Annotated in this window: 56 protein-coding genes and 2 pseudogenes (1 of these 58 only partly in view); 22 read left to right on the top strand and 36 right to left on the bottom strand. The window is 70.6% G+C overall.

Annotated features, from left to right (window positions below; translation table 11 throughout):
- The first annotated feature begins 346 nt into the window (after nt 1-346).
- The 5 genes from ACWGJ5_RS24435 (at nt 347) to ACWGJ5_RS24455 (ending at nt 6,672) form a co-directional block, all read left to right on the top strand.
- Nucleotides 347-484, top strand: coding sequence for a hypothetical protein (locus tag ACWGJ5_RS24435; protein ID WP_199814055.1), 138 nt, complete (start codon nt 347-349; stop codon nt 482-484).
- On the top strand, nt 485-1,663 hold the full coding sequence (locus ACWGJ5_RS24440) for a methyltransferase domain-containing protein (RefSeq protein ID WP_453311794.1): 1,179 nt from the start codon (nt 485-487) through the stop codon (nt 1,661-1,663). It begins immediately after the preceding gene.
- A gap of 369 nt (nt 1,664-2,032) precedes the next feature.
- Nucleotides 2,033-3,424, top strand: a complete 1,392-nt coding sequence (locus tag ACWGJ5_RS24445; RefSeq protein ID WP_453311795.1) for a class II fumarate hydratase — start codon at nt 2,033-2,035, stop codon at nt 3,422-3,424.
- Between the two features lie 76 nt (nt 3,425-3,500).
- Nucleotides 3,501-4,232, top strand: a complete 732-nt coding sequence (fomD, locus tag ACWGJ5_RS24450; protein ID WP_453311901.1) for a cytidylyl-2-hydroxypropylphosphonate hydrolase — start codon at nt 3,501-3,503, stop codon at nt 4,230-4,232.
- A 244-nt stretch (nt 4,233-4,476) separates the two neighbouring features.
- Complete coding sequence (locus ACWGJ5_RS24455; RefSeq protein WP_453311796.1) at nt 4,477-6,672, top strand: SpoIIE family protein phosphatase; 2,196 nt, start codon at nt 4,477-4,479, stop codon at nt 6,670-6,672.
- 60 nt (nt 6,673-6,732) lie between these two features.
- On the opposite strand, the gene ACWGJ5_RS24460 is transcribed toward ACWGJ5_RS24455, so the two are convergent.
- Entirely contained in the window at nt 6,733-9,066 is a 2,334-nt protein-coding gene (locus tag ACWGJ5_RS24460; RefSeq protein WP_453311797.1) for a transglycosylase domain-containing protein, read from the bottom strand.
- 214 nt (nt 9,067-9,280) lie between these two features.
- On the opposite strand from ACWGJ5_RS24460, the gene ACWGJ5_RS24465 reads away from it, so the two are divergent.
- From ACWGJ5_RS24465 to ACWGJ5_RS24485, 5 genes are all read left to right on the top strand, one after another.
- Nucleotides 9,281-10,219, top strand: a complete 939-nt coding sequence (locus ACWGJ5_RS24465; RefSeq protein ID WP_453311798.1) for an SPFH domain-containing protein — start codon at nt 9,281-9,283, stop codon at nt 10,217-10,219.
- Nucleotides 10,216-10,449 carry a hypothetical protein gene (locus ACWGJ5_RS24470; RefSeq protein ID WP_453311799.1) on the top strand — a complete coding sequence of 78 codons (234 nt, stop codon included), beginning with the start codon at nt 10,216-10,218 and terminating at the stop codon, nt 10,447-10,449. The genes ACWGJ5_RS24465 and ACWGJ5_RS24470 overlap by 4 nt, the downstream gene beginning before the upstream one ends.
- A gap of 94 nt (nt 10,450-10,543) precedes the next feature.
- Nucleotides 10,544-11,068, top strand: a complete 525-nt coding sequence (locus ACWGJ5_RS24475) for a PadR family transcriptional regulator (protein ID WP_228625912.1) — start codon at nt 10,544-10,546, stop codon at nt 11,066-11,068.
- Entirely contained in the window at nt 11,065-11,754 is a 690-nt protein-coding gene (locus ACWGJ5_RS24480; RefSeq protein WP_453311800.1) for an ABC transporter ATP-binding protein, read from the top strand. The genes ACWGJ5_RS24475 and ACWGJ5_RS24480 overlap by 4 nt, the downstream gene beginning before the upstream one ends.
- On the top strand, nt 11,751-14,093 hold the full coding sequence (locus tag ACWGJ5_RS24485; RefSeq protein ID WP_453311801.1) for an ABC transporter permease: 2,343 nt from the start codon (nt 11,751-11,753) through the stop codon (nt 14,091-14,093). The genes ACWGJ5_RS24480 and ACWGJ5_RS24485 overlap by 4 nt, the downstream gene beginning before the upstream one ends.
- Before the next feature lie 46 nt (nt 14,094-14,139).
- On the opposite strand, the gene ACWGJ5_RS24490 is transcribed toward ACWGJ5_RS24485, so the two are convergent.
- The 4 genes from ACWGJ5_RS24490 to ACWGJ5_RS24505 all read right to left on the bottom strand — a co-directional run bounded on the left by ACWGJ5_RS24490 (nt 14,140) and on the right by ACWGJ5_RS24505 (nt 17,058).
- Entirely contained in the window at nt 14,140-14,565 is a 426-nt protein-coding gene (locus tag ACWGJ5_RS24490) for a hypothetical protein (RefSeq protein WP_453311802.1), read from the bottom strand.
- Between the two features lie 3 nt (nt 14,566-14,568).
- Entirely contained in the window at nt 14,569-14,955 is a 387-nt protein-coding gene (locus tag ACWGJ5_RS24495; RefSeq protein WP_453311803.1) for a roadblock/LC7 domain-containing protein, read from the bottom strand.
- A 60-nt stretch (nt 14,956-15,015) separates the two neighbouring features.
- Entirely contained in the window at nt 15,016-15,882 is an 867-nt protein-coding gene (locus ACWGJ5_RS24500; RefSeq protein ID WP_453311804.1) for a MarR family transcriptional regulator, read from the bottom strand.
- Between the two features lie 174 nt (nt 15,883-16,056).
- Nucleotides 16,057-17,058: a LysR substrate-binding domain-containing protein gene (locus ACWGJ5_RS24505; RefSeq protein ID WP_453311902.1), complete on the bottom strand. Its 1,002-nt coding sequence runs from the start codon at nt 17,056-17,058 to the stop codon at nt 16,057-16,059.
- A 138-nt stretch (nt 17,059-17,196) separates the two neighbouring features.
- Here ACWGJ5_RS24505 and ACWGJ5_RS24510 point away from each other — a divergent pair, with 138 nt between their 5' ends.
- From ACWGJ5_RS24510 to ACWGJ5_RS24520, 3 genes are all read left to right on the top strand, one after another.
- Entirely contained in the window at nt 17,197-17,751 is a 555-nt protein-coding gene (locus tag ACWGJ5_RS24510) for a peroxiredoxin (protein WP_400138357.1), read from the top strand.
- A 3-nt stretch (nt 17,752-17,754) separates the two neighbouring features.
- Nucleotides 17,755-18,297, top strand: a complete 543-nt coding sequence (locus tag ACWGJ5_RS24515) for an alkyl hydroperoxide reductase (protein ID WP_228625900.1) — start codon at nt 17,755-17,757, stop codon at nt 18,295-18,297.
- A 320-nt stretch (nt 18,298-18,617) separates the two neighbouring features.
- The gene (locus ACWGJ5_RS24520) at nt 18,618-19,157 is read left to right on the top strand and encodes a hypothetical protein (RefSeq protein WP_453311805.1); all 540 of its coding nucleotides are present in this window, start codon (nt 18,618-18,620) and stop codon (nt 19,155-19,157) included.
- 39 nt (nt 19,158-19,196) lie between these two features.
- Here ACWGJ5_RS24520 and ACWGJ5_RS24525 read toward each other — a convergent pair whose 3' ends face one another.
- From ACWGJ5_RS24525 to ACWGJ5_RS24545, 5 genes are all read right to left on the bottom strand, one after another.
- Nucleotides 19,197-20,525, bottom strand: coding sequence for an AI-2E family transporter (locus tag ACWGJ5_RS24525; RefSeq protein WP_453311806.1), 1,329 nt, complete (start codon nt 20,523-20,525; stop codon nt 19,197-19,199).
- 137 nt (nt 20,526-20,662) lie between these two features.
- Nucleotides 20,663-21,361 (bottom strand): aggregation-promoting factor C-terminal-like domain-containing protein, encoded by a 699-nt coding sequence (locus ACWGJ5_RS24530; RefSeq protein ID WP_453311807.1) that lies wholly within the window; start codon nt 21,359-21,361, stop codon nt 20,663-20,665.
- Between the two features lie 400 nt (nt 21,362-21,761).
- A complete protein-coding gene (locus ACWGJ5_RS24535) occupies nt 21,762-23,087 on the bottom strand; it encodes a PhoH family protein (protein ID WP_453311808.1) in 1,326 nt (441 codons plus the stop codon).
- A 340-nt stretch (nt 23,088-23,427) separates the two neighbouring features.
- On the bottom strand, nt 23,428-24,201 hold the full coding sequence (locus ACWGJ5_RS24540) for an isoprenyl transferase (protein WP_453311809.1): 774 nt from the start codon (nt 24,199-24,201) through the stop codon (nt 23,428-23,430).
- Between the two features lie 701 nt (nt 24,202-24,902).
- A complete protein-coding gene (locus ACWGJ5_RS24545; protein ID WP_453311810.1) occupies nt 24,903-25,685 on the bottom strand; it encodes a methyltransferase domain-containing protein in 783 nt (260 codons plus the stop codon).
- 64 nt (nt 25,686-25,749) lie between these two features.
- Here ACWGJ5_RS24545 and ACWGJ5_RS24550 point away from each other — a divergent pair, with 64 nt between their 5' ends.
- Nucleotides 25,750-26,247 (top strand): DinB family protein, encoded by a 498-nt coding sequence (locus ACWGJ5_RS24550; protein ID WP_453311811.1) that lies wholly within the window; start codon nt 25,750-25,752, stop codon nt 26,245-26,247.
- On the opposite strand, the gene ACWGJ5_RS24555 is transcribed toward ACWGJ5_RS24550, so the two are convergent.
- From ACWGJ5_RS24555 to ACWGJ5_RS24570, 4 genes and pseudogenes are all read right to left on the bottom strand, one after another.
- On the bottom strand, nt 26,231-26,404 hold the full coding sequence (locus tag ACWGJ5_RS24555; protein WP_453311812.1) for a hypothetical protein: 174 nt from the start codon (nt 26,402-26,404) through the stop codon (nt 26,231-26,233). The two genes, ACWGJ5_RS24550 and ACWGJ5_RS24555, sit on opposite strands and share 17 nt — an antisense overlap.
- Nucleotides 26,405-26,425: 21 nt before the next feature.
- A pseudogene (locus ACWGJ5_RS24560) lies at nt 26,426-26,653 on the bottom strand (deaminase); the annotation flags it as partial.
- A 93-nt stretch (nt 26,654-26,746) separates the two neighbouring features.
- Nucleotides 26,747-27,248: pseudogene (locus ACWGJ5_RS24565) on the bottom strand (GNAT family N-acetyltransferase).
- Between the two features lie 45 nt (nt 27,249-27,293).
- Nucleotides 27,294-28,172, bottom strand: coding sequence for an LLM class flavin-dependent oxidoreductase (locus tag ACWGJ5_RS24570; protein ID WP_453311813.1), 879 nt, complete (start codon nt 28,170-28,172; stop codon nt 27,294-27,296).
- Between the two features lie 94 nt (nt 28,173-28,266).
- Between ACWGJ5_RS24570 and ACWGJ5_RS24575 the strand changes: the two genes are divergently transcribed.
- Entirely contained in the window at nt 28,267-28,677 is a 411-nt protein-coding gene (locus ACWGJ5_RS24575) for a DUF192 domain-containing protein (protein ID WP_453311814.1), read from the top strand.
- A gap of 240 nt (nt 28,678-28,917) precedes the next feature.
- Here ACWGJ5_RS24575 and ACWGJ5_RS24580 read toward each other — a convergent pair whose 3' ends face one another.
- Entirely contained in the window at nt 28,918-29,055 is a 138-nt protein-coding gene (locus ACWGJ5_RS24580) for a hypothetical protein (protein WP_453311815.1), read from the bottom strand.
- Between ACWGJ5_RS24580 and ACWGJ5_RS24585 the strand changes: the two genes are divergently transcribed.
- Nucleotides 29,048-29,440, top strand: a complete 393-nt coding sequence (locus tag ACWGJ5_RS24585; protein WP_453311816.1) for a DUF3224 domain-containing protein — start codon at nt 29,048-29,050, stop codon at nt 29,438-29,440. The two genes, ACWGJ5_RS24580 and ACWGJ5_RS24585, sit on opposite strands and share 8 nt — an antisense overlap.
- 340 nt (nt 29,441-29,780) lie before the next feature.
- Here the strand turns inward: ACWGJ5_RS24585 and ACWGJ5_RS24590 are convergent, their stop codons facing one another.
- The 14 genes from ACWGJ5_RS24590 to ACWGJ5_RS24655 all read right to left on the bottom strand — a co-directional run bounded on the left by ACWGJ5_RS24590 (nt 29,781) and on the right by ACWGJ5_RS24655 (nt 41,101).
- Nucleotides 29,781-30,404 (bottom strand): OmpA family protein, encoded by a 624-nt coding sequence (locus ACWGJ5_RS24590; RefSeq protein WP_453311817.1) that lies wholly within the window; start codon nt 30,402-30,404, stop codon nt 29,781-29,783.
- A 7-nt stretch (nt 30,405-30,411) separates the two neighbouring features.
- A complete protein-coding gene (locus ACWGJ5_RS24595; RefSeq protein ID WP_453311818.1) occupies nt 30,412-30,993 on the bottom strand; it encodes a hypothetical protein in 582 nt (193 codons plus the stop codon).
- Nucleotides 30,994-31,027: 34 nt separating this feature from the next.
- Nucleotides 31,028-31,621: a pilus assembly protein TadG-related protein gene (locus ACWGJ5_RS24600; RefSeq protein WP_453311819.1), complete on the bottom strand. Its 594-nt coding sequence runs from the start codon at nt 31,619-31,621 to the stop codon at nt 31,028-31,030.
- The gene (locus ACWGJ5_RS24605; RefSeq protein ID WP_228625867.1) at nt 31,621-31,818 is read right to left on the bottom strand and encodes a Flp family type IVb pilin; all 198 of its coding nucleotides are present in this window, start codon (nt 31,816-31,818) and stop codon (nt 31,621-31,623) included. The genes ACWGJ5_RS24600 and ACWGJ5_RS24605 overlap by 1 nt, the downstream gene beginning before the upstream one ends.
- Nucleotides 31,819-31,943: 125 nt before the next feature.
- Nucleotides 31,944-32,699, bottom strand: coding sequence for a response regulator (locus ACWGJ5_RS24610; RefSeq protein ID WP_453311820.1), 756 nt, complete (start codon nt 32,697-32,699; stop codon nt 31,944-31,946).
- An 11-nt stretch (nt 32,700-32,710) separates the two neighbouring features.
- On the bottom strand, nt 32,711-34,219 hold the full coding sequence (locus ACWGJ5_RS24615; protein ID WP_453311821.1) for a sensor histidine kinase: 1,509 nt from the start codon (nt 34,217-34,219) through the stop codon (nt 32,711-32,713).
- Between the two features lie 24 nt (nt 34,220-34,243).
- Nucleotides 34,244-35,131 carry a DUF5936 domain-containing protein gene (locus ACWGJ5_RS24620; RefSeq protein ID WP_453311903.1) on the bottom strand — a complete coding sequence of 296 codons (888 nt, stop codon included), beginning with the start codon at nt 35,129-35,131 and terminating at the stop codon, nt 34,244-34,246.
- Between the two features lie 16 nt (nt 35,132-35,147).
- Nucleotides 35,148-36,092: a type II secretion system F family protein gene (locus tag ACWGJ5_RS24625; RefSeq protein WP_453311822.1), complete on the bottom strand. Its 945-nt coding sequence runs from the start codon at nt 36,090-36,092 to the stop codon at nt 35,148-35,150.
- Nucleotides 36,093-36,099: 7 nt separating this feature from the next.
- The gene (locus ACWGJ5_RS24630) at nt 36,100-37,437 is read right to left on the bottom strand and encodes a CpaF family protein (RefSeq protein ID WP_453311823.1); all 1,338 of its coding nucleotides are present in this window, start codon (nt 37,435-37,437) and stop codon (nt 36,100-36,102) included.
- 16 nt (nt 37,438-37,453) lie between these two features.
- Nucleotides 37,454-37,807, bottom strand: a complete 354-nt coding sequence (locus ACWGJ5_RS24635) for a TadE/TadG family type IV pilus assembly protein (protein WP_453311824.1) — start codon at nt 37,805-37,807, stop codon at nt 37,454-37,456.
- Nucleotide 37,808: 1 nt separating this feature from the next.
- Nucleotides 37,809-38,189 (bottom strand): TadE family protein, encoded by a 381-nt coding sequence (locus ACWGJ5_RS24640; RefSeq protein WP_228625857.1) that lies wholly within the window; start codon nt 38,187-38,189, stop codon nt 37,809-37,811.
- Between the two features lie 7 nt (nt 38,190-38,196).
- On the bottom strand, nt 38,197-39,438 hold the full coding sequence (locus ACWGJ5_RS24645; RefSeq protein WP_453311825.1) for a nucleotide-binding protein: 1,242 nt from the start codon (nt 39,436-39,438) through the stop codon (nt 38,197-38,199).
- A 12-nt stretch (nt 39,439-39,450) separates the two neighbouring features.
- On the bottom strand, nt 39,451-40,158 hold the full coding sequence (gene cpaB, locus ACWGJ5_RS24650; protein ID WP_453311826.1) for a Flp pilus assembly protein CpaB: 708 nt from the start codon (nt 40,156-40,158) through the stop codon (nt 39,451-39,453).
- Nucleotides 40,159-40,216: 58 nt separating this feature from the next.
- Complete coding sequence (locus tag ACWGJ5_RS24655) at nt 40,217-41,101, bottom strand: hypothetical protein (protein WP_453311827.1); 885 nt, start codon at nt 41,099-41,101, stop codon at nt 40,217-40,219.
- A 314-nt stretch (nt 41,102-41,415) separates the two neighbouring features.
- On the opposite strand from ACWGJ5_RS24655, the gene ACWGJ5_RS24660 reads away from it, so the two are divergent.
- On the top strand, nt 41,416-43,134 hold the full coding sequence (locus ACWGJ5_RS24660; RefSeq protein ID WP_453311828.1) for a chitinase: 1,719 nt from the start codon (nt 41,416-41,418) through the stop codon (nt 43,132-43,134).
- A 245-nt stretch (nt 43,135-43,379) separates the two neighbouring features.
- On the opposite strand, the gene ACWGJ5_RS24665 is transcribed toward ACWGJ5_RS24660, so the two are convergent.
- From ACWGJ5_RS24665 to ACWGJ5_RS24685, 5 genes are all read right to left on the bottom strand, one after another.
- Nucleotides 43,380-43,946, bottom strand: coding sequence for a hypothetical protein (locus ACWGJ5_RS24665; RefSeq protein WP_453311829.1), 567 nt, complete (start codon nt 43,944-43,946; stop codon nt 43,380-43,382).
- Nucleotides 43,947-44,019: 73 nt separating this feature from the next.
- On the bottom strand, nt 44,020-45,507 hold the full coding sequence (locus tag ACWGJ5_RS24670; protein ID WP_453311830.1) for a GntP family permease: 1,488 nt from the start codon (nt 45,505-45,507) through the stop codon (nt 44,020-44,022).
- A gap of 123 nt (nt 45,508-45,630) precedes the next feature.
- Nucleotides 45,631-46,041: a RidA family protein gene (locus ACWGJ5_RS24675; protein WP_453311831.1), complete on the bottom strand. Its 411-nt coding sequence runs from the start codon at nt 46,039-46,041 to the stop codon at nt 45,631-45,633.
- 16 nt (nt 46,042-46,057) lie between these two features.
- Entirely contained in the window at nt 46,058-46,819 is a 762-nt protein-coding gene (locus ACWGJ5_RS24680) for an IclR family transcriptional regulator (protein ID WP_453311832.1), read from the bottom strand.
- Nucleotides 46,816-47,859 (bottom strand): sugar kinase, encoded by a 1,044-nt coding sequence (locus ACWGJ5_RS24685; RefSeq protein WP_453311833.1) that lies wholly within the window; start codon nt 47,857-47,859, stop codon nt 46,816-46,818. The genes ACWGJ5_RS24680 and ACWGJ5_RS24685 overlap by 4 nt, the downstream gene beginning before the upstream one ends.
- Before the next feature lie 159 nt (nt 47,860-48,018).
- On the opposite strand from ACWGJ5_RS24685, the gene ACWGJ5_RS24690 reads away from it, so the two are divergent.
- Together ACWGJ5_RS24690 and ACWGJ5_RS24695 are read left to right on the top strand one after the other, a co-directional pair.
- Nucleotides 48,019-49,290 carry an amino acid deaminase gene (locus ACWGJ5_RS24690; protein WP_453311834.1) on the top strand — a complete coding sequence of 424 codons (1,272 nt, stop codon included), beginning with the start codon at nt 48,019-48,021 and terminating at the stop codon, nt 49,288-49,290.
- 17 nt (nt 49,291-49,307) lie between these two features.
- Nucleotides 49,308-50,921 carry an N-acyl-D-amino-acid deacylase family protein gene (locus ACWGJ5_RS24695; protein WP_453311835.1) on the top strand — a complete coding sequence of 538 codons (1,614 nt, stop codon included), beginning with the start codon at nt 49,308-49,310 and terminating at the stop codon, nt 50,919-50,921.
- Here ACWGJ5_RS24695 and ACWGJ5_RS24700 read toward each other — a convergent pair.
- The gene (locus ACWGJ5_RS24700) at nt 50,918-51,751 is read right to left on the bottom strand and encodes a trypsin-like serine peptidase (protein WP_453311836.1); all 834 of its coding nucleotides are present in this window, start codon (nt 51,749-51,751) and stop codon (nt 50,918-50,920) included. The two genes, ACWGJ5_RS24695 and ACWGJ5_RS24700, sit on opposite strands and share 4 nt — an antisense overlap.
- 250 nt (nt 51,752-52,001) lie before the next feature.
- Nucleotides 52,002-52,781 carry a hypothetical protein gene (locus ACWGJ5_RS24705; RefSeq protein ID WP_453311837.1) on the bottom strand — a complete coding sequence of 260 codons (780 nt, stop codon included), beginning with the start codon at nt 52,779-52,781 and terminating at the stop codon, nt 52,002-52,004.
- 211 nt (nt 52,782-52,992) lie between these two features.
- Here ACWGJ5_RS24705 and ACWGJ5_RS24710 point away from each other — a divergent pair, with 211 nt between their 5' ends.
- The 3 genes from ACWGJ5_RS24710 to ACWGJ5_RS24720 all read left to right on the top strand — a co-directional run.
- Nucleotides 52,993-54,204 (top strand): pyridoxal phosphate-dependent aminotransferase, encoded by a 1,212-nt coding sequence (locus tag ACWGJ5_RS24710; protein WP_453311838.1) that lies wholly within the window; start codon nt 52,993-52,995, stop codon nt 54,202-54,204.
- A gap of 111 nt (nt 54,205-54,315) precedes the next feature.
- Entirely contained in the window at nt 54,316-54,735 is a 420-nt protein-coding gene (locus tag ACWGJ5_RS24715) for an SCO4983 family protein (RefSeq protein WP_453311839.1), read from the top strand.
- 222 nt (nt 54,736-54,957) lie between these two features.
- Nucleotides 54,958-55,098: the 5' portion of a hypothetical protein gene (locus ACWGJ5_RS24720; protein WP_453311840.1), read on the top strand. 942 nt of this gene lie beyond the right edge of the window; the window shows 141 of its 1,083 coding nt (coding positions 1-141); its start codon is at nt 54,958-54,960; the stop codon falls past the right edge of the window.

Raw genomic sequence — 55,098 nt, forward strand, 5'->3', positions numbered from 1 at the left:
CGCGCACCGACCCGCGCCGCCCCAGAAGGATCACTCAGAATCTGTGGTCGCACGGGGAGTACTGCGGAACGTGTGCCGGACACCGTGAAATCTGGTGCCCCATCTGCTTCGGCTTCGAGGGTTGCTCGGGCTGCAACAACCCGGCGGAAGGCGCTTCGCCCTACGTGTGCCGGCGGTCAGCTCCTGCCCAACGTCTGTTGATCATTTCTCGCTGCTCTCCGCCCCCGTCGGGTCTGACCCGATCCCCTATCCCCCACGGCTCGGAATCCCGGCGGGGGCGGGCAACACCCCGTTCCGCATACAGCGGGACGGTTCAAGAGGCACCATCCCAACTGGAGGCAACCAGATGCGCAAGCAGTGGCTCACAGCCGAGGACCCCGGCAACCCCCAGGACGACAGCGACAGCGGCAACAAGCACGGCGGCGGCGGGTCCGACGAGGGCGGCAACACGAACGACGGCCAGGGACCGGCGGACGGCCGCTGAATGACCGAGCAGCAAGGAACGGACGCCGGCCCCGAGCGGCTGGCGTCCGCGCTGATGGAGAAGGGCGCCCTGACGTCTGACTGGCTTCCCGCCTTCAAGCGGGCGCCGCGCCACCTGTTCGTACCGGATGTGATCTGGCCGGGTACTGCGGGCGGCAACCGGCAGAAGAGCCAGATCATCCGCTCCGAGGACTCTCGGGCGTGGTGGGACGCCGTTTACACGGACGCGCCGATCACGACGCAATGGGATGACGGCGCGTACACCGGACCCGACAAGGGCAGGATCCCGACCTCTTCAAACTCCATGCCCACCATGGTCTTCTCGATGCTCGACGCCCTGAGCGTTCACGAAAATCACCGGGTCTTGGAGATCGGGACGGGTACCGGCTGGAACGCCGCGCTGCTGTCGCACCGCGTAGGCCCTGAGAACGTCGTCACGGTCGAGGTGGACGAAGCCACAGCGTCGCATGCCCGGAAGCGGCTTCGGGACGCGGGATTCGTGCCGTGGGCCGTGGTCGGCGACGGAGCAGCCGGATTCGCGCTGGAGGCCCCGTACGACCGGGTGATTGCGACGTGCTCGATCGGCCAGGTCCCCCATGCCTGGATCGAGCAGACGAAACCGGGCGGCGTGATCGTGGTCCCCTGGGGGCCTACGTACGGCGGAGAAGCTGTCGTACGGCTCACGGTGAAGTCGGGCGGGGCAGCGTCGGGGAAGTTCATCGGGTCCTCGGCGTTCATGCGGCTTCGTGACCAGCGCACGGAGCGCAAGCACGTTCGCGAGTACCTGAACGGCCAGCCGTGGCCCGCCGATGGCGTCAAGTCGACCACGACGCTCTCCCCGGATGACGTGGGCGACTGGCACGTCATGTTCGCCATCGGCGTGCAGGTGGCCGACGCGTTCCCGTGGATGGAGACGTACAGGGACGGCTCTTACACGCTGTGGCTTCGGGACACGACGGTAACTTCGTGGGCGACGGTCGACTTCGAGACGGACCGGACAGAGTTCGAGGTCGTTCAGTCGGGGCCCCGGAAGCTGTGGGATGAAGTCGAAAAGGCGTACCAGTGGTGGGACGGCCAGGGCCGCCCCGGCTTCGACCGGTTCGGGCTAACGGTGAGCCCCGAGGGCGAGACGGTTTGGCTTGATGAGCCGGGGAATCTAGTTCCGTCGGTTCTCGGCTGAAACGAAAAAAACGGGGCACCCGGCAGACGCCGGGTGCCCTTGTGTTTTGGAGAACCTTTTTCTTAGCTGGCAGCAGCCTTAACGATCTGGACAGAAGAGGATTCAGCCACGCCGACACCAGCCACACGCATGGTGAGCTTGAAGCCCACCTGATCCGAGTCGAACCGTGCGTCCTCGGACACCTTCACCTCTGAGCGTTTCGCCGCACGCCGACGAAGAGCCGCGACGCGTCGGCGACCACAACCGTCCTAGTCCCCGGTCCCGGTTGCCGTACCAGGGGACTCGCCCCCTGGTACGGCACAGTCGCGCCGTCGCTCACTCAGCGTAACGAAGGGGAACAACCCCGCGCGCCCGATCGCTATAACTGCCATGAGCGACAGCGACTACCGCATCGAGCACGACTCCATGGGCGAGGTCCGCGTCCCCGCCACCGCCAAGTGGCGCGCCCAGACCCAGCGTGCCGTCGAGAACTTCCCCGTCTCGGGCCGGCGCCTGGAGCGCGCCCACATCGAAGCCCTGGCCCGGATCAAGGGCGCCGCCGCCAAGGTGAACGCACAGCTCGGCGTGCTCGACAAGGAGATCGCCGAAGCGATCCAGGAGGCGGCCGCCGAAGTCGCGCAGGGACAGTGGGACGAGCACTTCCCCGTCGACGTCTTCCAGACCGGTTCCGGCACCTCGTCCAACATGAACACCAACGAGGTCATCGCCACCCTCGCCAGTGAGCGGCTCGGCCGGGACGTGCACCCGAACGACCACGTCAACGCCTCCCAGTCCTCCAACGACGTCTTCCCCTCCTCCATCCACATCGCCGCCACCGCCGCCGTCACCCACGACCTGGTCCCCGCCCTCGAGCACCTCGCCGCCTCCCTGACCCGCAAGTCGGAGGAGTTCGCCGACGTCGTGAAGTCCGGGCGGACCCACCTCATGGACGCCACCCCCGTGACGCTCGGCCAGGAGTTCGGCGGATACGCCGCCCAGATCCGTTACGGCGTCGAGCGGCTCGAGGCCTCCCTCCCCCGCCTCTCCGAACTCCCCCTCGGCGGCACCGCCGTCGGCACCGGCATCAACACCCCGCCCGGCTTCTCCGCCGCCGTCATCCAGGAGGTCGCCCGGACCACCGGGCTGCCGCTCACCGAGGCCCGCGACCACTTCGAGGCACAGGGCGCCCGGGACGGGATCGTGGAGACCAGCGGGCAGCTGCGGACCATCGCGGTCGGGCTGACGAAGATCGCCAACGACCTGCGCTGGATGTCCTCCGGGCCGCGCACCGGGCTCGCCGAGATCCGGCTGCCCGACCTGCAGCCGGGGTCGTCCATCATGCCGGGCAAGGTCAACCCGGTGATCCCCGAAGCCGTACTCATGGTGGCCGCCCAGGTCACCGGCAACGACGCCACCATCGCCACCGCCGGCGCCTCCGGCAACTTCGAGCTGAACGTCATGCTGCCGGTCATCGCCAAGAACGTGCTCGAATCCATCCGGCTGCTCGCCAACGTCTCCCGGCTGCTGGCCGACCGGACGATCGACGGCATCACCGCCGACCGTGAACGGGCCCGCGAGTACGCCGAGTCGTCCCCCTCCGTGGTCACCCCGCTCAACAAGTACATCGGCTACGAGGAGGCCGCGAAGGTCGCCAAGAAGTCCCTCGCGGAGCGCAGGACGATCCGGCAAGTCGTGCTGGAGAGCGGATACATCGAGCGCGGCGACCTGACCCTGGAGCAGCTCGACGAGGCCCTGGACGTCCTGCGGATGACACGTCCGTAACCGCGAACGAACCTTTTCGGCCACCGCCGGAACCGTGACGTGCACCGCAGCGTCGTATGCCCACGGCACCTAATATCTGTCCATGACGGACGACGGAGCGACGGCACACGTGGACACGGCGGACACGGCGGACACGGCGCACCCGGCGGGCCAGGGACCCGCGACCCACTGGACTCCCGGCACCCAGATCCTGTGGCGCTACCGGGAGAACGCCGGCGCACACATCCACATCGCCCGGCCCGTCACCGTCGTACGCGACGACGCCGACCTGCTCGCCGTGTGGATGGCCCCCCGCACCGAGTGCGTGAAGCCGGTCCTCGCCGACGGCACGCCCGTGCACCTGGAGCCGCTCCAGTCCCGCTACACCAAGCCGCGCTCGGTGCAGCGGGACCACTGGTTCGGCACGGGCGTGCTGAAGCTGGCCCAGCCCGGCCGGCCCTGGTCGGTGTGGCTGTTCTGGGAGCCGGGCTGGCGGTTCAAGAACTGGTACGTCAACCTCGAGCAGCCCCTGGCCCGTTGGGCCGGCGGGGTGGACTCCGAGGACTACTTCCTGGACATCTCCGTGCACCCCGACCGCAGCTGGCACTGGCGCGACGAGGACGAGTTCGCGCAGGCCCAGCGGGACGGGCTGATGGACACGGCCACCGCCGAACGGGTCCGGGCGGCCGGACGGGACGCGGTCGAGGTCATCGAGGCCTGGGGGGCGCCGTTCTCGGACGGCTGGCAGCACTGGCGCCCGGATCCCTCCTGGGCGGTACCTTCTCTCCCCGAGGACTGGGACCGTACGCCCGCGCACGTGTCCTCATGAGACCCTTGATGCGCCCCCGGGCAGGAAACGTAGGATCGTCGTCCGCAAGGGCGCACAAGTGCAACTCCGGGAGCATGCGCTGGGCTTGACCGAACGTCACCGAGGGGCGGCAGCACGTGAGCGAGGGGCACCAGGGCACAGGAACCACCTCTGACCACGCGGGAATTCCGTTCCTGGGGCACGTATTGCGGGTATCGGGACTTCTGCGGGAGCAACTGCGCGCCCGGCGCGCAGTGCCGTACGGATGGATGCGACACGCGTGACGGAGCAGCCCACCTCCTTCGAGCGCCCCCAGGGCGCCGACCCCGCGGAGGGCCGCGGGGCGCTCCTGCGTACCCCGAAGTCTGTCGCCGATCCGGCCTTACCGGCGCAGGCCCGGGCGGAGGGAGCGCCCTGCGGACCGGGCACAGCCAATCCCTGTGGCCAGGGAAAGGACGGCAGGGGGACGCAATCCCCGGTCGGCAAGGGGAAGGAGCCCCCAGTCAACGGCCCCGAGCACTCCCAGCCCGCGACCACCGAGCCCGGCGCACACCGCCCGCGGCCCGCGCCCGAGGCCATTCCGCCGCGACCGGCGTCGGAGGCCGTCCCGCCGCGCCCCGGGCCGGAGGCCATCCCGCCGCAGCCCGGCGCCGAGCAGGAGCGGACGGCGGACCGTGTCCCGGGCGGCCAGGAGCGCCGTACCGGGCGCGGTGTGCCGCCGGGCCGGCCGATGCCGATGCGGCGCGACGGCGACCGGCTGAGATTCGTGGGCGCGGCCACCCGGCGGATCGCGCGCGGCCTCGATCTGGACGAGATCGTGATGGGCCTGTGCCGGGCGACCGTGCCGACGTTCTCGGACGCGATCCTGGTCTATCTGCGCGACCCGCTGCCGGTCGGTGACGAGCGGCCCACCGGTCCGGTGGTGCTGCGGCTGCGCCGTACCGACCGGATTCCGGAGGACCGGGACACCGACGGTGTGCTGCTGGCCCCGGCCTTCGACCCCGAGCCGGAGCCGAGCGCGCTGGCAGAGCTGTCCTCGCTGACCACCGAACTGTGCGAGGTGCGCCCCGGCGGCGCGCTGAACGAGGTGCTGCGCGGGGTGCGGCCGGTGTTCGCCGACGCGCCCGCCGCCCGGGCCGCGCTGCCCGAGCTGCTCGGCGACTGCGCCGAGACGGTCGTACCGTCCGGGCAGCACGCGATCCTCGCGCCGCTGCGCGGCCGGCGCCGGGTGATCGGCGCGGCGCTGTTCCTGCGCCGCCCGGAGCGGCTGGCGTTCGAGGCCGACGACCTGCTGGTGGCGGCCCAGCTGGCCACGCACAGCGCGCTCGGCATCGACAAGGCGGTGCTGTACGGCCGCGAGGCGTACATCGCCGACGAGTTGCAGCGCACCATGCTGCCGGAGACCCTGCCCCGCCCGACGGGTGTGCGGCTGGCGTCGCGGTATCTGCCGGCCGCGGAGACCGCGCGGGTCGGCGGTGACTGGTACGACGCGATTCCGCTGCCCGGCAGCCGGGTCGCGCTCGTGGTCGGTGACGTCATGGGGCACTCCATGACCTCGGCGGCGATCATGGGCCAGCTGCGCACCACCGCGCAGACCCTGGCCGGGCTCGATCTGCCGCCGCAGGAGGTGCTGCACCACCTGGACGAGCAGGCGCAGCGGCTCGGCACCGACCGCATGGCGACCTGCCTGTACGCCGTCTACGACCCGGTGACGCACCGCATCACCATCGCCAACGCCGGCCATCCGCCGCCCGTGCTGCTGCACCTGGGCGGCCGGGCCGAGGTGCTGCGGGTGCCGCCGGGCGCGCCGATCGGCGTCGGAGGTGTCGACTTCGAGGCCGTCGAGCTGGACGCGCCCGCCGGAGCCACGCTGCTCCTCTACACCGACGGGCTGGTGGAGTCCCGGCTGCGGGACGTGTGGACCGGCATAGAGCAGCTGCGGGAGAAGCTCGCCGCGACCGCCCAGTTGACCGGGCCGGACCATCCGCCGCCGCTGGAAGCCCTGTGCGACGAGGTGCTGGACATGCTCGGGCCGGGCGACCGGGACGACGACATCGCGCTGCTCGCGGCCCGCTTCGACGGGATCGCGCCGAGCGATGTCGCGTACTGGCGGCTGGAGCCGGAGGAGACGGCCCCCGGCCAGGCCCGCCGGCTGGCCCGGCGCGCACTCGCCCGCTGGGACATGGAGGACCTGACGGACTCGGTCGAGCTGCTGGTCAGCGAGGTCGTGACGAACGCCGTGCGGTACGCGTCCCGGCCGGTGACGCTGCGGCTGCTGCGCACCGACGTACTGCGCTGCGAGGTCGGCGACGACGTGCCCCAGCTGCCGCGCCTTCGCCAGGCCCGGGCGACGGACGAGGGCGGGCGCGGCCTGTACCTGGTCAACAGGCTGGCCCGGCGCTGGGGCGCGACCCGGCTGAGCACGGGCAAGGTGGTGTGGTTCGAACTGAACCGGGGCTGAGCGAGCCGTACGTGCGCGAAGGGCGCCCGGGGAGTCCCCGGGCGCCCTTCGTGTGCGCTCCTACTGGCCGAAGTTCCCCTGGCCGAAGTTCCCGCCGCCGCCCGGGTCGATCGGGTCCTGCGTGATCTGGCCCGTCGGCGTCTGCGTCGGCGTCTGCGTGGGGGTCTGCGTCGGCGTCTGCGTGGGGGTCTGGGTCGGCGTCTGCGTCGGCGTCCTGGACGCAGGCGCGGAGCTGCTCGGCGCCTTGCTGGTCGGCGTGTGCGACGGCGTCTGCGACGGGCTCTGACTGTAGGTCGGGGTGTCCGTCGGCTGGACGGCCGCGCCCTGGGTGGTGTCGAGGTCGAACGTGGCCCTGTCCGTCACACCGAAGGTGTACGCCGCCCAGATCTGCGCCGGGTAGCCGCCGCCGTTGATGCGGCCGGGCGAATCGATCAGGCCGGTCGCGCCCGTCAGGGACACATGGCGGCCGGTCCCCTTCTGCTCGCCGAACAGGCCGACGGACGTGACCAGGTCGGGCGTGTAGCCGGTGAACCAGGCGGACTTGTCCTCGTCGGAGGTACCGGTCTTGCCGGCCACCTGCTGGCCGTCGCGCAGCGGGTTGGCCGCCACGTGCTCCTTCGCCGTACCGTCGTCGACCACGCCGGTCAGCACGGAGGTCACTGTGTCGGCAGCGGTCCGGCTGATCACCTGGCCGCCGACCGGGTTGGGGATCTGGACCGTACGGCTGCTCTTCTCTGCCGACTTGAGGATGCTCGGTGTCACCTTGCTGCCGTGATTGTCGAGCGTGGCGTAGATGCCGGCCATCTCCAGCGGGCTCGCGCCCATGGAGCCGAGCGTCTGCGCGGGCACCGCCTGCATGCCCGTGGTGTCCATGCCCAGCTCCTTGGCCGTGGCCATGACCTTGCCCATGCCCACGTCCATGCCCATCTGGGCGAACACGGAGTTGACGGAGTTGTTCATCGCCTGCTGGACGGTGATGGGGCCGTAGTCGTGGTGGTCCTCGTTCGGCGGGCCGAAGCCCACCTTGCTGCCGTGGTCCACGACCTGGCGGCCGCTGGTGCCGTCGTAGACCGTGTTGGCGGCGATGGGCTTGTCTTCCTGCGTGGTGGAGCTGTTCTGGAGCGCGGCGGCGAGGATGACCGGCTTGAACGTCGAGGCGGGCTGGTAGTCCCGGCGGGTGGCGTTGTTGACGTAGTGCTGGAAGTAGTCCTTGCCGCCGTACATCGCGACGATCCTGCCGGTCTTCGGGTCCACCGAGACCGCGCCGGCCTGGACCGCGCCGTCGACCTTGCGTTTCTTCGCGTCCAGCTTGCCGGTCAGCTCGGACTTGACCGCCTGTTCCAGCTTGGCCTGCTTCTTCTTGTCGATGTTCAGCGTGATGGTCCAGCCGCGGTCGACGACCTCGGCCTCCGCCTGGGAGCGGCTGATGTTCTCCTGCTCCATCAACTGCTGTTCGAGCTGCTGGTTGGCGAGGTCGATCAGATAGCCCTTCTGGCCCGCCTGACTCGGCGTCGCCTTGGGCTCCTTGGGATACGGAAACTTCATGGCCTGCCGCTCGGCCGGTTCCAGCCAGTGCTGCTTGACCATGTTGTCCAGGACGTAGTTCCAGCGGGCCTGCACCAGCTTCTTGCCCGTGGGGGTCGCGACGGCCCAGTCGTACTGGCTCGGCGCCTGGAGGAGCGCGGCGAGGTAGGCGCCCTGCTGGACCGTCAGCTTCTCGGCGTCGGTGCGGTAGTAGGCCTGGGCGGCCGCCTGGATGCCGTAGGCGCCGCGGCCGTAGTAGCTGGTGTTGATGTAGCCGGCGAGGATCTTTTCCTTGGACAGCTTCTGGTCGACCTTCAAGGAGATGACCATCTCCTTGAGCTTGCGGCTGACGGTCTGGTTCTGGGTGAGGTAGTAGTTCTTGACGTACTGCTGGGTGATCGTGGAGCCGCCCTGGGCGCCTCGACCCATCGCCGTGTTGTACAGACCGCGGGCCAGGCCCCTGAGGTCGATGCCGGAGTCCGTGTAGAAGCTCTTGTTCTCGGCGGCGACGAAGGTGTGCTGGACGGCCTTGGGCACCCTGGACAGGTCCACGCTCTCGCGGTTGGTCTTGCCGACGCGGGCCAGGAGCGTGCCGTCGCTGTACTTGTAGACGTTGCTCTCCTGCTGGGCGAGGGCGTTGCCCTGGGGGATGTCCACCAACATGTAGAGGGCTACGAAGCCGCCGATGCCGAGCAGGCACAGGCCGAGGAACGTGCCGAGGACCTTCTTCCAGGTGAAGAGCCGGCGTATGAAGCTCTTCGCGGGCTTGCCGCCGGCCGGTGCACCCGCCGTGGGGGCGGAGCGGCGGCGCCTGGGCGCCGCGCGGTGGCCACCGCGCTGTCGCGCTCGTCTCTCTTCCGCGCGTCCCATTGGTTCCTTCGCTCCGCTTCCGTCTCGGGGTCAGCTCCGAAAGCTAACACCCGTCTATATGACAAAGGTCGTCCGATCCGCTCTTTTACGGACGTGACAATCAGCACCTGTTCCAAGGGAACCGACGGGTCTGGAGGTCGCGGGGTTGCTTCCGTGCACAAAAGTGTTATCACTTAGCTAGACAGAAGATAGGCAATACCTGAACGGGGCCACCATGACCGCCAACGACTCCACTCCCGACGCGCTCGACGTACCCGAGATGCCCGCGCCACAGGTACGGGAGTTCACCGCGCACAGCATCGGCGGCGGGCTCGCGCTGCTGCTCGGCCTGCTCGGGCTCGGTGCCACCGCCGCGCTGCTCGCCGGCGCCTCGACCGTCTCCGCCGGCGGCGCCAAGGCCGGGCTCGTCGTCGCCGGGATCGTCGTCTTCCTCGCCGCGATGATCTCGCTGCGCGGGCTGAACACCGTCGCCCCCGGCGAGGCCCGGGTCGTCCAGCTCTTCGGGCGCTACCGGGGCACGATCCGGCAGGACGGCCTGCGCTGGGTGAACCCCTTCACCTCGCGGACCAGGATCTCCACCCGGGTGCGCAACCACGAGACCGCCGTCCTGAAGGTCAACGACGCCTACGGCAACCCGATCGAGCTGGCGGCGGTCGTGGTGTGGAAGGTCCAGGACACCGCGCAGGCCACGTTCGAGGTGGACGACTTCGTGGAGTTCGTCGCCACGCAGACCGAGACGGCCGTACGGCACATCGCGATCGAGTACCCCTACGACGCCCACGACGAGGACGGCCTCTCGCTGCGCGGCAACGCCGAGGAGATCACCGAGAAGCTGGCCGTGGAGCTTCAGATGCGGGTGGAGGCGGCCGGAGTTCGGATCGTCGAGTCGCGCTTCACCCATCTCGCGTACGCTCCCGAGATCGCCTCGGCGATGCTCCAGCGGCAGCAGGCCGGTGCGGTCGTGGCCGCGCGGCGGCAGATCGTGGACGGCGCGGTCGGGATGGTCGAGGCGGCGCTCGGCCGGATCGCGGAGGCGGACATCGTGGAACTGGACGAGGAGCGCAAGGCGGCGATGGTGTCCAACCTGATGGTGGTGCTCTGCGGCGACCGGGCCCCGCAGCCCGTCCTCAACACCGGGACGCTCTACCAGTGACGGACTCTTCGGAGACTCCGAAGCGACGGCCGCAGCAGCGCAAGCAGGTCCTGCTGCGGCTGGACCCGTCGGTGTACGAGGCGATCGCGCGGTGGGCCGGGGAGGACCTGCGGTCGGCCAACGCGCAGATCGAGTTCCTGCTGCGCAGGGCGCTGGCGGAGGCGGGACGGCTGCCGAAGGAAACCGGCCCCATGCCGCGCAGAGGCAGGCCACCTGTTTCGGAACCGTGACAATCGACTCCCACCTGCACGGCCGTACACCGCGCCATGATCTCCCCACTCCGCGTATACATCCGGCGTATACACCGTGTGTAGAGTGCTGTGCATGTCCATCGGTCACACTCTCCTGGGGCTCCTGGAGTCCGGCCCGCGGCACGGTTACGACCTGAAGCGGGCCTTCGACGAGAAGTTCGGTCACGACCGGCCGCTGCACTACGGCCAGGTCTACTCCACGATGTCCCGGCTGCTGAAGCACGGCCTCGTGGAAGTCGACGGGATAGAGGCGGGCGGCGGCCCCGAGCGCAAGCGGTACGCCATCACCGACGCCGGCATCACCGACGTCCAGCGCTGGCTCGCCACGCCGGAGAAGCCCGAGGAGTACCTGCAGTCGACCCTGTACACCAAGGTCGTCCTCGCCCTCCTCACGCACCGCGACGCCTCCCTCATCCTCGACACCCAGCGCGCCGAGCACCTGCGCAGCATGCGGATCCTGACCGACCGCAAGCGCAAGGGCGACCTAGCCGACCAGCTGATCTGCGACCACGCGCTGTTCCATCTGGAGGCCGACCTGCGCTGGCTGGAACTGACCGCGGCGCGCCTCGACAAGCTCCGTGAGGCGGTGGCCAAGTGACTCCTCCCCCCGGCTCCCTGCTCGCCGCCGAGAACCTGCACAAGGCCTACGGCCCCACGGTCGCGCTCGACGGCGCCGAGTTCTCCATCCACCCCGGCGAGGTCGTCGCCGTGATGGGCCCCTCCGGCTCCGGCAAGTCGACGCTGCTGCACTGCCTCGCCGGCATCGTGCCGCCCGACTCCGGGTCCATCATCTACAACGGCCGCGAACTGGCCGGCATGAGCGACGCCGAACGCAGCGCGCTGCGCCGCTCCGAGTTCGGGTTCGTCTTCCAGTTCGGCCAGCTGGTGCCCGAGTTGACCTGCGTGGAGAACGTGGCGCTGCCGCTCAGGCTGAACGGCACCTCCCGCAAGCAGGCCGAGCGGGCCGCGCTCGCCTGGATGGAACGCCTGGAGGTGGACGACCTCAAGGACAAGCGGCCCGGCGAGGTCTCCGGCGGCCAGGGACAGCGCGTCGCGGTGGCGCGGGCGCTGGTCACCGAGCCCCGGGTGGTGTTCGCCGACGAGCCGACCGGCGCGCTCGACTCCCTCAACGGCGAGCGCGTGATGGAGCTGCTGACCGACGCGGCCCGCACGGCCAACGCGGCCGTCGTCCTGGTCACGCACGAACCCCGGGTGGCCGCCTACTCCGACCGCGAGATCGTCGTACGCGACGGCAGGTCCCGGGACATGGAGCGCGCCATATGAATGCTGGTCAATGGGGCCGGGACCTCGGCATGGGGGTCCGGTTCGCCTTCACCGGCGGGCGCGAGGGCTGGGTGCGGATGCTGCTGACCGCGGTCGGCGTCGGGCTCGGCGTGGCGCTGCTGCTGCTGACGACCGCGATCCCGAGCGCGCTGGCGGTACGGCACGACCGCGACCAGGCCCGCCTGGACTACACCTACGGCCCGCACCGGCCGAAGGCCGCGAACACCCTGCTGATCTCCGACGCCGACACGTCGTACCACGGCAAGGACGTCCGCGGCCGGCTGGTGGAACCGGAGGGGCCGCGGGCACCGATCGCACCGGGCCTGTCGAAATATCCGGCGGCCGGGGACATGGTCGTCTCCCCCATGCTGAAGAGGCTGCTCGACTCCGCCGACGGGAAGCTGCTGCGCGAGCGGCTGCCGTACCGGATCGTCGGGACGATCGGCGAGCCCGGGCTCATCGGCTCGCACGAACTCGCCTACTACGCCGGTGCGAAGGGCCTGGCCCCGCGCATCAACGGCTGGCGCACGGCCCGAATCACCCACTTCGGGCCACCGAAGAAATCACCGGCGGACCAGACCGACCCCGTGCTGATCCTGCTGGTGCTGGTCGTCTTCGTGGTGCTGCTGATGCCGGTCGCCGTGTTCATCGCCGCCGCCGTGCGGTTCGGCGGCGAACGGCGCGACCGCAGACTGGCCGCGCTGCGGCTGGTGGGCTCCGACAGCCGGATGACCCGGCGGATCGCGGCGGGCGAGGCGCTCGCCGGATCGCTGGTCGGGCTGGTCTTCGGCACCGGCTTCTTCCTGCTCGGCCGGCAGCTCGCGGCCTCGGTCGAGATCATGGACATCAGCGTGTTCCCCAGCTATCTCAACCCCTCCCCGGCGCTGGCCGCCCTGGTCGCGGTCGCCGTTCCGGCGGCGGCGGTGCTGGTCACGCTGTTCGCGCTGCGCAGGGTGGTCATCGAGCCGCTGGGCGTGGTCCGTACGGCCAGGCCCGCGCGCCGCCGGCTGTGGTGGCGGCTGCTGCTGCCGCTGGGCGGTCTGGCGATGCTCGCCCCGATGATCGGACAGGGCCGCAGCAACGGCACCTTCAACGAGTACCTGGTGATCGGCGGCGTCCTGCTGCTGCTCGTCGGCGTGACCACGCTGCTGCCGTGGGCCGTCGAGGCGGTCGTGGCCCGGCTCGGGCGCGGCGGGGTGGCCTGGCAACTGGCGGTACGGCGACTGCAGTTGAGCAGCGGTTCGGCGGCCCGCATGGTGAACGGCATCGCGGTCGCGGTGGCCGGGGCCATCGCGCTGCAGATGCTGTTCGCGGGCGTGCAAAGCGACTACACCAAGGTCACCGGGCAGAACACCGACCGGGTGCAGATGCAGGTCAACCTGTCGCGAGGCGTTCCCTTCCTCCCGGCCGCCGAGAAGTTCGCCACCACCAAGGGCGTACGGAAGGCCACGACGCTGGGCAGCACCGAACTGGGGGACCGGCGCTGGACCCCGGGCGACGGGCCGGAGAACACCGTCGGCCTCACGGTCGGCACCTGCGCCTCGCTGCGGGAGATGGCCGACCTGCCGAGCTGCCGCGACGGTGACGTCTTCGCGGTGACGGGCGGGGACCTGGACTCCGACGTGACGAAGCTGGCCCGGCCCGGCCGCACTCTCCACGTCGACACGAGCGACGGCACCGGCGGCGGCCCGGACGTCGTGTGGACCGTGCCGGGCCGGCTGAAGCACGGCCGGGCGCTGACCGGTCCGGCCGGGTACAAGGAGAGCGGTGTGCTGATGACACCGGCCGCCGCGTCCCGGCCGATGAGCACGGCGCTGACCGGAGCGGTGTACCTCTCGCTGGACGAGTCGCTGCCGGACGTGCACGAGTACGTCCGCAACACGGCCGCGCGGATCGACCCGATCGCGGACGCGATGGTGTGGTCGTCCACCGAGCGGTCGACTCAGTTCAACTCGATCCGCACCGGTACGTTCGCCGGCGCCGTCTGTGTGCTGGCGCTGATCGGGGCGAGCCTGCTGGTGTCCCAGCTGGAGCAGTTGCGCGAGCGGCGCAAGCTGCTGTCGTCGCTGGTCGCCTTCGGTACCCGGCGGCGCACCCTGAGCATGTCGGTGCTGTGGCAGACGGCGATCCCCATCGCCCTGGGCCTGCTGCTCGCCTCGGCCGTCGGGCTGACGCTGGGCGCGGTGCTGCTGAAGATGGTGGGCGCGACGGTGGGCGTGGACTGGCCGAGCGTGCTGTCGATGACCGGCGTCGGCGCGGCGGTGGTCGTGACGGTGACGCTGCTGAGCCTGCCGCCGCTGCTGCGGCTGATGCGGCCGGAGGGGTTGCGGACGGAGTAGGAGCGCGGTCGGCCGTGGGCCCCCGGAGGGGCCCACGGCCGTTTCCTCACAGGCTGTGCTCGCGCACCACCCTCCGGGCCTGGGCGAACAGCATGCCGACGTTCACCGACTTACGGCAGACGACGACGGCGACGACGTCCTGCTGCTCGTTCATCCGCAGGAACAGATGGGTGAGGTTGTCGCTGTTGACGAGGATCTCCCGGAAGAAGTGGCTGTCGTCGCTGACCCCGCGGCGCTCCTTGAAGAGATCCTCGATCATGACGACCGTGCGGCCCTGGAACAGGTCGAGGGTCGCACCCGCCAGCAGGTCCAGGACCTCCGGCGGGTGGTTGTCGACGGTCTCGTACGACAGCAGCATCCCGGTGGCCATGTCGACCACACCGGCCGCGACGCAGTCGGGCGCCTCTGCCCGCAGCGACTTGACCAGACTCATCACCTGGTCGGAGAAACCCGTCATGCGCTTCGTCGCCATGTGTCACACCCCCTCTGGCGTCTTCTCGGTGAGGATCGATCCGATGCGGTCGAGGGCCGGGGGGGTCGCCCGGTGCAGGCGGTTCACGTCCATCCCCTCGTCACCGAGGACCACCATCAGGGCCGTGTCGCCGACGGCGTAGAAGGCGACGCAGCCCTGGCTGCCGTACGTCACCGTCTGGCGCAGCGCTCCGCGCGCCGTGGCGGCGGTGGTGCGGCGCGCCAGGCCCAGGCCCGCCGCCGCGAGCGCGGCGAGCCCCTCCGGGTCGATCGACTCCGCGGTGTCGGCCGCGATGAGCATGCCGTCGGCCGCCGCGAGGGCCGTGTCGGTGATACCGGTCACCTCCTCGCGCAGTCCGCGCATCTCCCGCGCCAGCGCTTCGTGGTCCATGTGCTCAACTCCCTTGTTCCCTTGCCGGATTCGACCGCTGCGGCAGTCGGCAAAGCCCTGTCATTCGGCGGTTCCGTGCCGCAGCCGGAAGAACCCTTTCCAGCTCACCCCGCTCGTCGGTGGGGCGAGGACTTCGGTGATGCCGCTGGCACCGGGTGCGCGGTGCGGCAGTTCGGCGGAGGGGGGCGCCTCCGGCTCCGGCGCGGCCTGCTCGCGGTGCCGTGCGACGAGCGCCTCGGGCGCCGTCGGGAGCGGCACCGGGGCGAGCGGGCCGGCGCACTCCAGCAGCCCCTCGCTCAGCATCCGCGCGATCTCCACGGTGACGGTGTAGACCCCGCGGCCGGTGCAGAAGGCGAGGTCGCGGGCGGTACGGCGGCCGTCGGTGTGCGCGAGCAGGTCCCGTTGCAGCGGGGTGCAGGCCTGCTGCGGCGAGGCCATGGGCAGGGGCCGTTCGCGGTCGGGCCGTACGGGGTACGGCAGCGCGTCCACGGCGGCCACCTTGCGCACCGCGTCCTCCAGCAGCCGGGCGGGCCTCTCGCCGGGGGTGACCGGGGCGTGCGGCTCGGTGCCGGTGACGCGTTCGCAGGCGTCCACCCGGCCGGCGACGACGGCGAAGGCCGCGTCCTGCAGCGCCATCATGCACACCACCCGGAGCTGGGCGGCCCCCGCGTAGCCGCGCTCGACCAGCGCGGCGGTCGGCCAGCGCTCCCCGGACCCGCGCACGAGTTCCGCCCACTGCTCGCCGTCGATGCGCTCGGAGCGCAGGAGCAGCGCCTCGGCGCCGGGCGCGCCGGGACTCTCCGCCGCCACGACGAGTCCGTCCCGCAGGTGGAAGGCGCCGCCGGGGCTGCCCGGCACCCGCAGCTCCCCCGTGAATCCGTCACGCCCGCACGCGGTCAGCGCGTGCGCGAGCCCGCCGTGATCCATCACTCCCCTTGCATTTCGCACAGACGCCTGACGCGTCACGCCGAGGGGGTATGTGTATCAGCGGATCGGCATATTTCGGCCGGGGATTTCCGACCTGACCCGGACTGACGGAAGTTGGACTTTCGAGCCGTTGCACATCGCTTTGTTCGACACTCATTTGATCGATTGGCGAGCTCAGGCGTCCGGTTCGAGCACCCGCACCGGCAGCGTGCCCAGCGCCTCCCGCAGGGCCGCTGCCAGTTCCTCGTACTCGGCGGCCCTGGCCGCGCCCGCACGCATGGCGAAGGCGACCCGGCGGCTCGGGGCCGGCTCGGCGAAGTAGCCGGTGAGGAGCTGGCTGCTCCGGGTCGTCTCCAGCTTCAGCGCGGTACGCGGCAGCAAGGTGCACCCGAGCCCCCCGGCGACCAGCTGGACCAGCGTGGACAACCCCGCGGCCGTGGTGGTGACCGGCGCGCCCTCCCGTCGCCCACCCCCACCCTCAGCCGAGGGGCTTCGCCCCGCCCCCTTGAATCCCGGCCCCGCCTCCCGGCAGATGTCCAGGGCCTGGTCGCGCAGGCAGTGGCCCTCGTCCAGGAGCAGCAGGTTCAGCTCCTTCAGCGCCTCGCGCGGGATGCCCTCGCGGCCGCCGAGCCAGTGGTCGACCGGTGTCACGAGCACGAAGTCCTCGTCGAAGAGCGGGAGTTCGACGACGCCGGGCACGCCGAGCGGCACCGCCAGCAACAGCAGGTCGAGGCGGCCGGAGTTCAGGCCGTCGATCAGGCTGGCGGTCTGCTCCTCGTGCACCTGGAGGTCGAGGTGCGGATAGCGCTCGTGGACCAGCCGCAGCACGGCCGGCAGCAGGTACGGCGCGACCGTGGGGATCACCCCGAGGCGCAGGACGCCCGTGAACGGCGCCCGGACCGCCTCGGCCTCCTCCAGCAGCGCCCCGACCGCGTCCAGCACCGCCTTCGCCCGTACGGCCAGCCGCTCACCGGCGGTCGAGAGCAGCACCTTGCGCGTCGTACGCTCGAGGAGAGTCACGCCCAGGGTCTCCTCCAGTGCCGAGACCGCGCCGGACAGGGCGGGCTGGCTCATCCCGATGGCGGCCGCCGCGTCCCGGAAGTGCAGATGCTCGGCGACGGCGGCGAAGGCACGCAGCTGCGCGAGGCTCGGCTGCCTCCGCTTGCCGTTACTCATGGTCACTGATAACTACCTCCGATCAACATGACCGAGTGTAGCTATTTCACTAATCAATGCCCCCTGTGCCAACATCAACGGAGTCCAACCCATGGGAAACGCCCTCAAAAGGGGTGTTCCTCGCTGCAAGGAGAGCGTGTGCTCACTGTCGGTGACAAGTTCCCCGAGTTCGAACTGACCGCCTGCGTCTCGCTGGAGAAGGGCAAGGAGTTCGAGCAGATCCACCACAAGTCCTACGAGGGCAAGTGGCTGGTCGTCTTCGCCTGGCCGAAGGACTTCACCTTCGTCTGCCCGACCGAGATCGCCGCTTTCGGGAAGCTGAACGACGAGTTCGCCGACCGCGACGCCCAGATCCTCGGCTTCTCCGGTGACTCCGAGTTCGTCCACCACGCATGGCGCAAGGACCACCCGGACCTGACCGACCTGCCGTTCCCGATGCTGGCCGACTCCAAGCACGAGCTGATGCGCGACCTGGGCATCGAGGGCGAGGACGGCTTCGCGCAGCGCGCCGTCTTCATCGTCGACCCGAACCGCGAGATCCAGTTCACCATGGTCACCGCCGGTTCCGTGGGCCGTAACCCCAAGGAGGTCCTGCGGGTCCTGGACGCGCTGCAGACCGACGAGCTGTGCCCGTGCAACTGGACCAAGGGTGAGGACACCCTGGACCCGGTCGCGCTGCTGGCCGGTGAGTGACCCATGTCGCTCGACTCGCTGAAGTCCCGCGTCCCGGACTACGCCAAGGACCTGAAGCTCAACCTGGGCTCGGTCATCGGCAACTCGGACCTGCCCGCACAGCAGCTGTGGGGCACGGTGCTGGCGACCGCCATCGCCTCCCGTTCCCCGATCGTGCTGCGTGAGCTGGAGCCGGAGGCGAAGGCGAACCTCTCGCCGGAGGCGTACACGGCCGCCAAGTCGGCCGCCGCCGTCATGGCGATGAACAACGTCTTCTACCGGACGCGTCACCTGCTGTCCGACCACGAGTACGGCACCCTGCGCGCGGGCCTGCGGATGAACGTCATCGGCAACCCGGGCGTGGAGAAGGTCGACTTCGAGCTGTGGTCGTTCGCGGTGTCCGCGATCAACGGCTGCGGCATGTGCCTGGACTCGCACGAGCAGGTGCTGCGCAAGGCGGGCGTGGAGCGCGAGGTCGTCCAGGAGGCGTTCAAGATCGCCTCGGTGATCCAGGCGGTCGGCGTCACCCTCGACGCGGAGGCGGTGCTGGCCGAGGCGGCCGAGTAACCCACCGGCCCGGCGCATCACGGCCCCTGCCCACTCGGTGGGCAGGGGCCGTCGTCCGTTCACCGATGTGGTATGTACCACTCACCCAGTCGGGGCCGAAGACCGCGAGTGAGCAAGAGATCGAACGATCGTCCGATTCTTCCCTTGGGGCGGGGAAGGTCCACGCGCGCAGAGTCATAGCGGAATTCAAGTCTCCGATTCATCGTCGCATCGCCTGTCGACAGCGACAGAGACGATCTGATTGGCTCGTGGGGACCACGTTTACGCCACCGAACTGCCTTTCCCCGGTGGCGTCCTGAGTGCTTTTCAGGGGGAACCTCATGTCCATACGAAGCCATGTCTCGACGAGGACCGTGCTTGCCGCAGCCGCAGCCGGCCTGGGCGTCCTCGGCATGACCGCTCCGCAGGTCGCCGCCGCCGACCAGCCGGTGCCCAGCATTTCGGTCAAGGCCGACCGGCACACGAAGGCGATCGCGACGGCCCATCCCACCGCCGCCGCGGAAGGTGCGACCGTCTGCGGTACGGGCTATGCCCTCTACAAGGCGGACATGCTGCCCGACGAGTCGCGCAAGGCGACTCTCTTCGTCTACGTCAAGGGAAACAACCCCGCGAGCAACGACGCCCCCACCTGCGCCATCCTCGACAACAACACTTCGGGCACGAAGTGGATGAAGATCAAGCTGTGCTCGAACTACACGGCAGAGGGCTGTGCGAGCGACTCGGGCAACTACTCCCAGTACGCGGGACCCGTCTACCGCAACCACGGCGGCTGCGGCACGGTCACCTCGCTGATGAAGACCACCTCCAGCTCGAGCACCTACATCGTCAACAACGTTCAGGACAGCACGAACTGCGACTAGCAGGTGCTGCACGAACCGTGAACCGGGACTTCACGCATCTCAGGCGTGGAGTCCCGGCTCGTTGTCGTCCTCCGCGGCTGACGGCCGGCTCCTGTTCGCGGCCACTTCCTCGGAGTACACGCGCAGGTACCCCACCACGGTGTTCGTCACCGCCACCAGCGGTACGGCCACCACCGCGCCGCCGATGCCGGCCACCATGCCGCCGGCGGCGACCGTGAGGACGACGGCTAGCGGGTGCACGCGGACCGCACGGCCGAGGATGAACGGCTGCAGGACGTGGCCCTCGATCTGCTGGACCGCGAGGACGACGATCAGGGTCATGACGGCCGTGAAGACGCCCTGGGTCACCAGCGCCACGATCACCGCGAGCGCACCCGAGGCGACCGCGCCGACGAGCGGGATGAACGAGAACAGGAAGATGAAGACGGCCAGCGGGACGGCCATCGGCACGTCCAGGAAGTAGATGCCGATGCCGATGAAGGTGGCGTCGATCAGGGCGACCAGGACCGTGCCGCGCACATAGGCGGTCAGGGTGCGCCAGGCGCGCGGGCCGGCACCGGCCACGCCCGGGCGGGCCGCGGCGGGCACCAGCTTCAGGAACCACTCCCAGATGCGCTTGCCGTCGTAGAGCAGGAACAGCGTCGAGAAGAACACCAGCAGGATGCTGGTGAGGGTCTCGATGATGACCTGAACGCCCTCCAGGCCCGCGGACGTTATCTGGTCGGCGTTGGCGCCGATCGCCTCGCGGAGGTTCTTGGCGATCTGGTTGATCTGCTTGTCGGTGACGTGGAAGGGGCTCTTCAGCAGCCAGTCGCGCAGGTCGTCGATGCCGGACTGGATCTGGGTGGAGAGCGTGTCGATGTTCTCCATGACCTGCCAGGTCACGAACCAGCCCATCAGCCCTATGACGACGAACCCGCTGATCGCGGTGAGCGCGGTGGCCGGGCCGCGCGGCACCCCGCGCCGGGTGAGCCGGGCGACCGTCGGCTGCAGCAGCGCGGTGACGAGCAGGGCGATGACGAAAGCGAACACCACCAGCTGGATCGCGCTGATGACCTGCATCAGGATCCAGAGGGTGCCGGCGAGGACCAGCATGCGCCAGCCGGCCTCGGCCGCGACCCGCACTCCCCAGGGCACGGCCTCGGCGGGGTCGGGGCGGGGGCCGGCCGACGGCGCGGGCCGGCGGGGTGCGGGTACCGCGGCCTCGGCGGCGGGTTCCCGGGCGGCAGGCTGCGGCAGGGTCGGCGGGGTGTCCGAGGGGTCCGGGGCGTGCTCGCGCTCCACCTCGGCGCGGCGTTCGTCCAGGCGTTCGCTGATGTCGGTGAGACCGGCACCGAGCTTGCCGAGCCACCCTGGCACTCGCGACATGATCCGTCCTCTTCCCCCGCGTCCCCGCGTGCTCGCCACCTCTGCTCCCCCTGGAGGTTTCCGGGTACGACCGTACAGGGCGAAAGCCCCTCCCTAAGGACGGGGAGGGGCTGCGCGAGGTTGAGCGGCCGACGGGCCTAGTACCAGTGGTTGGCCTGCCAGAACGACCAGGCCTGGCAGGGGCTGTGGTACCGGTCGTTCATGTAGTTGAGGCCCCATTTGATCTGGGTCGCCGGGTTGGTCCGCCAGTCGGCGCCGGCGGAGGAGTACTTGCCGGCGGGGAGGGCCTGGAAGAGACCGTAGGCACCGGAGGAGGCGTTGACCGCCTGGTAGTTCCAGCTGGACTCGTTGTTCACGATGTTGCTGAAGCACTGGAACTGGTCGGACGCCACCATCTGGCGCGCCATCGCCTGGATCTGCGCGACGCTGTAGCTGCTCTGGACAGGGAAGCTCGAGGAGTCGCGGGCGCTGTCGCGGCTGGCCGCGGACTTCGCCTCGACGCGCGCCTTGGCCTCCTTGGCCGCCTGCTCGGCCGCCGCCTTCTTGGCGACCGCGGTCTCGGCGGCAGCCTTGCGGGCCGCCTCCTCGGCGTCCTTCTTGGCGCTCGTGTCCGCCGCGATGGCCTGGGCGTCGGCCTGCTGCGTCAGCGACGCGGACTGGACCTGGGCCTGCTGACCCGCGGGTATGTCGGCGAGGAGCGTGGTGTCGGCTGCCGTCGCCTCGGCGTCGTTGTTGTTCTGCGCGACGCTGCCCGAGGCAACTCCGACGACGCTTCCGACGGCGGTGACCGCGGTGGCCGAGGCCACTGCGAATCCCCGGACCGAAATCCGGCTCACACGATTTCCTTCCAGCATCGCCCGCTTCGGTGACCCTGGCGGACGCAATCGTGCCCCTGACACTGGCCTCCCAACTGCGGGGTCACGGGAGGCGCGGGCCCGGTGGGCAACTCCCCCTGCGGGGAGCGCCGCGTGGTGCTCGGGCGGCATACGACGAACTCTATGGAGTTGGTGGTGCTTCTGTGGTGCTGTACCGCTGGCGGTACAGGTGTGTCGTATGCGGGGCCTGACAGGACTGAGACTCTGCCGTAACCGGACGCCGGGTGGCAATTCTGTGTTGCGTGTGAAAGCTCACATCCTGTTTGGCCCGGGGAATTTTCGGAAAGCTCCACACGCCGAGGCGCCGCCCGGCTAGGCTCGTGGCCTTTGCCGGACGGCGCCAAATGCTGTGCGGGTGGGGTCAGATGTGGCCGTCCTCCAGCATTTCGGTCACAAGCGCCGCGATCTGGGACCTCTCGGACCGGGTCAGCGTGACGTGCGCGAAGAGCGGGTGTCCCTTGAGCTTCTCAACGACGGCGACCACTCCGTCGTAGCGGCCCACGCGCAGATTGTCCCTTTGCGCCACGTCATGGGTCAGAACGACCCGTGAGTTCGCGCCGATTCGGGACAGAACGGTGAGAAGCACATTCCGTTCGAGCGACTGCGCCTCGTCCACGATCACGAACGCGTCGTGCAGCGAGCGGCCGCGGATGTGGGTGAGGGGGAGCACTTCCAGCATCCCGCGCGCGGTGACCTCCTCGATGACCTCGCGGCTGGTGACCGCCGACAGCGTGTCGAAGACGGCCTGCGCCCACGGGCTCATCTTCTCCGCCTCGCTGCCCGGCAGATAGCCCAACTCCTGCCCGCCGACCGCGTACAACGGCCGGAACACCATCACCTTCTGGTGCTGGCGGCGCTCCAGGACCGCCTCCAGGCCCGCGCACAGCGCCAGCGCCGACTTTCCGGTGCCGGCCCGGCCGCCCATCGAGACGATCCCGACCTCGGGGTCGAGCAGCAGGTCGAGCGCGATGCGCTGCTCGGCACTGCGGCCCTTGATGCCGAACGCCTCCCGGTCGCCGCGCACCAGGCGGACGTTGCCCTCGGCGGTGATGCGGCCCAGGGCCTTGCCGCGCTCGGAGTGGATGGTCAGTCCGGTGTGCACGGGCAGCTCGGCGGCCTCCGGGACGTACAGATGCCCTTCCTCGAAGAGGGTGTCCACCTGCTCGCCGGAGAGCGTCAGTTCGGACATTCCGGTCCAGCCGGAGTTCTCCGTGATGGCGAGTTCGGCGCGGTACTCCTCGGCGAGGAGGCCGACGGAGGAGGCCTTGATCCTGAGCGGGAGGTCCTTCGACACGACGGTGACGTCGTACCCCTCGGCCTGCAGGTTGCGGGCCACCGCGAGGATGCGGGAGTCGTTGTCCCCCAGGCGGTAGCCGGTGGGCAGCACGCTGGGGTCCGAGTGGTTGAGCTCGACACGGACGGTGCCGCCGAGGTCCCCGATCGGAATGGGGGCATCGAGACGGCCGTGCCGGACCCGGTAGTCGTCGAGCAGGCGCAGGGCCTGTCGGGCGAAGTAGCCGAGTTCCGGATGGTGCCGCTTGGCCTCCAGTTCCGTGACCACCACGATGGGGAGCACGACCTCGTGCTCGTCGAAGCGGGTCAGGGCGTTCGGGTCGGCCAGCAGGACGCTGGTGTCGAGAACATAGGTGCGCCGGTCTGGCTTGTGGCGCTTTGCGCTGGTCACCACGGAAGGACGTACCCCCTCGGATGAGGTCGGGGAGCGACGAAGTGGAGCTGGACCGGTGTGCGGCCCCCGCGTACGGCGGCGGGCCGTGAACCGGCCCTCCGCGACTGCTTCCGTGCAGTGACCGCACGATCGGGCTGGTGCAAAGGGCCTCCCGGGCGGACGGCCCCGTGCCGCCCGCTGAGATCCGACACCCGTGGTTCGGGCGTCGACCTGTTTGGCTTATGCCCTCGAACATGCACCGCCATGCAAAAGCGGCCACCGGCGTACCGGTGAACTCCTCGTTACATCCACACGAATCCGGGTATCCGAAGCGCCCCGGCGGTGGGGCGGCCGGCGCGGTTCAGCCGCCGTAACGCCGGTGACGTGCGGCGTAGTCCCGCAGGGCGCGCAGGAAGTCGACCTTGCGGAAGGCGGGCCAGAAGACCTCGCAGAAGTAGTACTCGGAGTGCGCGGTCTGCCACAGCATGAATCCGGACAGCCGCTGCTCGCCGCTGGTGCGGATGACGAGGTCCGGGTCGGGCTGGTCGCCGGTGTAGAGATGACGGCCGATCATGTCGATGTCGACGGACTCGGCGAGGTCCTCGATCGCCACACCCTTGTCGTGGGCGTCGAGCAGCATGGAGCGCACGGCGTCGGCGATCTCCTGCCGGCCGCCGTAGCCGATGGCCACGTTGACGAGTATCCCGTCGATGTGGGCGGTGGCCTCCTCGGCCTCCTTCAGGGTGCGCTGCATGCCGCCCGGCAGCAGATCCGTCGTGCCGACATGGTGCACGCGCCAGCGGCCGTCGGCGGCGAGCGTGCGGACGACGTCCTCGATGATGCCGAGCAGCGGGACGAGTTCGTCCTGCGGGCGGTCGAAGTTGTCCGTGGACAGCAGCCACAGGGTGACGACCTCGACGTCGGTCTCGGTGCACCAGCCGAGGAACTCCTCGATCTTTTCCGCACCGGCCCGGTGGCCGTGGACGGTGGTGGAACCGGACGCCTTCGCCCAGCGGCGGTTGCCGTCCATGATGACGCCGATGTGCTTGGGCACCTGAGCGTGGTCCAGGTGGCCCTCCACCCGGCGTGCGTAGAGCCTGACGAGCAGGCTGCGCAGGTTGTCGCGCAGGTTCACGTGGCCCTCCGGGGGGTGGCGGGGGTTGGGGGTGCGGGAGGTTGTCGAGCCTACCCCCGCCGGCGGTTCGGTTCCGGCCCGGGGTTTGGGGATTGGGGGCGCCCCTGCGGGCGGGGACGCTCGTCCACAGGTGGGGACGCTCGTCGTGAGCCGGGAGGTTCCCGGAGTCCCCTCCTGGGGCCCGGCGGCGACGGGCAAGAAAAACGGGCCGGTCCGTGGGGGGGAGACGGACCGGCCCGAGGGGGGGTTTCCACCATAACCCTTCGTAAGGGATGGTGGGTGCATCGGCGGGACACAACTACTCTCCGGAATCAACCGGCGACGCCTCGGTGGGCGCGGAAGGCTGGATTCAGGGGTGCCGCATGGCCGATTCACAGCGGATTCCCAAGGAAAACCGATCAGATACGAAATGTTTCGGAGGGATTCGTAGAGTTTGCGCCATCTTGAGGACATCTCGGCGAGTTGCCCCGGGGTCCCCCCGACGGGCTAACCGGCCAGCGAACGGTGACTTGACGGTTCCGCTACGGGGGTCCGGAAAAATCATTGGGCTTCACGGCACCGCGCAGCCCCCTCCACTGCGCGGTACCGGCCGCGCAGGTTTGCCGACGCGAATAACCTTGGTCTGAACTTATGTGACAGATGAGGCTGATGTGAACCGCACCGGATAACAATGTGGAAACCGTCGGTGAACCACGGGTGAATCAGCCGGGCTTGCGCACATCGAAGAGGTGCCGGGTGCTGTGCGCCACGAACGACCTGTCCCTCTCGATCCGCTCATGCAGCGCGCGGAGTTGAGGCTCGTACGCCTCCACTGTGAAGCCCGGGACCATCCACACCACCTTGCGCAGGAAGTGGACGACGGCGGCGATGTCGTGGAACTCCATCCGCAGCCGCTCCGCCCGCAGCCCGGCCACCTCCAGGCCCGCCGCCTCGGCGTCGGCCCGCTCGCGCTCGGGGTCCCGGACGGAGCGCACCTCCTCGGGCAGCGGCCCGAGGAAGTGCTCGACCAGCTCGAAGACGCTGGCCGGCCCCACATGCTGGGCGAAGTACGTGCCCCCCGGCCGCAGCACCCGGGCGATCTCCTCCCAGTACGGCCGCACCGGATGCCGGCTGAGCACCAGCTCGAACGTCTCGTCGGCGAACGGCAGCGGCGCGTCGTCCGCGGCGGCGACGACCACCACCCCGCGCGGCCGCAGCAGCGCGGTGGCCTTGGCCACATTCGGCGGCCAGCCCTCCGTTGCGGCGGCCAGCGCCGGCCGGGCCGGAGCCGCCGTGGCAAGGGCGAAGTCGAACACCTCACCGCCACCGGTCTGGATGTCGAGGGCGGCCTCGGCACCGGCCAGCCGCTCCCCCGCCGAGACGGCGTACCCCCACGAGGGCCGCTCCTCGTCCGCCCGCCCCTCGAACCAGGAGAAGTCCCACCCCTCGGTGGGTACGGCGGCGCCCTCGGCCACGAGGTCCTCGAAAGAGCGGTTCACTGTCATGCCCTCCATGATCCCAGGGCGTTGTCGGCGCGGCCTGCTAATTTCCGCACCTATGACGACCCGTATGACGACATACACCGCCGGAGAGAAGCAGACCCTGCACGCGAGCCTGGACCGGCACCGGGACGCCGTGCTGTGGAAGCTGGACGGCCTCGACGGCGAGCAGCTGCGCCGGCCGATGACACCGTCCGGCACCAACCTGCTGGGCCTGGTGAAACATCTGGCCAGTGTCGAGTACGGCTGGTTCGTGGAGACGTTCGGCGGCGAGCCCGAGCCCCTGTGGTTCGACCCGCACGACGACATGCGGGTCACCCCCGAGGAGACGACCGAGCGGATCGTCGCCTTCTACGGCCGCGCCCGCGCCGCCGCCGACGCCGTCATCACCGGGCTGCCGCTGGATGCCGAGGGCAGCCCTGCCTGGCTGGACATCACCGTGACCCTGCGCTGGACCCTGGTCCACATGGTGGAGGAGACCGCGCGGCACGCCGGCCACATGGACATCCTGCGGGAGCTGATCGACGGCGCGACCGGGGACCATCCCCCGGTCACCGGTTCCCGCTGAGCGTGTCGTGCACCAGGTCCTGCGTGTGCACGAGCCCCCACAGCGTCGTCAGCAGGGCGCCGAAGCGGGCGAGCGGGTGGAGCACACCGGCCAGCGGGCCCTCGCGGGTGGCCCAGCGGGCGGCTGTCGCGCCGCCGACCTCGGGGACGCGCTCCACTCCGCGCCAGTGCTCGTCGGCGGTGGCGTAGACGACGTGCGGGACATGGGCGTGGATCAGCGCGCCGCTGCACAGCAGGCACGGCTCGAGGGTGGTGTACAGGCGGTGACCGGGGTGCCGGCGGCCGGCCGGGAGCTGGGCCAGGGCGTTGATCTCGGCGTGCGCCAGATCGGTACCGGCGAACTGGCCCGGCGGTGCGGTGGTCTCCCTGCTGCGGTTCCGCCCGGCGGCGACGACGGTGCCCTCCGGGGTCGTACAGCACGGCGCCGATGGGCCGGCTGCCGGCCCGCAGCGCCTCCCAGGCCAGCTCGAAGGGCAGGCGCCAGGAGTCGGGGATCGACCTCATCGGGGCGCCGCCGGCCCGTCGAGGACGAGGAGGATGTGCTCGTCCTCCCCGTGCCGGACCGTGCCGGCCCGCTCGAAGCCGTGTCCCTCCAGCAGGCGGACGGAGGCGGTGTTGCCGCCGAAGGGGTCGGCGTACAGGGGCCGTACAGGCTCCAGGTCCAGGAACAGGCCGAGCGCGCGGGTGCCGACGCCGCGCCCCCAGTACGGCCGCCCGAGCCAGTACCCCACGTAGCGCCGCTCGTCGTCCGCCGTCCAGGAGACGACGCTCCCGGGCGACCTCGCCGCCGACGGTGACCGTCCGCACGAGGCAGTCGGGATCGCCCAGCACGCGCTCCCGCCAGTGCGTGAGGAAGGCGTCCCGCGGCCGGGGCGTGAATCTCGACCGCCGGACGGCTTCCGGGTCGTGCTCATAGGCAAGCAAGACGTACAGGTCGTCGTCCGTGACGCCCCGGAGGCTCACTTCGCTGCGCTTGTCGCGCCCGTCGCTCTCGTCGGTCATGTCGGGCAGTGTGGCAGCCGCCACTGACAACGCCCCCCTGTCAGGTCAGTCCAGCAGCGGCCGGACCTCCTCGGCGGCGAACCGCACGAACCCCTCCGGATCGGACTCGTCCCCGGTCGGCTGCAGCACGACGGTGTCGGCACCGGCCTCGGCGAGCCGCCGTACGGCCGCGGCGACGGCGCCCGCGTCCCCCGCCACCCCCACATCCGTGGCCGACCCCAGCCCCTCGGCGACGAGTTCGGCCCGCAGCCGGGCGTCGGCGCCGGGCCCCGTGGCGGCGAGCAGATACACGACGACCCGGTGCGGCCGCGACGCATCACCCCCTGCCTCCTTCTGCCCCTCCGCGATGAGCTGCCGGGCCTGGCGTACGCCGTCCGGGGAGGTGGCGGCGGTCAGGACCGTACCGTCGGCCTTGGCGCCGGAGAGGCGGAGGGTGCGCGGCCCGGTGGCGCCGGCGAACACGGGCACGGCACCCTCCGGCGGCCAGTCGAGGCCGACGTCGTCCAGGGAGACGTACCGTCCGCGCACGGTGAGCCGTTCACCTGCCAACAGGGCGCGCAGGGCGCCGAGATGCTCGCCGAGGAGGGTCAGCGGAGAGGCGGGGCGGGCGCCGACCTGCCCCATCCAGTCCTGCACGCCATGCCCGACGACGAGGGTCGCGCGGCCCGGGAACATCCGGTGCAGGGAGGCGGACTCCATCGCGGTGAGCGCCACGTTCCTGAGGGGCACCGGCAGCAGCCCGACGCCGACCCGCACCCGCTCGGTCCAGGCGAGCGCCGCGGCGGCGGTCGTCATCCCGCCCTCCCGGAAACAGTCCTCCCACAACCAGAGTTCCTCAAGCCCTGTTTCATCCGCCGCGCGGGCCACCGCCCGCAGCCGCTCGGGGGGAAGCTGGGGGCGGAATACGACACCGAGTGCAGTCATGGACCTCTTCCTAGTGGGGAGGAGGCGGGGTGGCAACCGGGTTTTGCCACCGGCGAGTTGTCTGCGCCGCAGGGCCGCGGAGGGGACAGGGGACATGGGAAGACGCTGGCGGGACGGGTCGGGGAGACTGATCGTTCCGAGGGGCGAGGACGGGGAGGCGCTGAGGGACGAGGACGGCGAGAAGCCGACCGCCGCCCCTATGACCCTCCCCCTGGAGATCGCGGCCTCCTACCGGGCCCGGACGAAGGGGCTGCTGGGCCGGGACGCGGTCGCCGGGGCGATGCTGCTGACACCGGCGAGCAGTGTGCACACGTTCGGGATGCGCATCCCGATCGACGTCGCCTACCTGGACCGCCGGCTGACCGTCCTCGCCGTCCGCACCATGCCCCCGGGCCGCCTGGGCCTGCCCCGCCTGCGGGCCCGGCACGTGCTGGAGGCGGAGGCGGGGGCGATGGCGGGGTGGGGGGTGCGGGCGGGGGTTCGGGTGAGTGTGGAGCCGGCGTGACCCCGACCGTCTCCCTGTGCGCGCCGGCATGCCACCGAGGCTGCGAGCGGAGCCCCTGTGCCCTTGCCGCCCAGCGGTGTCCCGCCTCGGCGCCTGCCCGCCGACCACAACCAGCAGATGGTGCCGCAATTCCTCTTCGACCCGGTCGATCCCGCCCGTGGCGGGGATGCACCAGTCGGTCTCGATGCCGCGCGCGAACGCCGCTCCAGTGGTGCAGCGGATCAGGTCGGGCGACGCCACTTACGCGTCGCGCAGCCAGGCGATGAAGGGGGCCACCTCGGCGACCGTGTGGCCCTGGAGAGCGATGGTGTCCCGTGTCTCGTTGTCGGCGAAGCCGTCGAACCCGGTCCCGTCGGCGGACAGTACCCAGATGCCCACACGCGCCGGGTGGCCTCCTCGGGCTGGCATCCGGTCTCGGGGAAGGCATCGCGGAGCGCCCCCCCGAACGTGTTCAGGTCGAGCTGCCGGCCGCGGGGGTTCTTCTCCGGGGCGTACAGCAGGAAGGAGGTGGTGTGTTCGTCGCGGCTCATCAGTCGTCGCCATGGAGTCCTTCGAAGGGACGCTGGGCGGTCTGAGCGGCACCTTCAACTTCGTCCACTCGGCGACGACCCGCGGGGAGGGCAGAGAGGCCGAGTTCTTCGTGATCGTGCCGGGAAGCGGGACGGAGGCGCTGACCGGGATCCGAGGGGCCGGCGGTCTGCGGATCGACGCGGACGGCACCCATCGGATCTGGTTCGAGTACGAGGTGGGTGAAGGTTCCTAGAGTTCCGCCGCAGCCTGCGCCACCGCACCATGCCGTTCTGCTGCGACGCGGAGCAGGATCTCGCGGAGTGATTCGCGGGTGCGGCCCCGCGTCTTCACCGCATGACAAGGGCTCCGCCTCCGCGGGTGCGGCCCTGTGAGCGGCGGTGGCCTCCCGCGCCTTGTGCCGCATCACCGGGGATTCCTCAGCTATCTCCTGCATGAGGGCACGGAGACTGGTTCCACGCGCCTCCGCCACGGCGGCGAGCTGGTCACGGACTTCGGCGGGCACGCGAATCATGACGTCGGCACGCCATGTGTATACATGGCGGCGCATACACCCGATGCCTCTGTCGATGCCGTCAGCTCTCCGAGCGTGGGAACGACACCTCGACGCGGCGGTTCTTCCTGCGGCCCTCCTCCGTGGAGTTGTCGGCGATCGGGTACTGCTCGCCGTAGCCGCGGACCTCGAAGGTGACGTTCGGGTCGTTCAGGTCCTGGTCCAGGACGGCCTGTACGGCGTTGGCGCGTTGCCTGGACAGGACGTCGCCGTGGGCGGAGGAGCCGAGGTTGTCCGTGAAGCCGAAAACGCGGACCTGGGTCGCGTTCTGCTTCTTGATCTCCTCGGCGATGGTCGCGATACGGCCCTTCGCCTCGTCGCCGAGTTTCGCGCTGTCCTTGCTGAAGAGCACCTCGGCTTGCAGTGCGAAGGTGACGTCGGCGTTGGTGTCCTCGCGCCGCTCGTCCCCGCTCTGGTCCTCCACGACCGACTTGATGTCCAGCACCTTGGGCGCGGCGAGCGTGGCGCCCTCGGGGAGCTTGAGGTCCGGGTCGGTGGGGTCGACCTTCACCGGGGCGGCGGCGGAGGGCGCGGTGTCCGGGGGCTGACTCGGATCCGTGTCGTCGGCCCGGGCCGGGGTGACCGCGAGGAGGAGGGTGACGGCGGTGAGGGTGAGGGCGAGACGGGGGGTGGTCGGGGTGGTCACTTCGGCCTCACCCGGAGATCTTGATGGTGGCGGAGGAGAAGGTGGGCAGTTGGAGGGTCACCTCAGTGGTGCCTGTGGGCGGCGAAGGGAACTGCATGAAGACCGGTAGCGACTGACCCGCCTTGAGCGTGCCGAGGCCGGTTGTGGTGAGCGGGCGGCCCTCTGTGTCGCGCAGTACGTAGTAGCGCTTCTTGCCCTTGGAGTCGACAAGGGTGGCTCCGCCCAGGGACGGACCATTCCTGGTGATCTCGGTTTCATTTCCGCTGAGTGCGGACGGGATGAGCAGGTCACCGGCACCGTCGTTCTTCAGGGTGCCGTTCACGGTGACGAAGCCGCCGGAATCACGTTGCGCGGAGGTGATCTGGAGAAGCAGGCCATCAGAGCCCTTCAGTTCGGCCAACGGTTGGTCCGATTGCCCCTCCTGGGCGCTCGGGCCGGAGTTGCCTCCCTGGGAAGCGGACGCGGAACTGTGCGGCTTCTTGTCGTCGCCGGCTCCTCCGCCGCAGCCGGCCACCCCGACAGCCAGACCAGCCGCAACGGTCAATGCGACCATCCCCCTGCGGGCCTTCGCAGTGAACCGAATGCTCATCGCTCCGCTTCCTTCGTCATTGATCGTTCGCACGTCAGTCGGCCAGGTGGACGTCGAAGAGGTCTTCGGGCTTCGGCAGCCCCGTTGTGTCGTCCGGCTTAAGATGCCAGACCTTGCCGTTGCAGGTGAGTGGGGGCAGAGCGTCCCCGCCGGCACCCCCGGCGGGGGGCTCGAAGGTACAGAGGGACTTGATCTCGGCGGTGGCGGAAGCCGTCGACTGGTAGTTCTCCGACCCGGGCACGACAGACCGCCCGACGGACTTGTTGGTCTTCACGTCGACCCGGTACGCCAGCAACCCCTGCGGCAAGCAGCCGTTCAGCACGGCATCGTTCTGCTCGGCGAGTTGACCGGCCCGCCGGCACGGGTCGGGCCCGACGAACGTCGCCCTGCCCTCGAAAACGGCCTGCCACTTCGCGGGGTCGGGCAGCACCTTCACCCACTGGGCCGCGAGTTGGTCACGCTCGCTCTGGGCCGCCGCGAGCGCTGCCGCGTCGGCCGCCGTCTGGGCCCCGCTGCGATTCACCGACGCCTGGCCGACCGCGAGGTAGGCCAACGCAAGAAAGAGCAGGCCCGCCACCACCGTGATGTAGATGGGGAAGGCCTGCCCTGCGTCGCGGCGTGGAGGCATCAGCCGCCGGTGACTTCGGAGATCTTGTTCCTGATCGCATCGAAGATCGTCTGGCCGATGCTCGTGCCCGTGATCGCCAACACGATCGCCACCACCACCGCGATGATGCCGAGGTACTCCACCGCGGTCTGCCCCCTGTCGCTGCGAGCAACACGGGCCTGCAGGTACGCGACGGTGGTGTTGAACCAGTTGTTCATGGTGGTCCCCTCCGGACTCGCCTCCGATCCGGAAAACGTAGGCCGGAACGCCGCGCCCGCGAGAGGGCCCCAGGACCCAACCCCGGACCCATTCCCTCCGCCGTCCGCTCCCCCAGGCACCCATCTCAGGCCACCCCCAGCCACTTCGCGGTCGCCTGGGACCGGGTGGTGGTCTGGAGCTTGGTGAAGATGCGGTTGATGTGGTTCTTGACCGTCTTCTCGGAGATGAAGCAGGCGGCGGCGATCTGCTGGTTGGTCATGCCGGATGCGATGAGGTCCATGATCTCCGCCTCCCTTGCGCTCAGCCGGAAACGCGAACGGACTGACTGTCCCATGGAGGATTGCAGTTGCGAAAGAATTTGGGGCGACTTTTTTCCCAAAAATTGCGGGACTTGGGGTTCCGCGTGTGCAGGTGCACTCGATCGCAGCTCTGACAGCAACGCCCTCGTCGCGCCCGGAGTCACATGCGGCCGCCCCTCCCGGACATCCCGCACCGCGCGCACCAGCTGTTCCGTCGTGAACTCGCCGTGCACCAGGTATCCCCCAGCGCCCAGCCGCAGCGCCTCCCGCACCGTCTCCGTCTCGTGGCTGTAGGTGAGCATCATGACCGGCGCCAGCCGCACCAGGTGCGGCAATGCCGAGATTCCGTCGACCCCGGGCATGCGGACGTCGAGGAGGATGACGTCCGGGCGGTGCCGTACGGCCGCCTCGTACGCCTCCCGGCCGTCCGTCGCCTCCGCCACCACTGTGGTGTCCGCGCGGCCCGAGAGCAGGGCCGTCAGGCCCGCCCGGACCACGGGGTTGTCGTCGGCCACCAGCAGACGAAGGGGAGGGGGAGGCGGTGGCGAGGGGGCCTCCGGCCAGGGGTCACTGTGCTGCATGGCGCCTCCTCTCAGGGTTCCCGAGATGCGGGGTCGGAGCCGTTCAGGGACGACAGGGGAATTTCCACGCGCACCTCTGTACCGCGCTCATGGCCACCCCGGCCGATGCGGATCCGGGCGCCCGCCTGCCCGGCCCGCTCCACCATGCCGAGCAGGCCGAAGTGGCCGGAGTCGCGGAGCCGTTCGAGTGTGGTGCCGGGCGGGAGGCCCCGGCCGTCGTCGTGGATCGTGAGGCGCAGCAGACCTCCGTGCAGCGCCGCCCTCACCTCCACATGGGTCGCGCACGCGTGGCGGTAGGCGTTCTCGAGCGCTTCCGTGGTGATGGAGAGGAGGTGGCGGGCCAGGGGGGCGGGCAGAGCGGGAAGGAGGCGGTTCCGGGTCGTGTCCCGACCGCCGCTGCCTTCCCCGCCGCTTACTTCCCCGCCGCTTACTTCCCCGTCGCTGTCGTTCGGCCAGGAGCAGGTGACCCTCAGGCCCGTGCGGGCCGTGAAGTCGCGTGTTACGTCGGTCAGTTCGTGCCACACCGTCGTCCCGCCCGCGTCGAGCGCATCCGGCTGCTGTCGGCGCAGGTCCGTCAGGAGTTCCCTGGACTCCGCCGCCGCCCTGCGGGCGGAGCGGGACACCAGTTCCGCCTGTTGCCGGATGTGGTCGGGGTCGGGAGTGTCCGTCGAGGCCGTCGCCGCCAGGCCGTCCGCCGCGAGGGCCACGCCGTACAGGGTCTTGGCCACGGAGTCGTGCATCTCGCGTGCCAGCCGGGCGCGTTCCGCGCTCACCGCCTCTGCCGCGGCGAGGCGCGCCTGGACCGTCGTCAGGGCGTGGGTCGCGGCGCCGAAGCGGAGCATCAGGTTGCGCAGGGTCGAGCCCATGGCGCCGGCGATGACGCACAGGCCGGGCAGGAGAAGGGCCTCGGCGACCGGTGCGTGGCGGTCGGCCTTCAGGGTGGCGTGGACCAGGAGGAGGATCAGGGACTGGAGGGAGGCGAAACACGCCGCGCCCCGCCAGCTGTAGACCAGTCCTGCCAGGAGCGGGGTGCAGACGCTGACGTAGGCGAGGGTGGTGTCCGGGCCGGCCGAGATCAGCAGGAACGAGCCGAAGAGGGTGTCGGCGGCGAGGAGGCTGGGGTGGCGCAGCAGGAGGGGACCGAAGCGCTCCCAGTCGCGGAAGAGGACGTAGGACACCATGAAGGTGACGACCACGGCCGCGCCGACGAGGCGGGCGCCCAGGCCCGGGGCCGCGTGCAGCAGCGCGGCGGGCGCGGCCAGGGCGATCATGGCCAGGCGGAAGCCGAAGACCTGCCGGCACATCGCCTGCAGTGCACGGATCTGGATCTTCTCCGAGGGCAGTACCGCAGGGCCTGCGGCATGGTCCACCGCAGGGCCGGCTCCGTCCGCCGTGCCGGCCGCCGGCTTCGACCTGCTCCCACGGCCCAGAAGGCCCGCACGGCCCGCCTGACGTACGAACCAGCCGGCGGCCGCCCGCACCCGGCCGCCGCCGAAGTGGGTTCCTGCGCCGCGTCCCATCAGTCCCGCCACTGTCACGTCCGCTCACTTCCCCGTGAGCGAGCCGAAGTCCACGCCGGAGCCGAGGATCAGGCCCGCGCCCAGCAGGAGCATCGTGGCCGGGACCATGAACGTGGTGATCATCAGCGTGGCCTTGGGCACCGCGCGGGCGGCCTTGCGGCGAGCGTTCTGGGCGTCGGTGCGGCGCATGTCCTTGGCCAGCGAGACCAGTGTGTCCACGATGGGGGCGCCCAGTTCCTCCCCCTGCTGCAGGGCCGTCACGAACATCGCCACCTGTTCCGAGTCGTTCCTCCGCCTCAGCTCCGCGAAGGCCTGGCGGCGGCTCATGCCGAGGTCCATCTGGCGGAGGGTGATGCGCAGTTCGTCCGCCCATGGGCCCTCGTACCTCGTCGCCACCCGGTCCAGGGCCTGGCGGAAGCCCAGCCCCGCGCTGACCACCACCGCCAGCACGTCCAGGAAGTCCGGCAGCGTGCGCTCGATGACGTCCTTGCGGACCCGGATCGCCGACCAGATGCCGACCTCGGTCCACAAGGCGCCGAACAGGAGCAGGAGCACGGCCACGAACCACTGGCCCCGCAGCAGGAACACCAGGCAGCCGACCGCGCCCAGCGCGCCGTAGACCGCGCGGCGGGCGGCGTAGCGGTCGATGGTCAGGCCGCCGGGGTTGCCGGCGAGGTCGATCTTGCGGCGGTACTTGGCCACCAGGCGCGGGCCCATCAGGCGCAGCACGGCGGGGGCGTAGCGCATGCCCATCCGGTCGATGACCGAGCCCACGGCGCCGGTGCGGGTGGCGCCGACCTCCAGGGCCACCGCCAGGTCACCGGGGAGTTTCGCCTCCGCGCGGTACATGCGCAGGCCGGCGAAGGCGCCCCAGACGCCGACGCCCATCAGGAGTGCGAGCAGGAGTCCGATCACCGGGCCGCCCCCCTCACACGTCGATCCGGCTCAGGCGCCGGATGAGGACGAATCCGACGGCGTACATGGCGAACGCGATGAGCACGCAGGCCTGGCCGACCGGTGAGCCGGTCATGCGGGCCAGCGCGCCGTCCTTGACGCCGTTCATGAGGAAGAGTGCGCCGACTCCGAGGACGGGGACGGCGTACGACGTCATGGTCACCTGGGAGAGCTGGGTGCGGATCTCGCGCCGGGTCTCCTTGCGTTCCTCCAGGGTCTCGGTCAGGTTCCGCAGGGCCGACACCACCTGGCCTCCTGCCCGGTTGGACAGGACCAGGGTCGTGACGAGGACGACCAGCTCCCGGGACGGCAGCCGGTCCGCCAGCTCGCCCAGCGCGTCGTCGAGGGATTGGCCGATGGCCAACTGGTCGCTGACCTGGGCCAGTTCCTCGCCCGCCGGGGCCTCCAGTTCCTCCGCCGCCATGCCGATGGCGGTGCGCAGGGCGAGGCCCGCCTGGGTGGCGTTGGCCAGGATGCGGGCGAGTTCGGGGAGTTGGTTGATGAAGCGTTCGATGCGTTTCTGTCGCTGCCAGTTGAGGAACTGCACCGCCGCCCAGATGCCGAGGAGGCCGGCGAGGGGGCCGAAGAAGGGGGCGAGGGTGGCCTGTCCGATCAGCCAGAGCGCGGCGACCGTGGCGAGGATGTAGACGAAGAACTCGCCCGGGGTGACGTCCAGCCCGGTCGCGGCCAGCCGGAGTTCCAGCCGGCGGCCGAGGCGGGTGCGGCGCAGTCGCCGGTCCAGGTCGCGGAAGCGGCGCCTGCGGCCGGTCGCCGGGGCGGGGCCGGTGTGGGTGAGCCGGTCCACGAGGGCGGCGCGCTGGGCCCGGCCGGAGGCGTAGGCGTGTACGCCGGCCACCGCCAGGACGCAGGCCAGCAGCGTCACGCCGGTGGTGAGCTGGACGAGGGTGTGGAGTTCCATGGGCGGCCTACCTGGCTTCTCGGGTGGCGAGCTGGTCCGCGGAGTGGGCGACTCCGAAGGCCTGGGGGACGGGCTGGCTCGCCATGTAGAGGCGGTCGGCGGCACGGCGGGGCAGCGGGAAGTACTGGAAGCTGCCGTACACGCGGCCGTCGGGGGTCATGGGCTGCGCGTCGAACCGGGCCACGGTCGCGATCCGGTACGGCTCCCCGCCGTGGCTGTCGAGCAGCGCGATCTCGGTGATCCGGCGGGCGCCGTCGGCGAACCGGGTGAGCTGGACGATGACGTCGACCGCACTGTTGATCTGGTCGTGGAGGGCCACGAAGGGGACCTCCACGTCGGACATGGAGGCGAGGGTCTGCAGCCGGGTGAGCGCGTCCTCCGCGCTGTTGGCGTGCACGGTCGCCAGCGATCCGTCGTGGCCCGTCGACATCGCCTGGAGCATGTCGAGGGACTCGCCGCCGCGGACCTCACCGACCACGATCCGGTCCGGGCGCATGCGCAGGGAGTTGCGGACCAGGTCGCGGATGGTGACCTGGCCCTTGCCCTCGACGTTCGGCGGCCGCGACTCCAGCCGGACCACGTGGGTCTGCTGGAGCTGGAGCTCGGCGGAGTCCTCGATGGTGATGATGCGCTCGTGCGAGGGGATCAGCCCGGAGAGGGCGTTGAGGAGGGTCGTCTTGCCGGTGCCCGTCGCCCCGGAGACGATGATGTTGAACTTCGCCTGCACCAGCCCCGCCAGCAGGTACACCATGTGCTCGTCCAGCGAGCCGAAGGAGATCAGCTCCTGCAGGGTGAAGGAGCGCGGGAAGCGGCGGATGGTGAGGATCGGGCCGGTCAGCGACAGCGGCGGGATGATGACGTTCACGCGCTCGCCGGAGGGCAGCCGGGCGTCGACCATCGGGTTCGACTCGTCCACCCGCCGGTTGACGGTGGACACGATCCGCTCGATGGTCTGCATCAGCTGGTCCGAGGAGACGAACCGCAGGGGCAACTGCTCGACGCGGCCGCCTCGTTCGACGAAGATCGCGTCGGGGCCGTTCACCATGATCTCGGTGATCGACGCGTCCTCCAGCAACGGCTCCAGGATGCCGAGGCCCAGCGCCTCGTCCACCACCCGGCGGATCAGCTGCGAGCGCTCCCCGGTCGACAGCACCGGGCCCTCACGGCTGATGATGTGCCCGAGCACCCGCTCGAGCCGTGCCCGGCGTTCGGCCGCCGCGAGCGAACTCATCTCCGCGAGGTCGATCTCCTCCAGCAGCTTGGCCCGGTAGGAGGCGACCAGGTGCCCGTCCTCGCCCCGGCTGCCGTGCTCCTCCGGAGTGCTGATGCGTGCCCGCAGGCTCATGTCGGCATCTCCTCGCCTAGTGGTCGAGCGGCATGGTGGCGGACTTGACGGCGGGGTCGAAGTGCCAGCCGGGGACGATCTGGGGGATGTCCACGGTGGCGGTGACGGTGACCGAGCCGGCAGCACCGCCTCCCCTGTCGCACCGCACCGTGAGTGCGCCGCTGACCGCCTGAGCGCACGCCTGCTGCGGGTCCTGCTCCAGGGACGCGGCCCGCGCCCCCGCCCGGGCCGCCGTACTGGCCTGCTCCGCGGCGTAGGCGACGGCCCCGATCTGGATGCCGGCCATGGCCACGATCAGGAGGATCGGGATGAACCCCAGGTACTCGATGGCGACCTGGCCCCTGTCCCGCCGTCCGCGTCGGTACGGCATCTCAGTGCTTCACCTCCTCGACGGCGCCGGCGTGGCCGGTCACCGTGGCCGGGAAGTCGATCAGGCCGGGGAAGAGGACGGGGACGTGCAGCTTGACGTCGGCCGTCACATAGCCGCTCCCGCCACAGGACACTTCCGCGCTCCCCCTCCACGCCGCCGACAGGTGCTTGAGTCCCGCCGTCGAGCAGGCCGCATCCCTCGCGCCACCGGGCGCCGCAGCCGTCCCCGCCCGCACCGCCTCATCCGCAGCATTCCCGGCGAGCGTGAAGGTGTACCCCACGAGCACGGCCTGCCACACGAGCACCAGCGTCAGAACGATCAGCGGCGTCATCCCGAGGAACTCGATGCTCACCTGTCCCCGGTCCCCACCCGGCCTTCTCATGGAGCACTCACTCCTTCCGCCGCCGGAATCCGCCCGGGCCACGCCCGCTCCCCCGATGGCCCGCAGCCCCGTCGGCCGCCCTCACCAGTCCCAACTCCCCCGCGAGCGCCCACAACGCCTGTTTCACGGAACTCCTGCTGTCGAGCTCGTGCACCCGGCCGGCGTCCACAGTCGCCTGCAGTTCCTTGAAGTTGGCGGGTACGGCCGTGCGCGCCAGTGCCGTGCCCGTGATGCGCTGCACCAGCGCCGGCTGGATCTCCGTACTGCGCGTGTACCGGTTGACGACCACCGTCGTCTCCTCGGCCTTGCGGATCTGCAGCCGGTCCCACATCCGTACGGTCCGTTTGGCGGCGCGGACGGCGATGACGTCCGGGGTGGTGACCAGGAGCGCGATGTCGGCCATCTCCACCACGGCGGCGCCCGCACCGCTCAGCTGGGCGCCGCAGTCGACGACGACCACCTCGTAGCGGGAGCGCAGGGCGCTGACGGTCTGGCGGGCGGCGCGGTCGGTGACCTCCTCACCGCGTTCGCCCTCGCCGGGCGCGAGGAGCAGGGCGAGCCCGGTGTCGTGGCGGAAGACGGCGTCGGCGAGGACACGGGGCGAGATGTCGGTGATGGCGGCGAGGTCGGCGACGGACCGCCGGAATTGGATGTCCAGGTAGGAGGCGATGTCACCGGCCTGGAGGTCGAGGTCGACCAGCGCCGTCGGCCGGCCGGAGGCCTGTGCGGCGAGGGCCAGCTGGATCGCAGCCAAGGTGGCGCCCACGCCTCCCTTGGCACCGCTGACGGTGACGACGGTACCGCCGACCCCGCCGAGCACGTCGGAGGCGCCGTGGCCGAGATGACGCCGTACCCCCGTCGACCACTGGGCGACCGCCTGGACCCGGCTGGCGAGTTCCTCGTACGACAGCGGGAGCGCGACCAGGCCGCGGGCGCCGCAGTCCATGGCGGCGGAGAACAGGCCGGGGCCGGCGTCGGTGGAGACGAGGATGACGCCGACGGCGGGGAAGCGGAGCGCGACCTCGCGGATCAGCTCCAGGGCCGGGACCGGGCCGATCCGCTCGTGGACGACCACGACCTCGGGCAGTTCGTCCACGGACTCGGCGGCGAGCCGGGCGAGGGTGTCGACCAGCTGGGTGGAGTCGCCGACCGGTGGCTGCGGTTCGGCGTCGGGGAGCTGGCTGAGCAGGGTGGTGAGGGAGCGTACGGCGTCCGGGTCGGCTCCCGCCGGGAGGATCCTGGTAGGCATGCGGGCCGCCTCTCACTTGTCCGTCGCGAGTTCGTAGGTGCGGTCCTTGTCCGGGACGCTGGTCTCGCTGCCGGGGGCCACCAGGGCGAGCCGGACGCGCTGCGCGAAGGACTCGGCGTAGGTGATGCGCTGGGCGTCGAGGCTGGACAGCGCGAAGGTGATGGGTACGGCCTCGCTGGGCTGCTGCTGGTTCTTGCTCTGGTCCGGGTCCAGGGCGGTGATCTGGCCGACGTCGAGGACCCGTGCGTCGGTGACGATGATCTTCGACTGGTCCGGGTCGCCTTCCTTCTTTCCGGCGAAGGTGGCGTACACGTTGACGTGCGAACCCGGGGTGATCTTCCCCGCCACGCCGGTCGCCGCGTCGATCATGATGGCGACCTCCTGCTGTCCGGGCTGGAGGGCGGGCTGGTCGACGATCATGTCGGTCTGGAGCAGGGAGCCCTTGCGCAGGGTGGTGACCGCGATCTTGCCCTGGATCTGCCGCAGATCCGTGACCGCGTTGTCCGACAGCCACCGTTTGGGCATCTCGGTCTTCTCGAACTGGCCGGCGTCCAGGGTGGTGTACGGCTTCACGTCGGAGCGCACCCGATAGGCGGTGACCTCGGGCCCGACCTTGGAATTGACGTTGTGGACGACGGAGAGCACGCCGGCGAACGCGCCCAGAGCGCACAGGACCGACAGGATCAGGAGTATCACGCCGCGGCGCTGACGGGAGTTCATGAACCGTGCAACCTCATTGGGGGAATCGGTCGAGCGGGCTGGGGGCGTGCTGGTCGGGTCAGGCGGGCGTGCGCTGTTCCAGGGCGCGGGGCGCGGCGGGTTCGTGGGCGGGCGGGGTGGCGGAGCAGAAGACACAGCGGTCGCCGATGACGTCCAGCCCGCACCAGTGACAGGCGGTCTGCCGTACCGACGTGACGAGTTGGTAGAGAACGGACAGATCGGCGAGGTAGCTGCAGAACTCGGTCATGCGGCCCGTGCCCCACCACACCGGGGACTCGGCGGGCAGCGGGACCTCGCGCAGCCCGTGCACGCTCCACTGCCCGGCGAGCCCGGAGACCCAGTCACCCTGCGTCTGCTGCCCTTTGGCGACGAGCATCCAGGTGTTGAACTCGGGCCCTTTGAGCGTGACGCCGGGACCTGTGCGCACGAGCTGCGGTTCGGGATGCGCGAGTACGGCGAACTGGCTGCCGGGCACCCAGGACTTGGCGTGCGCCTTGAGGCCGACCGGTACGCGGTCCAGCCTGGCGACCGAGCCGAGCACGGCACCGGCGTGGATGTAGTGGGTGAGCAGCCGCCCGGCGGAGGCGAGGACGCCCGGGCTGAGGTCGCAGGAGGCGAGTTGCCGCAGCTGCCGGGCGAGCACGGCGATGCCGAGGGGCGGAAGTTCGGGCCGGAAGAGGGCGATACGGTCGCTCTCCAGCAGCGAGCGCAGGGTGTGCAGCCGCCGTACGACCGTCTTCGGCGTGGCGGTCGAGCAGACGACGATCAGATACCCGTACTGCTCGGTCAGGGTGTGGAGTTCGGTGAGCGCGTGCTCCAGGGGCCGCTGGTCGAGGCCGCCCAGCACGACGGCCGGCATGGTCCGTTCGTCCTGCGCCGGCAGTGCCATGTCGGCACTGGTCACGGCAATGGCAGTTGGCACGCGCAACTCCCCGCTCTTCACACCCGCCGGCCCACGGAGGTAACTCCCGTGCGCCAGGACGACTTCACTGCGTGACTACGTGAGCACTGTATCCACGGCCGTATGACCGGAGAACAGCGTTTGTGAAGCCCGCATGGAACTGTCTGGTCACAACTCACGCCAAATACGGACAGGTTGAGCGGCGAACCGGAAACGCTTTTGGTCTGGACCTCTTGACACCCAGATTGGTCTGGACCAACTTGTATGCCCAACGGTGGCCACCGCATCTCCCCCTCCCCTCTCCCCTCCCCGCCAAGGCTCCCTCTCCGAACTCCACTTCCCCACCGGAGGCCCCAGTGGACCATGCACCAGGCATACCCAGACCCCGTGGACGGCGAATCACCCTGTGGTCCGCCGCCACGGCCCTGGCCCTCTCCGTCGCAGGGCTCGCCGCAACCCCGGCCTCCGCGGCGGACGTCAACAACGTCACGAACGCCGGCTTCGAGTCGGGGCTGTCCGACTGGACGTGCACGGCCGGCAGCGGCACGACGGTCTCCTCCCCGGTGCACTCCGGTTCCTCCGCGCTGAAGGCGACCCCGGCCGGCCAGGACGACGCCCAGTGCACCCAGACGGTCGCGGTCAAACCCAACTCGACGTACACGCTGAGCGCGTGGGTGCAGGGCGGCTACTCCTACCTGGGCGTGACGGGCACGGGCACGACGGACGTGTCCACGTGGACGCCGGACACGACGACCTGGAAGCAGCTGTCGACGACCTTCACCACAGGCGCGTCGACGACATCGGTCACGGCCTACACCCACGGCTGGTACGGCCAGGCGGCCTACTACGCCGACGACGTCTCGGTCTACGGCCCCGACGGCGGCGGAGGCGGCGACCCGGCCCCGACGATCCCGGCGGCTCCCACCGGTGTGACGGTCTCCGGTACGACGTCCTCCTCCGTCTCGCTGTCCTGGTCCCCGGTCTCGGGCGCGACGGGCTACAACGTCTACCGCGACGGCACCAAGGTGACGGCGGTGACAAACACCTCGGCGACGGTGACGGGCCTGACGGCCTCGACCGCGTACTCCTTCCAGGTGACGGCGACGAACGCGGCGGGCGAGTCGGCGAGGTCGGCGACGGCGTCCGCCACGACGGGCTCCGGCGGCAGCAGCGGCGGCGGCGGGGGCGCGCTGCCCGAGCACGCGGTGACCGGCTACTGGCAGAACTTCAACAACGGCGCGACGGTCCAGAAGCTGTCGGACGTCCCGTCGTCGTACGACATCATCGCGGTGGCCTTCGCGGACGCCACGTCGACGCCGGGCGCGGTCACCTTCAACCTGGACTCCTCCGGCCTGGGCGGCTACACCGTCGACCAGTTCAAGGCGGACATCAAGGCCAAGCAGGCGGCCGGCAAGAAGGTGATCGTCTCGATCGGCGGCCAGAACGGCACGGTGTCGGTGAGCGACTCGACGTCGGCGACCAACTTCGCGAACTCGGTCTACTCCCTCATGCAGACGTACGGCTTCGACGGCGTGGACATCGACCTGGAGAACGGCCTCAACGCGACGTACATGACGCAGGCGCTGCGCGCCCTGTCCGCGAAGGCGGGCTCGTCCCTGATCATCACGATGGCCCCGCAGACGATCGACATGCAGTCGACGTCGAACGGGTACTTCCAGACGGCGCTGAACGTGAAGGACATCCTCACGGTCGTCAACATGCAGTACTACAACAGCGGTTCCATGCTGGGCTGCGACGGCAAGGTCTACAGCCAGGGTTCCGTGGACTTCCTGACGGCCCTGGCCTGCATCCAGCTCCAGGGCGGCCTCGCCCCGTCCCAGGTGGGCCTCGGCCTCCCGGCGTCGACCAGCGCGGCGGGCAGCGGCTACGTATCACCCACAGTGGTGAACAACGCCCTGGACTGCCTGACGGCCGGCACGAACTGCGGCACCTTCAAGCCGTCCACGACCTATCCGGACCTGCGGGGCGCGATGACCTGGTCGACGAACTGGGACGCGTCGGCGGGGAACGCCTGGTCGAACGCGGTGGGGGCGCATGTGCACGCGCTGCCGTGACATGAGATCCATCCGGTGATGTGACGATGCCCGGGCCCTGGGAGGGGCCCGGGCATCGCCGCATGTTGTTGAAGCAGGGAACGAACAGGCGTCCGGGACGGCTCGGCGCGGCGATCATGGACGGGTCTCCGTCCCCCGGCCCCTCGTCCGACTCCCGCACACAGAAGCAGCGATGTGCCGCGCTGTCTCACCGGACCCCGGTGGTTCGCGTGACTTCGTTCACCGGCTTGACGCTCCGAAGGGGACTACTCGGCGTCCTCGAAGTACGCGTCCAGCACCGCGTCCAACTGCTCGTCCCACTCCTTGAAGCGGGACTTCGTCGTCGCCTCGATCTCGATCGGGAACCAGCGGCGGTCCGGCGTGTGCACGGTGATCGTGTAGCGCTTGCCGAAGCGGGGGGACTCCGTCTCGACCGCCGCGATCTCGTCCCAGCGGAACTCGCAGGCCTCCTCGTCCAAGCGGAGGCGGACGCCCTTGCGGTCGGCCACGATCTTCGCCCGGCGGTCGGAGGCCTCGAAGACCGGGCCGCCGTCCGGGCCTTCGCCGTCCGCGGACTCCGTGGCTTCCTCGGACGTCCCGGCCGCCCCGGTCGCCTCTGCCTTCTCGGGCGCCTTCGAGTCCTCCGGCTCTGCGGATTCCGCCGGCTCCGCCGACGCCACCGCGTCCTCCGGCTCCGGCTCGCCGGATCCGGCCTGTGCCGGAACCGTGATTCCGGGGATGAACGCCGGGTCGAAACCGGCGCCCGTCAGGGGCTCGGCCTTCAACGGCTCGGCCTCGGACGGCTTGCTGCTCGCTCCTATGCGCTGCTCCACGGCGGCAGTATGGACGACTTCCCTGTGCCGGAACCAGTCAGCCCGCTCATCCCCGGTTTCACTCACGTCACGTTCACACGAACACGCTCACCACCGCCGCCACCGCGAACCCCGCCACCGACAGCACCGACTCCAGGACCGTCCAGGTCCGCAGCGTGTCCCGTTCACTGATGCCGAAGTACTTGGCCACCATCCAGAAACCGCCGTCGTTGACGTGCGAGGCGAAGATGGAGCCGGCCGAGATGGCCATGATGACCAGGGCCACGAAGGGCTGCGGGTGGTGGCCCTCCGAGAGCAGGGGCGCCACGATGCCCGCCGTCGTCACGATCGCCACCGTCGCCGAGCCCTGGGCCACCCGCAGGACCAGCGAGATCAGGTACGACAGGACGATCACCGGCAGGCCCACGCCGTGGAAGGTGTCCGAAAGGGCCTGGGCCACCCCGCTCGCCTTCAGTACGGCGCCGAAGACTCCGCCCGCGCCCACCACCAGCAGGATGTTGCCGACCGGCTTGAGCGAGGAAGTGGACACCGTCTCGAGGGACTTGCGGGACCAGCCGCGGCGCAGGCCCAGCAGGTAGTAGGCCATCAGCAGGGCGATGGTCAGGGCCACGAACGGGTGGCCGAGGAACTCCAGGACCGAGCGGGCGGGGGACGGGTCCAGGGCGATCGAGGAGAAGGTGGCCGCGAGGATCAGGATGAGCGGTGTGCCGATGATGGCCAGGACCGTGGCGAGCGGGACCGGACGCTCCTGGGGTTCCACTCCCTGGGCGCGCTGTTCGGCCGCGACCGCCTGCTTGGCCTCCTCCGCCGCCTCGACCATGTCCTGCGGTACGGCGACGAAGATCCGCTGTCCGATCCAGGCGGAGTACGCCCAGGCGGCCAGGACGGCCGGGATGCCGCAGACGATGCCCATGAGGATGATCCAGCCGAGCTGGACGTGGAGGAGGCCCGCGGCGGCGACCGGGCCGGGGTGCGGGGGCAGGAAGGCGTGGGTCATGGAGAGGCCGGCCAGCAGGGGCAGGCAGTAGAGGAGGATCGACTTGCCGCCGCGTTTGGCCGCCGCGTAGACGAGCGGGGCCAGGACGAAGATGCCCACGTCGAAGAAGACCGGGATGCCGAAGATCAGGCCCGTCAGGCCCATCGCGAGCGGGGCGCGCTTTTCGCCGAACAGGCCGAGCAGGCGGGCCGCCAGTACCTCCGCGCCGCCGCTGACCTCCAGGATCGCGCCGAGCATCGTACCGAGGCCGATGATGATCGCGACGTGGCCGAGGATGCCGCCCATGCCGGACTCGATGGTGGAGACGGCGTCGGAACGCTGGACCGTGCCGAAGAGCTCGGTGACCGACAGGCCGGCCAGCAGGCCCACGGCTATGGAGACGGCCAGGAGGGCCACGAAGGGCTGCAGCCGGACCTTGATGATCAGGAACAGCAGGAGGGCTATGCCCAGGGCTGCGACCGTGAGGAGGCCGGGGGTGCCGTTCAGGAGGAGGAGCAGGCCTCCGGTGTGGGGTGGGGTGGCGGGCGCGGCAGCGGCCACGGAAATGACAGAAGTGAGGGGCATACGGGGGTCCTCTGCGTAAGTTCATCGTGCTTTCGGGCAGGGGGGGATCGCGGCACGGCGGCCCGGGGGTGGGGGCCGCCGTGCCGTGGAGGGACGTGCGGATGGTGAGGGGTCGTCAGGTGCTCAGCCGAGTACGGCGAGCGCGTCGATCTCGATGAGGAGGCCGGCCGGGAGACCGACGTAGACCGTGGTCCGGGCGGCGGGCGGCTGGGCGAGGCCCTGCGCCTCGAAGTAGGCGTCGTAGATCTCGTTCATCTCGGCGAAGTGGTCCACGTCGGTGAGGTAGACACGGATCATCATCACGTCGTCCCAGTTCGCGCCGCCCTCCTCGAGGATCGCCCTGACGTTGGCGAGGGTCTGGAGGGTCTGATCGCGCAGGGTGGGACCGGCCGGTGTCGGCGGCTTGCCCTCCTCGGCGGGCAGGAAGCCGACCTGGCCGGCGACCTGGAGGATGTTGCCCTTCTTCACGCCGTGGGAGAACTTGGCGGGCGGAGTGGTGTGGGTCTTCGGGGTGAGCGCGGTCTTCTCGGTCATGCACGGTCCTTGTCTGTCATTCGGGGTCACCGACCGGCGTTCTTCCGGAGTACTCGCCGCTGATCGCGTCCGCGGTACGGCGGACCTGCGGGAGCAGGGTGAGGAGTTCCTCGGCGGTGACGACCACGTTCGGCGCGGACACCGACATCGCGGCGACCACGCGGCCGTCGGCGCCGCGGATGGGGGCGGCGACGCAGTTGATGGACTCCTCGTGGCCACCGAGGTCGGTGGCCCAGCCCTGTTCGCGGACCTTCTCCAACTCCCGCAGGAAGGCGAGGGCGTTGGGGATGGAGCGGGCCGTGTACAGGGGGTATTCGAGCTTGTCCGCGAGGGTGCGGCGTTCGGGTTCGGGCAGGTCGGCGAGGAGGAGTTTGGCCACGGCCGCGACCGTGATGGCGACGGGCTTGCCGATCCGCGAGTACATGCGGACCGGGTAGCGGCTGTCCACCTTGTCGATGTAGAGGACCTCACCCTCCTCGTACACGGCGAGGTGCACGGTGTGCCCGCAGGCCTCGTTCAGCCGTACGAGGTGGGGGTGGGCGATCTCGCGGATGTCGAGGTTCTCCATCGCCTCCTGGGCGAGGGCGAAGAGGCGGGCGCCGAGGCGGTAGCGCTGGTCGGACTGGCGGTAGACGAGGCCGTGCTCGTGCAGGGTGCGCAGGAGGCGGAGTGCGGTGGACTTGTGCACGCCCAGGCGGTCGGCGACCTGACCGAGGTCGGCGGGCCCCTCGGCGAGGAGCGGCAGGATGCTCAGGGCGCGGTCTACGGTCTGGCTCATGGGGTGTTCGCCTCCTGTGTGGCCCGCGCGGCCTGCGTCCAGCCGGGGGCGAGTCGAAGTCTCCCCCATGCGGTGTCGTCCAGGGCGGTCAGGCGGTCGGCGTGGTCCCGGGCGGGGGGTGTGGCCAGGTCGCCGGGGGTGGTGAGGGCGGCGGCGGCGAAGAGGTGGCCGAGCCGTAGGCGGTCCCGCGGGGGCAGCCGGCGGAGGGTGCCGGAGAGGAATCCGGCGGCGAAGGCGTCTCCGGCGCCGACATGAGCGACGACGTCGACGTTCGGGGCCCGGACGGACGTGGCGGTGCCGTCGGCGTCCTCCATGCCGTCGGTGTTCCGGTCGAAGGCGGTCGCTGCGCCCTTGCCCTGCTTGACGACGACGATCGCCGGTTCGGGCAGTGCTGCCACGATGGATCGTCCGCCGTGCAGCCCCCAGGCGGCACGTGCCTCGTCGTCCCCGACGAACACGATGTCCGAGCGCCGCGCCAACTCCAGCAGTACGCCGGGTCCGTCAGGGGTGTCGCGCCACAGCGCGGGCCGGTAGTTGACGTCGAAGGAGACCAGCGGCCGGCCGGGACGGGGGGCCGTCAGCTCGTGCATCAGTTCACGGCACTCGCCGGAAAGGGCGGCCGTGATGCCGGACAGGTGCAGGACGCGCCCCGCCAGCGCCGCCGCCAGGTCCACGTTGCCCACGTCCATGGCGGAGGCTGCGGAGCCGGTCCGGTAGTACGCCACCTCGTGGGTGTCGGTCGCGCGGTCGGCCGCGGTGCGGAAGTAGATGCCCGTGGGCCGGGTCGCGTCGGTGCGCACGGCGCTCGTGTCGACCCCGTACCCGGCGATCCCCTCCACCAGGTGCTGCCCGAACCCGTCCGCTCCCACCCGGCTCACCCACCGCGCCGTGTGCCCGGCGGCGGCCAGCACGCAGGCCACGTTGGACTCGGCGCCGCCGATCGCGCGGTCGAAGGAGGGTACGTCCGCGAGGCGGCCCGGCCGGCTGGGCAGGAAGGTGACCATGGACTCGCCGAGCGCGACCACGTCCACAACCTCCATGACCGCACCCTTCACGGCGTAAGCAGCGTCGTTGATGATGACTCCTGTTCGATGCCCGGGTCTCGGTTCTGTTGACCCGATGTCGGCGAGATGCTAGACACCATTCAGCAATCCATGCAATGACCGTTGCAGAGAGTGCAACGACAGGAGAGGGGCTCCATGAGCAGCGAAGGGCTCGCCCGGCTGGCCGAGGAACGCGTCGACCACCGCTTCAAGGGCCTCCCGCCGGACGCGGACGGCCTCACCGTCGGCGAGCTGGCCGCCCAGCGCCGCAACCTCTTCGCCGAGGCCGACGGCTTCACCACGCCCGTCCTCGCCCTGTCCGCCGAGCGCCTGGAACACAACCTCGCGCTCATGGAGACGTACACCGCCCGGCACGGCCTCGCCTTCGCCCCGCACGGCAAGACCTCCATGGCCCCGCAGCTCTTCCACCGCCAGATCGAGCACGGTGCCTGGGGCATCACGCTGGCGGTGCCCCACCAGGTGCGCGTCGCCCGGGCGTTCGGCATCCAGCGGGTCTTCCTCGCCAACGAGCTGGTCGACGCCTCGGCACTGCGCTGGATCGCGGGCGAGCTCGCCGCCGATCCCGGGTTCCGGTTCATCTGTTACGTCGACTCCGTGCGCGCTGCCGAGCTGATGGACGCCGCGCTCAAGGGCTCCGCCCGGCCCGTGGACGTGGTGGTCGAGCTGGGCGCGGGCGACGGCGCGCGGACCGGCGTACGGACGGAGGCCGAGGCCCGGGCCGTCGCCGATGCCGTGGCCCGTGCGCGGACGCTGCGGCTCGTGGGCGTCGCCGGTTACGAGGGCGAGGTGCCGCGGGCCGACCCGGAGCGGGTGCGGGCGTATCTGCGGCGGCTGGTGGTGCTCGCCGCCGACCTCGATGGGGCCGGACTCCTCAAGGACGCGCAGGAGATCGTGGTGAGCGCGGGCGGCAGCGCCTGGTTCGACGCGGTGGCCGAGGTGTTCGAGGAGATCCCGGAGCTCTCGCTGCCCGCGCTGAAGCTGCTGCGCTCGGGGGCGTACGTCTCGCACGACGACGGGCACTACCGCAGGCTCACCCCCTTCACCCGGGTCCCGGAGGAGGGCGCCCTGGAGCCCGCCTTCCGGCTGTGGGCGCAGGTCGTGTCCCGGCCGACCCCGGAGCAGGCCTTCGTCAACGCGGGCAAGCGCGACGCGGCCTACGACCTGGACCTGCCCACCGCCCAGGTGGTACGCCGGAACGGTGTCGAGCGCCCCGCCGACGGGATCACGGTGACCGGGCTGTCCGACCAGCACGCCTGGCTGCGCACGGAACCGGGCGCGGACATCGAGGTCGGCGACTGGATCGCCCTCGGGCTGTCCCACCCGTGCACGTCGTTCGACAAGTGGCAGCTGATCCCGGTGGCCGAGGCCGACGGGACGGTCGTGGACTACGTCCGCACGTTCTTCTAGACATCAGGAGGACCGACATGGAGGACCTGGTCATCCGGGACGCCGACGTCGTCGACGGCAGCGGCGGACCGTCGTACCGGGCCGATGTGGTGGTCGACGGCGGGCGGATCGCCGGCATCGTCAAGGAGGCCGCCGCGGCCGGCTGTCAGCGCCCGCGCGCCATGCGGGAGCTGGACGCGGAGGGCCTGGTCCTCTCCCCCGGCTTCATCGACATGCACGCCCACTCCGACCTCGCCCTGCTGCGCGACCCCGACCACAGCGCGAAGGCCGCACAGGGGGTCACGCTGGAGGTCCTCGGGCAGGACGGGCTGTCGTACGCGCCGGTGGACGACCGCACGCTTCAGGAGGTGCGGCGGGCGATCACCGGGTGGAACGGGTACGGCGACGACATCGACTTCGACTGGCGGTCGGTCGGCGAGTACCTGGACCGGCTCGACCGGGGCATCGCCGTCAACGCGGCCTACCTCATCCCCCAGGGCACCATCCGCGCCCTCGCCGTCGGCTGGGAGGACCGCGCGGCGACCCCGCAAGAGCTGGACCGGATGCGGCGGTTGGTCGCGGAGGGGCTGGAGCAGGGCGCGGTCGGACTGTCCTCCGGGCTGACCTACACGCCCGGCATGTACGCCCCCGACGCCGAACTGACCGAGCTGTGCCGGGTGGTGGCGTCGTACGGCGGCTACTACTGCCCGCACCACCGCTCCTACGGCGCCGGCGCGCTGGAGGCGTACGCCGAGATGGTCGCCCTGACGCGGGAGGCCGGGTGTCCGCTGCATCTGGCCCACGCCACCATGAACTTCGGCGTGAACGAGGGACGGGCGCCGGAACTGCTGGCCCTGCTGGACGAGGCCCTGGAGGGCGGCGCCGACATCACCCTCGACACCTATCCCTACACGCCCGGCTGCACCACCCTGGCCGCGCTGCTGCCGAGCTGGGCGAGCGAGGGCGGCCCGGAGGAGGTCCTGGCGCGGCTCACCGACCCGGCGACGGCCGCGCGGATCCGGCACGACCTGGAGGTCACCGGCTCGGACGGCTGTCACGGCGTGCCGGTGGAGTGGGAGACGATCGAGATCTCCGGCGTCACCGACCCGGCGCTCGGTGACCTGGTGGGCCGTACGGTCCGGGCGGCGGCCGCCCTGCGCGGCGAGGCTCCCTGGGACACCGCCCGCCGGCTGCTGGTCGGGGACCGGCTCGGTACGACGGTCCTGCAGCACGTCGGCCACGAGGACAACGTCCGCACCATCATGCGGCACCGCACCCACACCGGCGGCTCGGACGGCATCCTGCGCGGCGACAAGCCGCATCCGCGCGCCTACGGCACCTTCCCGCGCTATCTCGGCCACTACGCGAGGGAGTTGGGGATCCTCTCCCTGGAGGAGTGCGTCGCCCACCTCACCTCCCGGCCCGCGGCCCGGCTGCGGCTGCCGGACCGGGGGCTGGTGCGCGAGGGGTACCGTGCCGACCTGGTGCTGTTCGACCCGGAGACGGTGGCGTCCGGTGCGACCTTCGCCGAGCCCCGCACGCTTCCCACGGGGATCCCGCACGTCCTGGTCGACGGCCGGTTCGTCATCGAGGACGGGAAGCGTACGGATGTGCTCGCGGGCCGGTCCGTCCGCCGCACGGACGTCCGCTAGGGCTTCGGCAGGATGCAGCCGGCGGCGCTCAGGTCCAGCTTGTTGCCCGTGGTGAAGCAGGCGGGGATCTGGTAGGTCTCCTCTGCGTAGTTGATGCCCTGGTGGATGGTGACGTTGCCGTTCTCGTCCACCTCGCACGGGTTGTCCACCGTGCAGGTCTCGCCGTCCTCGTTGCCCGTGTTGTTGACGGCGACGACCTTGCCGGTGCTGGTGTCGATCACCGGGGAGCCGGAGGTGCCCCCGATGGTGTTGCAGGCGGAGGTGTAGCGGACCGAGTCCTTCCAGGTCCAGTCGCCCTCCTTCAGCCGGTACACGAACCCGTCGATGCTGCAGCTGTAGGTCCGCTTCCAGTAGCCGGAGACGACCTTGATGGCGGTGCCGGCGGTGGGATGGGTGTCGTTCACGGTGAGCGGGCTGATCCCGTACGCGCTCTTGATCTGCGCGTAGGTGGTGGTCAGCCGGTAGATCGTGACGTCCGTGTCCGTCATGGTCGAGTAGACGACCTGGTTGGCACGGAGGGTGGCGACCCTGCTGCCGGAGGCGTTCAGCAGGCCGAAGCTGCGGCTGGAGGACTGGCCGGTGATGACCTGGCCGGGGTCCGGGAAGCCGGTCTCCAGGCAGTGGCCGTTGGTGAGGACGAGCGCCGGGTCGCTGTCGGCGGAGTTGGGGAAGCGGATGACGGAGCCGGAGCAGTTGCTGAGCGCGACCGTGCCGGCGAAGTTGACGGTCACCGCGGGCTTGACGGTGGTGTGCGGCGCGGCGACCGCAGGGGTGGCGCCCAGCCCGGCCAGGGCCAGGGAGGAGAGCGCGGCAAGGAGAGGCTTGTTCATGTGGGGGTCCCCTCTGACGACTTGGGCGACCGGAGTTCTCCGGCCGCCCTTTCGTTTGTCATGCACATAGTCAGTGCACGAGGGGTGCGGGAACAAGAAGCCGGCTCAGGTCATAGGGGTTTCCCTCTGCGGAGGGACCGCCTTCGGCTTCGTGACGACGGCGCCGAACAGCGCCGGGCCCGCGGGACACCCGAACCGCCGGGCACACCGAAGGCCTCCGTGTCGGCCCCGGCCAAGACACCTCCACCCGTCAGCGCGGGCGCTTGTTGTTGCCGTGACCGCGACCACGGCCACCGGGGGTGGAGGCGGACGCGTCGGCCGTGGTCGCGGCGGGCGCGGAAGCACCGGACGTCGCGGTGGCCGAGGTGGTCGGGCCGGTGCTCGCCCTCCCCTGGGACTCGCCTGCGGCCGGGGAGGCGGACGAGCGGGACGCCGAGGCCGAGCGGTCACCGGCCGTCGGAGTGGCCCCGGCCGAGGAGCCGGCGTCCGCAGAGGGGCTCGCGGTGGCGGAGTCGCCGACGACGGCGTGTTTGCCGCCTGCCGGTCCGTCCGGGGCGGGGGAATCCGAGCCGCCCGCCATCGCGGCGATCACCGCGACCGCGCCGGCCACTCCCAGCACCCCGGCGACGGCCACGACCCGGCGGCGGCCACCCGTGCGCCGCTCGGCGCGCCGCCGCGCGGCCCGCCCCTCGCCCGGCCGTGACCGGCCGGCCGGCTCGGTCACCGTGGCCGGCTCGGTCACCGTGGCGGGCTCGGTCGGCTCGGTCGGCACAGTCGGCTGGGCCAGTGAGGGCAGCTCGCGGGTCTCGTCGTAGGCGCTCGTCCAGCCGTGGGCGGCGGCCGGGTCGGCGTACTCGTCGTACGCCGGAGCGGAGACCGCCCGGGGGAGGTAGACGTTCGGCGAGGCCGACTGCGCGTGAGGGGTGTCCGGCAGGGCCCCCTGCCCCGGCTCGGTGCCGTAGACGTCCGGCGGCGCCTGGGACGCTTCACCCGGTCCGCGTCTGCCGTCCGTCCCCGTCTCTCCGTGCATCCCCGCCCCACTCGCCTCGCTGTGCACACAAGCCGCCTGCTCTGGCCCCCCGGCGACCCCGCCCTGCCGGCCCGACCCGGCGGAGCGGCACAGCATTCTAGGGACGCAAGTGGCTCCTGAGACAGCCATCGGCGATATGCGGACAAACCGCCGTGTCTCACGTGGCGGAAAACACGGCTCAAGACGGGTGGGTGGGCCGTAAGCTCACGGCATGCAGGTGATCCAGTCGACCAAGCTCGCCAACGTCTGTTACGAGATCCGGGGCCCGGTTCTCGAGGAGGCCATGCGGCTTGAGGCGGCGGGACACCGCATCCTCAAGCTCAACACCGGCAACCCCGCCGCCTTCGGCTTCGAGTGCCCGCCGGAGATCCTGGAGGACATCCTCCGCAACGTCTCGACGGCCCACGGCTACGGCGACGCCAAGGGTCTGCTGGCCGCCCGCCGCGCGGTCGTCATGCACAACCAGACCATCGGCATCGAGACGGACGTCGAGCACGTCTTCATCGGCAACGGCGTCTCCGAGCTGATCGTGATGGCGATGCAGGGGCTGCTCGACGACGGCGACGAGGTCCTCGTACCGGCCCCGGACTACCCGCTGTGGACGGCCGCCGTCTCCCTCTCCGGCGGCACGGCCGTGCACTACCGCTGCGACGAACAGTCCGACTGGATGCCCGACCTCGCCGACGTCGAGCGCAAGGTCACCGACCGTACCAAGGCCATCGTCATCATCAACCCCAACAACCCCACGGGCGCGGTGTACGACGAGGCGATGCTGAAGGGCCTGACCGACATCGCCCGCCGGCACAACCTGCCGGTCTGTTCCGACGAGATCTACGACAAGATCCTCTACGACGGCGCCACGCACACCCCGACCGCGAAGATCGCCCCGGACCTGCTCACCCTCACCTTCAACGGCATGTCGAAGGCGTACCGGGTGGCGGGCTACCGCGTGGGCTGGATGTCCGTCTCCGGCCCGCGCGCGCACGCCGACTCCTACATCGAGGGCCTGACGATCCTGGCGAACATGCGGCTGTGCGCCAACATGCCGGGGCAGCACGGGGTGGTCGCCGCGCTCAGCGGACGACAGTCGATCAACGACCTGGTACTGCCGGGCGGGCGACTGAAGGAGCAGGTGGACACCGCGTACGAACTGCTGACGCAGATCCCGGGCGTCAGCTGCGTCCGCCCCAGGGGCGCGCTGTATCTCTTCCCGCGCCTCGACCCCCATGTCTTCAAGATCAGGGACGACCGGCAGATGGTCCTGGACCTGCTGCGCCAGGAGAAGATCATGGTCGTCCAGGGCACGGGCTTCAACTGGCCCGAGCCGGACCACTTCCGGGTGGTGACCCTGCCGTCGGTCGGTGATCTCCGGGACGCGATCACCCGGATCGGGAACTTCCTGGACGGATACAGCCAGCCGTAGCCGACGGGGCAGCCGGCCGTGACCGACGGACTCCTTTCCGTGACAAGGCTCAACTTTAGACGAAATCCAAGCTAGGATGGCTTCCTGTCAGCGCACAGGAGGCCATCCCCCATGTACGAACCGATCCGCGCCAAGTCGGTCCACAGCACGAGGGCCGACACCGCCTCCGACTTCCCCCACCGGTCGCGCGAGGAGGAGCTGGACATCCAGCTCGCCGGCCACCTCGCCGCGCTGCTCGCCGTGACCGACGAACTGCGCGGGCTGACTCCGTCGGCCGGTCTGGAGACCGCTGCCGAGCGGCTCGCCGAGCAGGTGGCCCGGCTCCGGGGAGGGCGCGCCCCGCTGCGGGCGACACCGTCCGCGGCCGGCGATCCCGCACCACTGCACCGGCGTGCGCATGCCCTCGCCGGCCGAGCCCTCGTGGTCGCCGCCTCGCGTGCCGACACCGCGGCGGCCATCCTCGCGGCCGAGCGGATGGACGCGCACGCCGACGCGCTGTCGGAGCCGAAGGAACTGAGCACGACCGCCTGACCCCCGGGGTCCCACGATCGGCCCCGGTCCGCGCGCACCCACAGCGACGCGCGGACCGGGCGCCATACACTGCGTCGGCTCCAGCCGGCGCCCACGCGGCGGAGCCGCATTTCGACACGGCCCCGCGCCCCTCGGGGCGCGTTGCAGTGCCGGGTCCGGTCCGTCACCCGCTGTTCATCCCCGGCGCCCAGGAACTTGGGCTTCCGGGAGCACGCTCCCCGGGTGAGACGTATCGCAGGAATCGTCCTCGCCGTGCTGCTGATCGGTGGCGTGGTGGCCGCTGTCGTCGCGGGCCGGCACGGGGAGGACAAGGGCACGGCAACGAAGACCGTGCGTGGTGTGATCGGGTCGGAGAAGGCTGAC

Source organism: Streptomyces sp. NPDC054783, assembly GCF_053611725.1.

Coding starts and splice junctions, on each gene's coding strand:
- ACWGJ5_RS24435 (WP_199814055.1), top strand. CDS start 347: ATGCGCAAGCAGTGGCTCACAGCCGAGGACCCCGGCAACCCCCAGGAC.
- ACWGJ5_RS24440 (WP_453311794.1), top strand. CDS start 485: ATGACCGAGCAGCAAGGAACGGACGCCGGCCCCGAGCGGCTGGCGTCC.
- ACWGJ5_RS24445 (WP_453311795.1), top strand. CDS start 2,033: ATGAGCGACAGCGACTACCGCATCGAGCACGACTCCATGGGCGAGGTC.
- ACWGJ5_RS24455 (WP_453311796.1), top strand. CDS start 4,477: ATGGATGCGACACGCGTGACGGAGCAGCCCACCTCCTTCGAGCGCCCC.
- ACWGJ5_RS24460 (WP_453311797.1), bottom strand. CDS start 9,066: ATGGGACGCGCGGAAGAGAGACGAGCGCGACAGCGCGGTGGCCACCGC.
- ACWGJ5_RS24465 (WP_453311798.1), top strand. CDS start 9,281: ATGACCGCCAACGACTCCACTCCCGACGCGCTCGACGTACCCGAGATG.
- ACWGJ5_RS24475 (WP_228625912.1), top strand. CDS start 10,544: ATGTCCATCGGTCACACTCTCCTGGGGCTCCTGGAGTCCGGCCCGCGG.
- ACWGJ5_RS24485 (WP_453311801.1), top strand. CDS start 11,751: ATGAATGCTGGTCAATGGGGCCGGGACCTCGGCATGGGGGTCCGGTTC.
- ACWGJ5_RS24490 (WP_453311802.1), bottom strand. CDS start 14,565: ATGGCGACGAAGCGCATGACGGGTTTCTCCGACCAGGTGATGAGTCTG.
- ACWGJ5_RS24495 (WP_453311803.1), bottom strand. CDS start 14,955: ATGGACCACGAAGCGCTGGCGCGGGAGATGCGCGGACTGCGCGAGGAG.
- ACWGJ5_RS24500 (WP_453311804.1), bottom strand. CDS start 15,882: ATGGATCACGGCGGGCTCGCGCACGCGCTGACCGCGTGCGGGCGTGAC.
- ACWGJ5_RS24505 (WP_453311902.1), bottom strand. CDS start 17,058: ATGAGTAACGGCAAGCGGAGGCAGCCGAGCCTCGCGCAGCTGCGTGCC.
- ACWGJ5_RS24515 (WP_228625900.1), top strand. CDS start 17,755: ATGTCGCTCGACTCGCTGAAGTCCCGCGTCCCGGACTACGCCAAGGAC.
- ACWGJ5_RS24520 (WP_453311805.1), top strand. CDS start 18,618: ATGTCCATACGAAGCCATGTCTCGACGAGGACCGTGCTTGCCGCAGCC.
- ACWGJ5_RS24525 (WP_453311806.1), bottom strand. CDS start 20,525: ATGTCGCGAGTGCCAGGGTGGCTCGGCAAGCTCGGTGCCGGTCTCACC.
- ACWGJ5_RS24545 (WP_453311810.1), bottom strand. CDS start 25,685: ATGACAGTGAACCGCTCTTTCGAGGACCTCGTGGCCGAGGGCGCCGCC.
- ACWGJ5_RS24550 (WP_453311811.1), top strand. CDS start 25,750: ATGACGACATACACCGCCGGAGAGAAGCAGACCCTGCACGCGAGCCTG.
- ACWGJ5_RS24570 (WP_453311813.1), bottom strand. CDS start 28,172: ATGACTGCACTCGGTGTCGTATTCCGCCCCCAGCTTCCCCCCGAGCGG.
- ACWGJ5_RS24575 (WP_453311814.1), top strand. CDS start 28,267: ATGGGAAGACGCTGGCGGGACGGGTCGGGGAGACTGATCGTTCCGAGG.
- ACWGJ5_RS24585 (WP_453311816.1), top strand. CDS start 29,048: ATGCCCACACGCGCCGGGTGGCCTCCTCGGGCTGGCATCCGGTCTCGG.
- ACWGJ5_RS24595 (WP_453311818.1), bottom strand. CDS start 30,993: ATGAGCATTCGGTTCACTGCGAAGGCCCGCAGGGGGATGGTCGCATTG.
- ACWGJ5_RS24600 (WP_453311819.1), bottom strand. CDS start 31,621: ATGCCTCCACGCCGCGACGCAGGGCAGGCCTTCCCCATCTACATCACG.
- ACWGJ5_RS24605 (WP_228625867.1), bottom strand. CDS start 31,818: ATGAACAACTGGTTCAACACCACCGTCGCGTACCTGCAGGCCCGTGTT.
- ACWGJ5_RS24610 (WP_453311820.1), bottom strand. CDS start 32,699: ATGCAGCACAGTGACCCCTGGCCGGAGGCCCCCTCGCCACCGCCTCCC.
- ACWGJ5_RS24615 (WP_453311821.1), bottom strand. CDS start 34,219: ATGGGACGCGGCGCAGGAACCCACTTCGGCGGCGGCCGGGTGCGGGCG.
- ACWGJ5_RS24625 (WP_453311822.1), bottom strand. CDS start 36,092: ATGGAACTCCACACCCTCGTCCAGCTCACCACCGGCGTGACGCTGCTG.
- ACWGJ5_RS24630 (WP_453311823.1), bottom strand. CDS start 37,437: ATGAGCCTGCGGGCACGCATCAGCACTCCGGAGGAGCACGGCAGCCGG.
- ACWGJ5_RS24635 (WP_453311824.1), bottom strand. CDS start 37,807: ATGCCGTACCGACGCGGACGGCGGGACAGGGGCCAGGTCGCCATCGAG.
- ACWGJ5_RS24640 (WP_228625857.1), bottom strand. CDS start 38,189: ATGAGAAGGCCGGGTGGGGACCGGGGACAGGTGAGCATCGAGTTCCTC.
- ACWGJ5_RS24645 (WP_453311825.1), bottom strand. CDS start 39,438: ATGCCTACCAGGATCCTCCCGGCGGGAGCCGACCCGGACGCCGTACGC.
- cpaB (WP_453311826.1), bottom strand. CDS start 40,158: ATGAACTCCCGTCAGCGCCGCGGCGTGATACTCCTGATCCTGTCGGTC.
- ACWGJ5_RS24670 (WP_453311830.1), bottom strand. CDS start 45,507: ATGCCCCTCACTTCTGTCATTTCCGTGGCCGCTGCCGCGCCCGCCACC.
- ACWGJ5_RS24675 (WP_453311831.1), bottom strand. CDS start 46,041: ATGACCGAGAAGACCGCGCTCACCCCGAAGACCCACACCACTCCGCCC.
- ACWGJ5_RS24680 (WP_453311832.1), bottom strand. CDS start 46,819: ATGAGCCAGACCGTAGACCGCGCCCTGAGCATCCTGCCGCTCCTCGCC.
- ACWGJ5_RS24685 (WP_453311833.1), bottom strand. CDS start 47,859: ATGGAGGTTGTGGACGTGGTCGCGCTCGGCGAGTCCATGGTCACCTTC.
- ACWGJ5_RS24690 (WP_453311834.1), top strand. CDS start 48,019: ATGAGCAGCGAAGGGCTCGCCCGGCTGGCCGAGGAACGCGTCGACCAC.
- ACWGJ5_RS24695 (WP_453311835.1), top strand. CDS start 49,308: ATGGAGGACCTGGTCATCCGGGACGCCGACGTCGTCGACGGCAGCGGC.
- ACWGJ5_RS24700 (WP_453311836.1), bottom strand. CDS start 51,751: ATGAACAAGCCTCTCCTTGCCGCGCTCTCCTCCCTGGCCCTGGCCGGG.
- ACWGJ5_RS24705 (WP_453311837.1), bottom strand. CDS start 52,781: ATGCACGGAGAGACGGGGACGGACGGCAGACGCGGACCGGGTGAAGCG.
- ACWGJ5_RS24710 (WP_453311838.1), top strand. CDS start 52,993: ATGCAGGTGATCCAGTCGACCAAGCTCGCCAACGTCTGTTACGAGATC.
- ACWGJ5_RS24715 (WP_453311839.1), top strand. CDS start 54,316: ATGTACGAACCGATCCGCGCCAAGTCGGTCCACAGCACGAGGGCCGAC.